This is a genomic window from Clostridium pacaense (assembly GCF_020709765.2).
Lineage (GTDB): Bacteria > Bacillota > Clostridia > Lachnospirales > Lachnospiraceae > Enterocloster > Enterocloster hominis.
This window is the reverse complement of sequence record NZ_JAJFEB020000002.1, coordinates 1-57,671: the sequence shown is the minus strand read 5'-3', so window position 1 is coordinate 57,671 and position 57,671 is coordinate 1. Positions and strand designations below refer to the sequence as shown.

At 51.1% G+C, this 57,671-nt stretch carries 47 protein-coding genes and 1 pseudogene (1 of these 48 running past the window's edge); 36 read left to right on the top strand and 12 right to left on the bottom strand.

What is annotated here, in order from left to right; genetic code table 11:
* The 7 genes from cls to LK536_RS33825 form a co-directional block, all read left to right on the top strand.
* Positions 1-1,383, top strand: partial view of a cardiolipin synthase gene (gene cls, locus LK536_RS33855; protein ID WP_008724066.1) — the 3' portion only. Its footprint begins 150 nt before the window's first position; the window shows 1,383 of its 1,533 coding nt (coding positions 151-1,533); its start codon lies off the left edge, out of view; the stop codon is at positions 1,381-1,383.
* 100 nt (positions 1,384-1,483) lie between these two features.
* On the top strand, positions 1,484-2,029 hold the full coding sequence (locus LK536_RS33850) for a putative ABC transporter permease (protein WP_025484266.1): 546 nt from the start codon (positions 1,484-1,486) through the stop codon (positions 2,027-2,029).
* A gap of 146 nt (positions 2,030-2,175) precedes the next feature.
* Positions 2,176-2,919, top strand: a complete 744-nt coding sequence (locus LK536_RS33845; RefSeq protein ID WP_008724072.1) for a lysophospholipid acyltransferase family protein — start codon at positions 2,176-2,178, stop codon at positions 2,917-2,919.
* 63 nt (positions 2,920-2,982) lie between these two features.
* The gene (locus LK536_RS33840) at positions 2,983-4,110 is read left to right on the top strand and encodes a bifunctional chorismate mutase/prephenate dehydratase (RefSeq protein ID WP_474911828.1); all 1,128 of its coding nucleotides are present in this window, start codon (positions 2,983-2,985) and stop codon (positions 4,108-4,110) included.
* A gap of 6 nt (positions 4,111-4,116) precedes the next feature.
* Entirely contained in the window at positions 4,117-5,394 is a 1,278-nt protein-coding gene (locus tag LK536_RS33835; RefSeq protein ID WP_008724075.1) for an ATP-binding protein, read from the top strand.
* A gap of 139 nt (positions 5,395-5,533) precedes the next feature.
* A complete protein-coding gene (locus tag LK536_RS33830) occupies positions 5,534-7,099 on the top strand; it encodes a Ppx/GppA phosphatase family protein (protein WP_008724077.1) in 1,566 nt (521 codons plus the stop codon).
* 452 nt (positions 7,100-7,551) lie between these two features.
* On the top strand, positions 7,552-9,726 hold the full coding sequence (locus LK536_RS33825; protein ID WP_227794766.1) for an RNA degradosome polyphosphate kinase: 2,175 nt from the start codon (positions 7,552-7,554) through the stop codon (positions 9,724-9,726).
* A gap of 731 nt (positions 9,727-10,457) precedes the next feature.
* On the opposite strand, the gene LK536_RS33820 is transcribed toward LK536_RS33825, so the two are convergent.
* Genes LK536_RS33820 through LK536_RS33810 form a run of 3 tightly spaced genes read right to left on the bottom strand, consistent with a single transcriptional unit; the run spans position 10,458 to position 14,019 of the window.
* Positions 10,458-10,748, bottom strand: coding sequence for a NifU family protein (locus LK536_RS33820; RefSeq protein ID WP_008724081.1), 291 nt, complete (start codon positions 10,746-10,748; stop codon positions 10,458-10,460).
* Positions 10,749-10,758: 10 nt separating this feature from the next.
* Entirely contained in the window at positions 10,759-12,378 is a 1,620-nt protein-coding gene (locus LK536_RS33815) for a 4-hydroxyphenylacetate 3-hydroxylase family protein (RefSeq protein ID WP_120056525.1), read from the bottom strand.
* A 27-nt stretch (positions 12,379-12,405) separates the two neighbouring features.
* Complete coding sequence (locus tag LK536_RS33810; RefSeq protein ID WP_008724084.1) at positions 12,406-14,019, bottom strand: 4-hydroxyphenylacetate 3-hydroxylase N-terminal domain-containing protein; 1,614 nt, start codon at positions 14,017-14,019, stop codon at positions 12,406-12,408.
* A gap of 293 nt (positions 14,020-14,312) precedes the next feature.
* Here LK536_RS33810 and LK536_RS33805 point away from each other — a divergent pair, with 293 nt between their 5' ends.
* From LK536_RS33805 to LK536_RS33755, 11 genes are all read left to right on the top strand, one after another.
* Positions 14,313-15,113, top strand: coding sequence for a nitroreductase family protein (locus tag LK536_RS33805; protein ID WP_227794534.1), 801 nt, complete (start codon positions 14,313-14,315; stop codon positions 15,111-15,113).
* Positions 15,114-15,373: 260 nt separating this feature from the next.
* Complete coding sequence (locus tag LK536_RS33800) at positions 15,374-16,063, top strand: YczE/YyaS/YitT family protein (protein ID WP_050927356.1); 690 nt, start codon at positions 15,374-15,376, stop codon at positions 16,061-16,063.
* 184 nt (positions 16,064-16,247) lie between these two features.
* Positions 16,248-17,039, top strand: coding sequence for an SDR family NAD(P)-dependent oxidoreductase (locus tag LK536_RS33795; protein ID WP_227794533.1), 792 nt, complete (start codon positions 16,248-16,250; stop codon positions 17,037-17,039).
* Between the two features lie 75 nt (positions 17,040-17,114).
* Positions 17,115-19,097 (top strand): oxidoreductase, encoded by a 1,983-nt coding sequence (locus tag LK536_RS33790; protein WP_227794532.1) that lies wholly within the window; start codon positions 17,115-17,117, stop codon positions 19,095-19,097.
* A gap of 251 nt (positions 19,098-19,348) precedes the next feature.
* Positions 19,349-20,680 (top strand): GntP family permease, encoded by a 1,332-nt coding sequence (locus tag LK536_RS33785; RefSeq protein WP_227794531.1) that lies wholly within the window; start codon positions 19,349-19,351, stop codon positions 20,678-20,680.
* A gap of 267 nt (positions 20,681-20,947) precedes the next feature.
* Positions 20,948-22,345, top strand: coding sequence for a sigma-54 interaction domain-containing protein (locus LK536_RS33780; RefSeq protein ID WP_025484257.1), 1,398 nt, complete (start codon positions 20,948-20,950; stop codon positions 22,343-22,345).
* 220 nt (positions 22,346-22,565) lie between these two features.
* A complete protein-coding gene (locus LK536_RS33775; protein WP_008724100.1) occupies positions 22,566-24,149 on the top strand; it encodes an acyl CoA:acetate/3-ketoacid CoA transferase in 1,584 nt (527 codons plus the stop codon).
* A 36-nt stretch (positions 24,150-24,185) separates the two neighbouring features.
* Positions 24,186-25,319 (top strand): acyl-CoA dehydrogenase family protein, encoded by a 1,134-nt coding sequence (locus tag LK536_RS33770; protein WP_008724102.1) that lies wholly within the window; start codon positions 24,186-24,188, stop codon positions 25,317-25,319.
* Positions 25,320-25,345: 26 nt separating this feature from the next.
* Positions 25,346-26,131, top strand: a complete 786-nt coding sequence (gene etfB, locus LK536_RS33765; protein ID WP_008724105.1) for an electron transfer flavoprotein subunit beta — start codon at positions 25,346-25,348, stop codon at positions 26,129-26,131.
* A 14-nt stretch (positions 26,132-26,145) separates the two neighbouring features.
* Complete coding sequence (locus LK536_RS33760; protein WP_227794530.1) at positions 26,146-27,153, top strand: electron transfer flavoprotein subunit alpha/FixB family protein; 1,008 nt, start codon at positions 26,146-26,148, stop codon at positions 27,151-27,153.
* 46 nt (positions 27,154-27,199) lie between these two features.
* Entirely contained in the window at positions 27,200-28,666 is a 1,467-nt protein-coding gene (locus tag LK536_RS33755; RefSeq protein ID WP_227794529.1) for an amino acid adenylation domain-containing protein, read from the top strand.
* Positions 28,667-28,718: 52 nt separating this feature from the next.
* Here the strand turns inward: LK536_RS33755 and LK536_RS33750 are convergent, their stop codons facing one another.
* Positions 28,719-29,549, bottom strand: coding sequence for an MBL fold metallo-hydrolase (locus LK536_RS33750; RefSeq protein ID WP_227794528.1), 831 nt, complete (start codon positions 29,547-29,549; stop codon positions 28,719-28,721).
* A gap of 267 nt (positions 29,550-29,816) precedes the next feature.
* On the opposite strand from LK536_RS33750, the gene LK536_RS33745 reads away from it, so the two are divergent.
* The 9 genes from LK536_RS33745 (at position 29,817) to LK536_RS33705 (ending at position 40,244) form a co-directional block, all read left to right on the top strand.
* Entirely contained in the window at positions 29,817-30,521 is a 705-nt protein-coding gene (locus LK536_RS33745; RefSeq protein WP_008724114.1) for a response regulator transcription factor, read from the top strand.
* Positions 30,511-31,647 (top strand): sensor histidine kinase, encoded by a 1,137-nt coding sequence (locus LK536_RS33740; RefSeq protein WP_008724116.1) that lies wholly within the window; start codon positions 30,511-30,513, stop codon positions 31,645-31,647. Before LK536_RS33745 ends, LK536_RS33740 begins: the two co-directional genes overlap by 11 nt.
* A 17-nt stretch (positions 31,648-31,664) precedes the next feature.
* Positions 31,665-34,256, top strand: coding sequence for a DUF8725 domain-containing protein (locus LK536_RS33735; RefSeq protein ID WP_227794527.1), 2,592 nt, complete (start codon positions 31,665-31,667; stop codon positions 34,254-34,256).
* Positions 34,256-35,218 (top strand): ABC transporter ATP-binding protein, encoded by a 963-nt coding sequence (locus tag LK536_RS33730; protein WP_008724120.1) that lies wholly within the window; start codon positions 34,256-34,258, stop codon positions 35,216-35,218. Before LK536_RS33735 ends, LK536_RS33730 begins: the two co-directional genes overlap by 1 nt.
* Positions 35,169-36,116: an ABC transporter permease subunit gene (locus tag LK536_RS33725; RefSeq protein ID WP_506092077.1), complete on the top strand. Its 948-nt coding sequence runs from the start codon at positions 35,169-35,171 to the stop codon at positions 36,114-36,116. The genes LK536_RS33730 and LK536_RS33725 overlap by 50 nt, the downstream gene beginning before the upstream one ends.
* A 38-nt stretch (positions 36,117-36,154) precedes the next feature.
* Positions 36,155-37,591, top strand: a complete 1,437-nt coding sequence (locus tag LK536_RS33720) for an SPFH domain-containing protein (protein WP_227794526.1) — start codon at positions 36,155-36,157, stop codon at positions 37,589-37,591.
* Positions 37,592-37,683: 92 nt separating this feature from the next.
* Positions 37,684-38,694: a TFIIB-type zinc ribbon-containing protein gene (locus tag LK536_RS33715; protein WP_008724126.1), complete on the top strand. Its 1,011-nt coding sequence runs from the start codon at positions 37,684-37,686 to the stop codon at positions 38,692-38,694.
* Positions 38,694-39,683, top strand: a complete 990-nt coding sequence (locus LK536_RS33710; protein ID WP_227794765.1) for a TPM domain-containing protein — start codon at positions 38,694-38,696, stop codon at positions 39,681-39,683. The genes LK536_RS33715 and LK536_RS33710 overlap by 1 nt, the downstream gene beginning before the upstream one ends.
* Before the next feature lie 279 nt (positions 39,684-39,962).
* Complete coding sequence (locus tag LK536_RS33705) at positions 39,963-40,244, top strand: GIY-YIG nuclease family protein (protein ID WP_025484250.1); 282 nt, start codon at positions 39,963-39,965, stop codon at positions 40,242-40,244.
* A 133-nt stretch (positions 40,245-40,377) separates the two neighbouring features.
* Here LK536_RS33705 and trhA read toward each other — a convergent pair whose 3' ends face one another.
* Entirely contained in the window at positions 40,378-41,049 is a 672-nt protein-coding gene (trhA, locus tag LK536_RS33700; protein ID WP_008724134.1) for a PAQR family membrane homeostasis protein TrhA, read from the bottom strand.
* 345 nt (positions 41,050-41,394) lie between these two features.
* Here trhA and LK536_RS33695 point away from each other — a divergent pair, with 345 nt between their 5' ends.
* The 8 genes from LK536_RS33695 to LK536_RS33660 all read left to right on the top strand — a co-directional run bounded on the left by LK536_RS33695 (position 41,395) and on the right by LK536_RS33660 (position 50,632).
* Positions 41,395-42,753 (top strand): ABC transporter substrate-binding protein, encoded by a 1,359-nt coding sequence (locus tag LK536_RS33695; RefSeq protein WP_227794525.1) that lies wholly within the window; start codon positions 41,395-41,397, stop codon positions 42,751-42,753.
* A gap of 23 nt (positions 42,754-42,776) precedes the next feature.
* Positions 42,777-43,730 (top strand): uroporphyrinogen decarboxylase family protein, encoded by a 954-nt coding sequence (locus LK536_RS33690; protein WP_227794524.1) that lies wholly within the window; start codon positions 42,777-42,779, stop codon positions 43,728-43,730.
* A 28-nt stretch (positions 43,731-43,758) separates the two neighbouring features.
* The gene (locus tag LK536_RS33685) at positions 43,759-44,763 is read left to right on the top strand and encodes an aldo/keto reductase (RefSeq protein ID WP_227794523.1); all 1,005 of its coding nucleotides are present in this window, start codon (positions 43,759-43,761) and stop codon (positions 44,761-44,763) included.
* 23 nt (positions 44,764-44,786) lie between these two features.
* Complete coding sequence (locus LK536_RS33680) at positions 44,787-45,656, top strand: carbohydrate ABC transporter permease (RefSeq protein WP_227794522.1); 870 nt, start codon at positions 44,787-44,789, stop codon at positions 45,654-45,656.
* Between the two features lie 71 nt (positions 45,657-45,727).
* Positions 45,728-46,504, top strand: coding sequence for an ABC transporter permease subunit (locus tag LK536_RS33675; protein ID WP_506092076.1), 777 nt, complete (start codon positions 45,728-45,730; stop codon positions 46,502-46,504).
* Between the two features lie 112 nt (positions 46,505-46,616).
* Positions 46,617-48,080, top strand: a complete 1,464-nt coding sequence (locus tag LK536_RS33670) for a response regulator transcription factor (protein WP_227794520.1) — start codon at positions 46,617-46,619, stop codon at positions 48,078-48,080.
* A gap of 161 nt (positions 48,081-48,241) precedes the next feature.
* Positions 48,242-49,849 carry a histidine kinase gene (locus tag LK536_RS33665; RefSeq protein WP_506092075.1) on the top strand — a complete coding sequence of 536 codons (1,608 nt, stop codon included), beginning with the start codon at positions 48,242-48,244 and terminating at the stop codon, positions 49,847-49,849.
* Between the two features lie 30 nt (positions 49,850-49,879).
* On the top strand, positions 49,880-50,632 hold the full coding sequence (locus LK536_RS33660; protein ID WP_227794518.1) for an RluA family pseudouridine synthase: 753 nt from the start codon (positions 49,880-49,882) through the stop codon (positions 50,630-50,632).
* Here the strand turns inward: LK536_RS33660 and LK536_RS33655 are convergent.
* The 7 genes and pseudogenes from LK536_RS33655 to LK536_RS33625 all read right to left on the bottom strand — a co-directional run.
* Positions 50,618-51,952: an ATP-binding protein gene (locus LK536_RS33655; protein ID WP_227794517.1), complete on the bottom strand. Its 1,335-nt coding sequence runs from the start codon at positions 51,950-51,952 to the stop codon at positions 50,618-50,620. The two genes, LK536_RS33660 and LK536_RS33655, sit on opposite strands and share 15 nt — an antisense overlap.
* Positions 51,949-52,677: a LytR/AlgR family response regulator transcription factor gene (locus LK536_RS33650; protein ID WP_008724141.1), complete on the bottom strand. Its 729-nt coding sequence runs from the start codon at positions 52,675-52,677 to the stop codon at positions 51,949-51,951. Before LK536_RS33650 ends, LK536_RS33655 begins: the two co-directional genes overlap by 4 nt.
* Positions 52,678-52,690: 13 nt before the next feature.
* The gene (locus LK536_RS33645; RefSeq protein ID WP_227794516.1) at positions 52,691-53,737 is read right to left on the bottom strand and encodes an LCP family protein; all 1,047 of its coding nucleotides are present in this window, start codon (positions 53,735-53,737) and stop codon (positions 52,691-52,693) included.
* 404 nt (positions 53,738-54,141) lie between these two features.
* Entirely contained in the window at positions 54,142-55,698 is a 1,557-nt protein-coding gene (locus LK536_RS33640; RefSeq protein WP_025484242.1) for an ABC-F family ATP-binding cassette domain-containing protein, read from the bottom strand.
* Between the two features lie 618 nt (positions 55,699-56,316).
* Complete coding sequence (locus tag LK536_RS33635) at positions 56,317-57,015, bottom strand: hypothetical protein (RefSeq protein ID WP_227794515.1); 699 nt, start codon at positions 57,013-57,015, stop codon at positions 56,317-56,319.
* Between the two features lie 150 nt (positions 57,016-57,165).
* Positions 57,166-57,423, bottom strand: coding sequence for a hypothetical protein (locus LK536_RS33630; protein WP_227794514.1), 258 nt, complete (start codon positions 57,421-57,423; stop codon positions 57,166-57,168).
* Between the two features lie 112 nt (positions 57,424-57,535).
* Positions 57,536-57,616, bottom strand: a pseudogene (locus tag LK536_RS33625) (hypothetical protein); the annotation flags it as partial.
* On the opposite strand from LK536_RS33625, the gene LK536_RS33620 reads away from it, so the two are divergent.
* A complete protein-coding gene (locus LK536_RS33620) occupies positions 57,584-57,670 on the top strand; it encodes a DUF6783 domain-containing protein (RefSeq protein ID WP_506092092.1) in 87 nt (28 codons plus the stop codon). The pseudogene LK536_RS33625 and the gene LK536_RS33620 overlap by 33 nt on opposite strands.
* Position 57,671 lies beyond the last annotated feature (1 nt).

The window sequence follows — 57,671 nt, the reverse complement described above, 5'->3', positions numbered from 1 at the left end:
ATTCCTGTGTTCGGGATCATCTTCTATCTTCTGTTCGGGCAGGATTTAAAGAAAAGCAGGATGTTCAAAGTAAAGGAAATCAGCGACAGGCTCAATGTCCCGATTAAGAGCCAGGAGGAAATCATACGCTCGGATGACATGCCCGAGGAGATGATGGATCCCATGACCAGGGATTTCAAAAGCCTGATCCTCTATAACCTGGAGACCTCCGGTTCCGTGCTGACGGTAAACAATAAGGTGCAGATATTCACGGACGGGCAGGAGAAGTTCGAGTCCCTGAGGAATGAGCTCCGCCAGGCCAGGCGGTTCATCCACATCCAGTACTATATCATTAAAAATGACGAGCTGTTTGATTCCATTGTGCCAATCCTGCTGGAAAAGGTAAAGGAGGGCGTGGAGGTCCGTATCCTCTGCGACGGAATGGGCGGCAGGTTCATGCCGAAAAAGCTTTGGGAGAAAATGGAAAAAGCAGGGATTAAGGTGGGCGTGTTCTTCCCGCCCTTCCTGGGATGGCTCAACCTGCGTGTGAATTACCGGAACCATAGGAAAATCGTTGTGATTGACGGCCATACAGGCTTTGTGGGAGGCTTTAATATTGGGCGGGAGTACATTTCCAAGGATCCCAAATTCGGTTACTGGCGGGACACCCATCTGCGTATTGACGGGGAGGCTGCCATCAGCCTGCAGATCCGGTTTGCCCTGGACTGGAACTATGCCACCGGCGAGAACCTTTTTAAGGAGGCAAGGTATTTTGGGGATGAGGCAGAGTACATCACCCGGCGTCTTAAGGGCGAGTGGACTCCTGTGTGGCCTGATCCGGAGCGGGTCAATGAACTGGTGTCCATGCAGATTATTACCAGCGGCCCTGATACCAATGAGCCGCATATAAGGAATAATTACCTGGAGCTGTTCCACAAGGCCAAGCACCATATCTATATCCACACCCCGTACTTCATCCCGGACGACGCAATCCTTTCAGCGCTGAAGATTGCAGCGCTCTCAGGCGTGGATGTCCGGCTCATGATTCCGTGTAAGCCGGACCACCCCTTTGTGTACTGGGCCACCTGTTCCTATGCCGGGGAGCTTCTGGACTATGGGGCCAGGGTGTATATATATGAAAATGGCTTCCTTCACTCCAAGGGAATCATGGTGGACGGCAGGGTCAGCTGTTATGGGACCGCCAACATGGATATACGCAGCTTTGAACTGAACTTTGAGGTCAATGCCACGATTTATGATGAGGAAGTCACGGGTGAACTGGAGGAGGCGTTCATGGGCGACCTTCCCCACTGCCGGGAGATTACAAGGGAGGATTACAAGGAGAGAAGCATGTGGATGCGCATAAAGGAACAATCCAGCCGCCTGCTCTCCCCGCTTTTGTGACAGACCCTGCCGGCAAAGGGAAACCAGGTAAGACGGGCATTGGGAAAGTTCTGGAAAAATGGTTCCAGGCGAATAAAAGCACGGACCGGCTTTCATACTAATGGCTATGAGAGTGCAGACAGAAGGAATCAATCACACAAATAGCCGTAAGGAAAAACGGTACAATAAAATGACGGGACTGCTGATGAATTTCTGCCGGTGCGGCATTGCAGGGTGGTGTCTGGAGGTAATGTTCACATCCGTGGACTCCATCATGGCAGGGGACTGGACCCTGATGGGCCAGACTTCCTTACTTATGTTTCCCATCTATGGGATGGGCGCCCTGCTGTTACCCATCAGCCATTTCATAGACAGCTGGCTTACTGGCCTGCCGGGCTTTGCAGACGGGGATGGGGACAGGATGTCCCGCGCGGGGCGGATCATACGGCACGGGCTTATCTACATGGTGCTGATATTCATTGCGGAATATGTGGCGGGGACCTGGCTTACAGGCCTTGGAATCTGCCCATGGGACTACTCGGCATGGCCGGACAATGTGGGCGGTGTCATCCGGCTTAAGTTCGCCCCCCTGTGGTTCGGGACCGGGCTGTTATTTGAATATTTGACCAGTGCAGATGGCGGGAGTGGATTTTCAGACACACCCTGAAGCGCCGGACAGACGAGCGGTTATTAAATATCAAACCTGGATGGAAGGTATTGTATTTAATCCGCTCTTTTTATATAATAAAATGAAACAGTCCGGGTTTGGCGCCCGGACGCCAAAATATATACAGGAATTAAAGGAGACAGGGAATGATACGGATAATTATGGTGGCACTGACCGTGGTGCTGTTCCTGATTTTCAGTGTGCCGCTGCTTGGCATCCTGGGAATGCGGGACAAGAAAGACCCGGAGGGCGCGCAGTTTAAGAGCCTGCATATTGTACAGGGAGTATTCCGGTTCATACTTAAACTGGCAGGGGTTACATATGAGGTGCAGGGCCTGGAGAACATACCCATGGACCGGGCGGTCCTGTATGTGGGAAACCACAGGAGCTATTTTGACATTCTTGTGGGATATGTGACCGTGCCAGGGCTGACCGGGTTTGTTGCCAAAAAGGAGATGCTTAAGATACCCCTTCTCAGGGACTGGATGCACAGGGTTAACTGCCTGTTCCTTGACAGGGTGAATATCAAAGAAGGGTTAAAGGCCATCCTGGAAGGCATTGAGAAAGTAAAATCCGGTATATCCATCTGGATATTCCCGGAGGGCACACGCAATGAGAATGAGGATATGACGGAACTTCTCCCATTCCATGAGGGCAGCCTTAAGATTGCCCAGAAAAGCGGATGCCCTGTGATACCGGTGGCCATCACAGGGACTTCCCGGATATTCGAGGACCATCTTCCGTTCATAAAGCCCAGCCATGTGGTCATCCGGTACGGGGAACCCATTGATTTAAAGGAACTGCCCCAGGAGGCAAAGAAGTTCCCGGGGGCATATACAAGGGATGTGATATCAGGCATGCTTAAGGATATGGCTGAAGGACAGGAATAAGGAACAATAAGGCGCGCCGGACGCGCGCCCTGGAACAGGAGCGTATTAGATACCATGGAGAATCTGGATTTACAGGAAATCAGGGGACAGCTGGATGGCATTGATTCACAGCTGGTTGAGTTATTTGAGAGAAGGATGAAGCTGTGCGGGGACGTGGCGGAGTATAAGATTGGAACAGGCAAGCCTGTGTATGACGGGGCAAGGGAAAAGGAAAAATTAGAAACCGTGACCGGTATGGCCCATGGGGATTTTAACAGGCAGGGAGTTTACGAACTGTTTTCGCAGATCATGACCATCAGCCGCAGGCTCCAGTATGGCCTCCTGGCAGGGCATGGGCAGCGTCTGGATACCGGGTTTACCATGGTGGAGGAGCTGAAGCGGGACAATGCCCGGATTGTGTACCAGGGCGTGGAAGGGGCTTACAGCCATGCAGCGGCCCTTCAGTACTTTGGGGATGACGCAGATGTATATCATGTGCCCAGCTTTGAGGATGCCATGGTGGAAGTGGAGGAAGGCCGGGCGGATTACGCGGTCCTTCCCATTGAGAATTCCTCCGCAGGGGCTGTCAGCGGCAACTATGACAATCTGGTCATGCACAACCTCTATATCGTGGCCGAGACCCAGGTTTCCGTAAACCATGCCCTTCTGGGGCTTAAGGGGGCGTCCATTTCAGATATCAGGAGGGTGTATTCCCATCCCCAGGCCCTGATGCAGTGTTCCCGGTACCTGAATGCCAACAGGCAGTGGACCCAGTTCAGCGTGGAGAACACGGCGGGCGCTGCCAAGAAGATACTGGAGGACCAGGACATTGCCCAGGCAGCAGTGGCCAGCGAGACAGCGGGAAAGCTATACGGGCTTCAGGTCCTTGAGCATGGCATCAACCATGACAAGGACAACACCACCCGGTTCATCATCCTGTCTAAATCGCCTGTTTACAGGCGGGGTGCAGGCAAGGTGAGCATCTGCTTTGAAGGTTTACATAAAAGCGGTTCCCTGTATAACATGCTGGGGAACCTGATTTATAACAATGTCAACATGCTGATGATTGAATCCCGTCCCATTGTGGGACGCAGCTGGGAATACAGGTTCTTTGTGGATGTGGAAGGTTCCCTGGGGGATGCGGCCATACAGAATGCGTTAAAGGGAATTTCAGAGGAAGCCGTAAGCATGCGGATCCTGGGCAATTATTAGGGAGGTATGACGGGTATGAACATTAATGAACTGATTATATACAGGAATCTGGAATACCAGGAGCTGTTTAAGGACATGGCCTGCCTTATGGGATATGCGGACTGCGACGGCCGGCCGGATGCATTCCACTGCGCAGGGCAGCTGGTTGAACTGGCTGTGAATTATGGATTCGAGGGGAATCTCTGGCACTGTTTCCTGGCCTTCTGTCTGGCCAACAACGAAAATGCCTATACAACCACCTGTGAAATCACAGGGGCGGCAGGCGGCTCCCTGGACCGGCTGGCCAGGGAGGACTTTAAGATCTTTAAGGCATTATTTGATTACGACATCCATGACCTTGCGCCTGCCGGGATGTGGAACCAGCTGGCCAGTTATGAGTCCAGCGGAAAAGGCAGCCGCGTGTTCAATAAGAGGATCAGGGACCGCATCGTGAGCTTGGCTGTCAAGCTGAAGGAATCCGCGGATGTGGAGGAATTCCAGGATCACGTGGAGGAATTTTACCGGGAATTCGGAGTTGGCAAATTCGGCCTTAATAAGGCATTCAGGATTGTGGAAAAGGATGAGGGACAGACCGTTGTCATTGACCCGATCATCAATGTGGAGCACGTATATTTTGATAATATCGTGGGGTACCAGCTGCAGAAACAGAAGCTGATTGAGAACACCGAAGCATTCGTGGAAGGCCGGGAGGCCAACAATGTGCTGCTGTTCGGCGATGCGGGAACCGGTAAGTCCTCCAGTGTCAAGGCTGTGCTCAATGAATATTACAGCAGGGGACTGCGTATCATTGAGGTATATAAGCACCAGTTCCGCGCGCTCTCCGATGTGCTGGAGCAGATTAAGGACAGGAATTACAAATTCATCATTTACATGGACGACCTTTCCTTTGAGGATTACGAACTGGAGTACAAGTATCTGAAGGCAATCCTGGAGGGCGGGCTTGGCAAGCGCCCGGACAATGTGCTGATTTACGCCACATCCAACAGACGCCATCTGATACGTGAGAAGTTCAGTGACAAGAGGGAACTGGACGACGAGCTTCATAACAATGATACGGTACAGGAGAAGCTGTCCCTGGCTTCCCGTTTTGGCGTGACCATATACTTTGGCTCCCCGGACAAGAGGGAATTTGAGACAATCGTGAAGGCATTGGCGGACCGTTACCACCTGGATATGCCGGAACAGGAGCTTTACGCGGAGGCCAATAAGTGGGAACTGAGCCACGGCGGCCTGTCAGGCCGTACGGCGGCCCAGTTCATCACCCATCTTCTTGGCCGGAAATAGCAGATGTGCTCCCTGGGAACAGGCGGGGCTTTCATGCATGCCAGGGTGGGGTTTACATGAATTTTACAGGGGTTTTACATGGTTTACATGTAAAAGTTTAATGACCCGTTTATAATAGCGGTCAAAAGGAGTGATAAAGGTGGCTATTCGGACATTTGCGGCAATTGACGTGGGCTCATTCGAGCTGGAAATGGGCATCTATGAGATGTCATATAAGACGGGAATCCGGCGTGTGGACCATGTCCGCCATGTGATTGCCCTTGGCAAGGATACGTACAGCCAGGGCAAAATCAGCTATGGCCTGGTGGAGGAGATGTGCCAGGTCCTGGGGGAGTTCGCCCAGATAATGAAGGCATACAGGGTCAAGGACTACAGGGCCTATGCGACCAGCGCCATGAGGGAAGCCCACAACAATCAGATCATACTGGACCAGATCCGGGTGAGGACAGGGCTTACCGTGCGCATCATCAGCAACTCAGAGCAGCGTTTTATCAGCTATAAGGCCATTGCTGCCAAGGCCAGTGAATTTAATAAGATCATACAAAAAGGGACGGCCATTGTGGATGTTGGATTCGGCAGCGCCCAGCTGTCCCTCTTTGACAAGGATTCCCTGGTGACCACCCAGAACCTCCCTCTCGGTACCCTGCGTGTGCGCGGCCTTCTGGCAAACATCCCGGCAACCGTGGCGGAACACCGGGAGCACATTGAGGAGATTGTGGACAATGAGCTGTTCACCTTCCGCAAGATGTACCTGAAGGACCGGGAAATCAACAACCTTATCGGAATCGGGGAGAATATCCTCTATATCATTAACCGCATGGACCTGAAGGCATACGGGGACCGGATTGACGCAGCCACCATGAACCGTTTTTATGAGCGTCTGTGCCAGCTGACCACGGACCAGATTGAGGAGAAGTTTGGAGTGAACAGTGAATACGCCTCCCTGCTCCTTCCAAGCGTGGTGGTGTATAAACGCATTCTGGAACTGACCGGGGCAGACATGTTCTGGGTTCCGGGAATCCGTCTGTGCGACGGCATTGCCGCTGAATATGCCCAGGATAACAAGCTGGTCCGGTTCAGCCATAACTTTGAGAACGATATCCTGGCAGCGTCCAGGAACATGGCCAAGCGCTATAAGTGCCACACCAGCCACAACCAGGTGCTGGAACAATATGCCCTGGGAATCTTTGACAGCATGAAAAAGTACCATGGGCTTGGGGCCAGGGAAAGACTGCTTCTGCAGATATCCGTACTGCTCCATGCCTGCGGCAAGTTCATCAGCATCAAGAACTCCAACGAATGCTCCTATAACATCATCATGTCCACGGAAATCATTGGCCTCAGCCATCTGGAGAGGGAAATCATTGCCAACGTGGTCCGCTACAACATAAGGGATTTCGACTATGACAAAGTCCAGCTGGAGACACAGATACACCAGGAGGATATGCCGGGTTACAGCCGCAACGCGATTACCATCCTTATCGCAAAATTGACCGCCATCCTGCGCCTGGCCAATTCCATGGACAGAAGCCACCGCGGAAAACTGGCGGACTGCCGCATGGCGGTCAGGGACAATGAACTGATTATCACAACAGGATATCAGGGCAACATGGCATTGGAGACAGCCTCCTTTGAACAGAAGGCGGATTTCTTTGAGGAGATATTTGGTGTAAGACCTGTGTTAAAGCAGAAGAGGAGGGTGTAATCATGGCAGATTCAGTAGGAAAGCAGCAGTCTGCAAAACAGACTGTAAAAGAGACAGCCAAAGAGGCGTCTAAGCAGGCTGAGAAGGCCAGGGCCGAAACCTCTAAGGCTGAGAAGGTTAAGGCGGAAGCTTCGAAGGCTGAGAGGGCCAAGGCGGAAGCTTCGAAGGCTGAGAAGGTTAAGACGGAAGTTTCGAAGGCTGAGAAGGCCAAGGCGGAAGTTTCGAAGGCTGAGAATGCCAAGGCGGAAGTTTCAAAGGCTGAGAGGGCCAAGGCGGAAGCTTCAAAGGCTGAGAAGGCCAGGGCGGAAGTCTCTAAGGCTGAGAAGGCCAAGGCGGAAGCTTCAAAGGCTGAGAGGGCCAAGGCGGAAGCTTCGAAGGCTGAGAAGGCCAAGGCGGAAGTCTCAAAGACCGATAAAGCCAAGGCAGAAAGCACGAAGGACGTAAAGTTAAAAATGGAAAAGCCTGCAGAAACCACTGTGGATTTTGCGGCTGACCCGAACAATTATGTTAACCGAGAACTGAGCTGGCTTGAGTTCAACTACCGGGTGCTGAGCGAGGCAAGGGACAAAAGCCTTCCGCTTTTTGAGCGCCTCAAATTCCTAAGTATCACGGCTTCTAACCTGGATGAATTCTACATGGTGCGCGTTGCCTCCTTAAAGGATATGGTGCATGCAAAATACACCAAGCCCGACATAGCAGGCCTGACACCTCAGGAGCAGCTGGATAAAATAAGTGAGAAGACACACCAGCTGGTTGAAATGCAGTATTCCACCTATAACAGGTCCCTCCTGCCTGCCCTTAAGGCCAACGGGCTTAGGGTCATTACGGAGCATGAGGACCTGACAGAAAAGGAAGCTGCATTTGCAGATGAATATTTTAAGAAAAATGTATATCCCGTACTGACGCCCATGGCGTTTGATTCCTCCAGGCCATTTCCTTTAATCCGCAACAAGACGCTGAACATAGCTGCGCTTCTGAGGAAGAAAAAAGCGGATGAGACAGACGATGAGCTGGAGTTTGCCATGGTGCAGGTGCCGTCCGTCATCCCCAGGATTGTGGAACTTCCAAGGGAAGTGGTGGAGGATGGAAAGGAACAGCGCGTGGTCATACTTCTGGAAGAGATAATTGAGCGGAACATGCCGTCCCTGTTCCTGAACTATGATATTGTGGCATCCCATCCATTCCGTATCATGAGGAACGCGGACCTCACCATTGATGAGGAAGAGGCAGTGGACCTGCTGGAAGAAATCCAGAAGCAGCTGAAGAAACGCCAGTGGGGCGAGGCCATCCGTCTGGAGATTGAGGATAACGTAGATAAGCGGCTGCTGAAAATCCTCAGAAAAGAGCTATCCATCAACAGCCAGGATATATTTGGAATCAACGGTCCCCTGGATCTGACCTTCCTTATGAAGATGTATGGACTGGAAGGTTTTGATCTGTTTAAGACATCCAGATACGTGCCCCAGCCGGTACCGGCCCTGATGAACGAGGATGATATTTTCACCAATATCCGGAAAGGGGATATCCTGCTCCATCACCCATACCAGAGTTTTGACCCGGTGGTAAACTTTGTGCGCAGCGCGGCCAGGGACCCGGAGGTGCTGGCAATCAAGCAGACCCTTTACCGTGTCAGCGGCAACTCCCCAATCATTGCAGCGCTGGCTGAAGCAGCTGATAACGGCAAGCAGGTATCCGTGCTGGTGGAACTGAAGGCAAGGTTTGACGAGGAAAACAACATCAACTGGGCCAAGATGCTTGAGAAAGCCGGCTGCCATGTCATCTACGGCCTGGTGGGCCTTAAGACCCACAGCAAGATTACCCTGGTGGTGCGCATGGAAGAGGACGGAATCAGGCGTTACGTCCATCTTGGGACCGGCAATTACAATGATTCAACCGCAAAGCTCTATACGGACTGCGGAATCCTGACCTGCGACCCTCAGATAGGAGAGGACGCGACCGCTGTATTCAACATGCTGTCCGGATATTCAGAGCCCCTTGCATGGAATAAGCTTTCCGTGGCCCCCCTATGGCTTAGGGGAAGGTTCCTGCGGATGATACGCAGGGAAGCAGAGCATGCCAGGAATGGCAAGCCCGCCCATATCATGGCTAAGATGAACTCCCTGTGTGACAAGGAAATCATAACCGCCCTGTACGAAGCATCCTGTGCAGGGGTTAAGATAGAAATGATAATCCGTGGTATCTGCTGTCTGAAGGCAGGCGTTCCCGGTTTAAGTGAGAATATATCGGTGCGTTCCATTGTAGGCAACTTCCTGGAGCACAGCCGGATTTTCTACTTCCTTAATGACGCAAGCCCTGAGGTCTACATGGGCAGTGCGGACTGGATGCCGCGTAACCTGGACCGCCGTGTGGAAATCATGTTCCCGGTAGAGAACGAAACGCTGAAGGAGCAGGTCATCCGCATCCTTGAGATTGAACTGGAAGATAATGTGAAAGCCCACATCCTCCAGCCGGACGGAACCTACGAAAAAGAAGATAAACGGGGTAAAGTCCTGGTAAACTCCCAGGAACAGTTCTGCCGGGAGGCCATTATGATGGCAAAGGAATTCAGGGTGGATGACCCGGCCAGGGTGAGGGTGTTTACGCCGATTGAGAGTAGTGGGGGTTGATGGATGGTTGGTGTAGGAGGGGGATTTTTGAAAGCTACGCCCGTGAAGGGGGACAGGACGGACGGCAGCGGACTGGACGCCCAGTTCCGGAGGGCGCAGCTTCTAAGGCCCTGACAACATAAAAGACGGGGGATCGGTGCTATTCACGTAGAAATCCTGAAGGACTTTCTACGTTCAGAGCACCTTGGACTCATGCTTTGATGCATTCGTCCACCCCCGTCTTTTATGCTGCCAGGACCTAAGAAGCTGCGCCCTCCTACACTATGCGTCCACCCCGCCGCCGTCCGTCCTGCCCCCCTCCCCGTGCTGTGTCCTCCAACCCCCACATACCTCAATCATCCATCCGGAAATAAAATAAATTCCCTGGCCTGGGTTAATATTGACGAGTGACAAAAACCCTGGCTGGGTTTTTATATTTTTTTCCTGATTTATGTGGTGTGGAGAAAACGATACGTAGTGGGTGAGTGGAATGGGGATGGGGGCGGGGGATGCATCTGCAGGTGCGTGCTGGTCTTAGGCTGTGGCAAGAGGCGCTAAGAGGCTGGCGCCTTTGTCTGAGCTCAGTAACAAGATTGACGGATAAGAACAGGCGCGAGTTAGGCGGCCAGACTCTTGTCCAGCGCCGATTGCCAGAGCCTTAGAGCAGCTAGCACCGAAGCCGTATCCCCCGCCCCCATCCCCATTCCACTCACGGACGGATGCACCTAAATTCCCCACCCACCCCACCTAAATCACCCATGCGTAAACAGCTTCATGGCTTCTGCAAGTATCTCATCGCTGATCCCGGAATCGATTTCCACCCCTTTTATCTGGGGGATGCGGGTGACCAGTTCTTTTTGGACCAGGTTTTTGACGGTTTCGTCGGCGGAGGGGCAGCCGGCGCATCCGCCCTGCATTTCAATCCAGAGGATACCGTTTTCGTCTAAGTCCACTACCTCCAGCCCGCCCCCGTGGCTGGATAACTGGGGGCGGACGAAGAGGTTCAGGACTGCTTCTATGTCTTTTCTTAATTCTTCATTCATGGATTACCTCTTATTTGGCTTCCTTTTTTGCGGCGGCCATTGCGTCGAATTTGGCGAGCATGGCCCTTGGGGTTGCTGTGTGGGCGCTGCGCTCGTATCTTGGGCACTCGTCGTAGCCTTTCAGGCCGGCCAGGTATTTTGCGATTTTCTTAAGCTCTTCCAGGTCGTAGCGGCCCATCATGGTGATGGTCTCCATGAGCGGGGAACCGCCGCCGTGTACGCCTGCCACTGCCTGGGCTGCTTCGTAGGAGTCGCAGAGTTTGTTTTCCATCATGCGCATGACACGGTGGGTGTCTTCTGCGCTGTAGGCCGGGTTGCGGAGTATATACTTATTGCACAGTTCTGCTGTTTCAGGTGCGTAGAAGCTTTCCTCGGTGGGAAGGGATGCGCATACGCCTCCGGTCAGGTCGGCCAGTGTCTCATATTCATGGTAAATGTTGTGTCCTGCCAGGCGGCGTCCCGCATTGGTCAGCACTTCATCCGGAACCTGCTGCCCGGAGGGGAACTTGGTTGAGTGATAGGCGGATGCCTCCCCGGCTGCAAAGACAAGCTCTGCGGTCTGGATGATATCACAGATTTTTTCACGTACATGGGATTCACGTGCAATGTCGTTTACATCGGCTACAAGGGCTGCCTGGGATGCGATTACCTCGGAGACCGCTGTTTTACATCCGGTATAGGAATGACGGTGATAGTGTGCGAACATCAGGGCAAGGTAGCCTGCGTAGCGCGCAACGCCTTCATGGTCGCGGCCGCACATGAATACGCGGTCATATGGCACGAAGCAGTCGTCGAATATGGTAAGGCTTTCTACATCGCCGATGTTTGCAAAGGGGGCCTCGATATGGGTGCGTTTGTGGTGCAGTCCGGGAAGGGCCATCAGCTTTACGCCGTCCCAGTCCCCGGGAAGGGCAAATGCAACCGCATAATCAGCATCATCCGGTCCCATGAATTTGGTTGGGTTTACAATGATCTCATCTACATAAGGTGCATTGGAGTTGCATATCTTGGCGCCGCGGACAATGATGCCTTTACATGGTTTTCCGTCAATGCCGATGCCGTCCACGTCTGTTTCTACTACATGGACAAAGGAGTCGGGGTCGGGCTGCATGTGGGCGCGTTTGTATTTGGGATTACGGGAGCCTTTTACGTCTGTCTGGGCACAGTTGCAGACCAGGTCGTATTTCTGGCAGTACTCAATGTACTTTAACAGGCGCTGGTGGTATTCTGTGCCGCAGGCCCCGTCACAGTCATAGGTAACGGAGAACAGGGCGTTCATGGCATCCGTACCCATGCAGCGCTGCATGCATCCGCCCACGCGGTGGCAGATTAAACGGGTCATCAGCTGCTTCTTCAGCAGGTCCTCCTGGCTGTGGTGGATATGGGTGCAGCGGTTGATGGTTTCTCCTGTAATGTGGGACGTGGTCACGCAGACGTCTGCATAGTCCGGGTCGTTGGCAACGTCGTAGCACTGCTTCATTACATAGGTGCCGCCCTTAATCCAGTCGGCCAGGTCCCTTTCCGGGCCTTCCTTGCCGTTGGAACGGTCCACGCATTTTCCGTTCATGTATACGTTGGGTTTCATTTTTAAAAGACGCTCTTTATACTGTTCGTATGTACCGATTGCCATAGTTAATACCTTCCTTTATGTTTTATTTTATTGTTTTTTAGTTGCTGAAACCGCATCGAATTTGGCAAGCATGGCCCTTGGGGTTGCCGTGTGGGCGCTGCGCTCGTAGCGCGGGCATTTCTCGTATCCGGGAAGCCCTGCCAGGTATTTTGCGATTTTTTTCAGTTCTTCCAGGTCATAACGGCTCATGAGGGTGATGGTTTCCATGAGAGGGGAACCGCCGCCGTGTACGCCTGCCACTGCCTGGGCTGCTTCGTAGGAGTCGCACAGCTTGTTTTCCATCATGCGCATGACACGGTGGGTGTCCTCTGCGCTGTAGGCCGGGTTGCGGAGTATATACTTATTGCACAGTTCTGCTGTCTCCGGCGCAAAGAAGCTTTCTTCCGTTGGAAGGGAAGCACAGACACCGCCGGTCAGGTCGGCCAGGGTTTCGTACTCATGGTACATGTTGTGTCCTGCCAGACGGCGTCCCGCGTTGGTCAGCACCTCATCTGGAACCCATTGGCCGGATGGGAATTCCATTGCATGGTGGGCGGCCGCCTCGCCTGCTGCGAATACCAGTTCCGCTGTCTGGATGATGTCACAGATTTTTTCCCGGACATGGGACTCCCTGGCAATGTCATTGACATCGGCTACCAGGGCTGCCTGGGATGCGATGACCTCGGAGACAGCGGTCTTACATCCGGTGTAGGAATGGCGGTGGTAATGTGCAAACATCAGGGCCAGATAACCGGCGTAACGCGCAACGCCTTCGTGGTCGCGGCCGCACATGAATACGCGGTCATAGGGCACGAAGCAGTCGTCGAAGATGGTAAGGCTTTCCACGTCCCCAATCTGCGCATAAGGCGCGTCCAGATGGGTACGTTTGTGATGCAGTCCCGGAAGGGCCATCAGCTTGACTCCGTCCCAGTCAGCGGGAAGCGCGAAGGCCACCGCGTAATCGCTGTCATCCTGGCTCATGAACTTGGTTGGGTTTACAATGATTTCATCCACATACGGAGCGCAGGAGTTACAGATCTTGGCGCCGCGCACGATGATGCCCTTACATGGTTTTCCGTCCACGCCGATGCCGTCCACATCTGTCTCTACCACGTGTACAAAGGAATCCGGGTCCGGCTGCATATGGGCGCGTTTGTACTTGGGGTTGCGGGATCCCTTTACGTCGGTCTGTGCGCAGTTGCAGATTAAATCGTCCTTCTGACAGTATTCAATGTATTTGACCAGACGCTTGTGGTACTCTGTGCCGCAGGCCTCGTCACAGTCATAAGTAACGGAGAACAGGGCGTTCATGGCATCCGTGCCCATGCATCGCTGCATACATCCGCCCACGTGCTGGCAGATCAGGCGCGTCATCAGCTGTTTCTTCAGCAGGTCATCCATGCTGTGGTGGATATGGGTGCAGCGGTTAATCTTTTCTCCGGTAATATGGGAAGTGGTCACACATACATCCTCATATCTGGGGTCATTGGCAACGTCATAGCACTGTTTCATTACATAGGTCCCGCCTTTAATCCAGTCAGCCAGGTCCCTTTCAGCGCCTTCTTTTCCGTTGGAGCGGTCAACACATCTGCCGTTTAAATAAACATTGGGTTTCATTTTGAGAAGCCGTTCCTTGTATTGTTCATAAGTTCCAATTCCCATTCCTATATTCCTCCTTCATATTTTATACTTGTTAAATTTTTGCCATTTATGGGGCGCCATGGTCTTGCGCCCTTACACCATGATTTAAAGAGCAAGAATTGTGCCAGATAGCAAGAGGCGGAAATCAGTGGATTTGGGGCGTTGGACTGTATAAAAAGGGCATGGTCATCTGAAAACATGTATAAAAAGTATACAAAAAATGATGGTGCAGTGTGATATAAGGTTGGCATGTGATTTGCGTGTATAAAAAATATAATGATTAATTGAACGGCAATGGGAAAGGAGACAGGTAAATGATACATATTAACAGGGATTTGTGCACCGGGTGCGGGGTATGCGTTAAGGTATGTTCCATGGCATGTATTGTCCTGGAGGAGGAAAAGGCGGTATTTAAAGGAGAAAAGAGGTGTATGACCTGCGCCCACTGCATGGCTGTGTGCCCGCAGAAAGCTGTGTACACGGACCGATATGACAACAGCGAGTCCGTGGAAATGACACCGGATATCCCTCTGGCATCGCCGGAGGAAATGAAAAACAGGATGGTGCTTCGCAGGAGTATCCGCGCTTACAGGCAGAAGGTACCCTCCAGGCAGGAGATTGAAGCCATTCTGGATGGGGCCAGATATGCGGGCACGGGAGGTAACAGGCAGGCCCTGCGCTACATCGCGGTGTGCGGACATATGGATGAGGTGACCGGGGAGGCGGCCCGCGTCCTGGGCGGCCTGGCAGAGAAACCGGGATTCTATGCGCCTGCCTATGGGAGGATTTATAAGGAGAGCCTGAAGGGAAATGACATACTGTTCTATGGGGCGCCCCTCCTTATATTAGTAATCGGGAATAAGAAAAAAGGGTTCAATGTGAAAAAGGACGGAGGGCTGGCGTCTGCATATATCCAGCTGATGGCTGAAACCATGGGGATTGGCTCCTGCATCAACGGCTTTTTTGGGGATGCTGTGGATAACAGCAGTAAGTTAAAGGAAATGTTGGGGATAACAGAGGATGAATCCATGGTAATGGCCATTGCCATGGGCTATCCGCTTATTTCCTATATGCGCAGTGCGCCCAGGAAGAAGCTGGATTTAACCTGGATGTGAGGACGGCGCTCTTAGGAAAAAGCTGGATTTAACCTGGATGTGAGGGTAGCGCTCTTAGGAAGAAGCTGGATTTAACCTGGATGTGAGGACAGCGATTTCAGGAAAAAGCTGGTTTTACCTGGATGTAGGGACAGCGCTCCATCCGGTCGGATACGCACAGGTTGGCATCAAAATTGCTATTTAAAATTGGCATGAGGCGCAGGCTCCAATAAAAGCGCCTGGCCTCTACGTGCGAATCGAATGAAACGAGGGGGTGTCAGATGGATAAATATCTGATTAGGAAATTGGCGGTATGTCTTGTAGGCTCATTTATATATGCGGCCGGGATAACCGTGGTGAAAGTATGCAATCTGGGGATATCGCCCATTACAAGCGCGCCTTATGCATTTTCCTTTGTAGTGGGCCAGACCCTGGGGACCTGCACCATGTATCTGAATGCAATCCTTTATGTCATCCAGAAGCTGGTGCTGAAAAAAGAGTACACGCTGCGCAAGTTTTTGACCCAGTTCATACTCAGCGCGGTATTTGCAGTGCTGATTGACCTTACGGGAATCATGTTTGGCGGATTCGTGCCCCAATCTTATGGGTTCAGGCTCATATATCTGGTGTTTGGCTGTTTTGTGCTGGCAGTGGGGGTCTGCGGCGTGGTCATGTCTAATTTTGGCATGCTTCCCGGAGAAGGCGTGGCTGTTTGTATACAGCGGGTTACAAAACTGGATTTTGGGATATGCAAGATTATTTTTGACTGTTCCATGGTGGCCCTGGCCCTGGTCATTTCCCTTGTCTTTTTAGGACGGATAGAGGGAGTCAGGGAAGGAACCCTGATATCAGCGGTCATGATAGGCTGGTTTGCCAGGTATGTCGGACGCTTCCTGGGGCCAAGGCTGGCCCTGGTGCTCAACCCGAAGGTGGATGAGAAAACGGTGATGGAAGCGGAAATGGAAATGTGATGGAAGTGTGAAGGAAGCGGAAATGGAAGCGTGATGGAAGTGTGGAGGAAGCGGAAATGGAAGCGTGATGGAAGTGTGAAGGAAGCGGAAATGAAAGCGCAATAAAGCGGAAATGAAAGCGGAAACAAAACCATGATAAAGCTGACGGAGTAAAAAAAGTAATACAAAAAAAGGAGAATAAGATATGATTGAAATGAAAAATACGCCATTTGAAATCCCCACATTTGATTTGACCGGGAAGGTTGCCATAATCACGGGAAGCACCACCGGGCTGGGATATGGCATGGCGGTTGCCTTCTGCGCATACGGCGCCAAGGTGGTGATTAACGGTCTGGAGGAAGAGGACTGCAAACGTGTTTCAGATGAGATTAATGAGATGGGGGGAACCACCATCCCATTTAAAGCAGACGTAAGGAACCGCGCAGAGGTCCAGGCCATGGTCAGTAAGACGGTGGAAACCTTTGGCAGGCTGGATATCATGGTCTGCAACGCCGGAATCGGAATCACGAAACGGATTGTGGAAATGAGCGATGAAGAGTGGGATGAGGTAGTGGACACGGACTTAAAGGGCGTGTTCATCTGTGGCGCTGAAGCTGCCAAGGTCATGATTGAAAAGGAAATCAAGGGAAGGGTCATCAACATTTCTTCCGCAGGCGGCCTGGTTGGAACCAAGAATATCGCGGCATACTGTGCTTCCAAGTCCGGCGTCATAAGCCTTTCCAAGACAGAGGCCATGGAGTGGGGACGCTACGGCATAACGGCCAATGCAATCTGCCCGGGATATGTCCCCACAGCCATTAACGCGGCGCCTCTGGCAATACCAAGGGTACGGGAACAGATCCTGGCCAAGACAGCGTTAAAACGTCTGGGTGAAATCTGGGAAGTGGCGGCAGTGGCCCTTTTCCTGGCGTCGGATGCCTCCAGCATTGTCACGGGCGCTTATATTGCCGCTGATATGGGAACCACATGTAATTAATGTTGGAAATAGTCTCAAGTTAAAGTTCAGGCTGCCGTCAAACAGGTTACGGCAGCCTTTTTGTCAGGAGGGATTATGGCAAAATTATTCGAACCCTTTGTATTGGGGAACCTTACATTAAAAAACAGGATCATCATGGCCGGCATGCACACGGAATTTGGCAGGGACGGATACCTGACGGAGCGGGAGCTGGCCTATTATGAGGAACGGGCCAAGGGCGGCGCAGCGGCCATCGGCGTGGTTGCCAGGGTAAGCCCGGAAGGAGGACCGGAGTCCATGGCAGGGGTATATGACAATACCTTTGAGGCGGGCGTGGGCTGTCTGGCAGAACGGCTCCACCAGCATGACTGCAGGCTTTTCATACACCTGTTCCACATTGGCAGGAACCATGGAAATGATATTCTGGGCAGGCCCCTCCTGGCGCCGTCCGCGGTCCCGTCCCCCATTTACCGCCACATGCCAAAGGAGATGACGGCAGAAGATATAAAGAGGGTAAAGGAGGATTTTGCAGATGCAGCCGCCAGGTGCAGGGCCTGGGGCGCGGATGGGGTGACCGTGAACTGCAGCGCAGGCTATCTGCTGTCCCTGTTTCTGTCCGGTGAAACGAACCAGCGCACGGATGAGTATGGGGGAAGCCAGGAAAACAGGTTCCGTTTCCCCCTGGAAGTGCTTGCCCGGGTCAGGGAAGCGGTTGGAAGGAACTTTCCCGTGCTGGTAAAGATATCCGGCAGCAGCATGCGGGCCAGGGGATACGGACTGAAGGACATGGAGGCATTTTCCTCCAAATTATCAGGACTGGCGGATGCCATTGGCGTCACGGGCGGCTGGCACGAAGCTCCGGTGCCTCAGATTACCTATCAGGTGCCCAGGGGATTCTATTCCTGCCTCAGTTCCTGTATAAAGGAGCATAGCGGTCTGCCTGTCATCTGCTACAACCGCATCAATGACAGGGAGACGGCGGAGCGGATACTTGAGGAGGACAAGGCGGACCTGGTGGCCTGCGGGCGGCCCTTCCTGGCGGATGCAGGCTTTGCAGCGAAAATCCGGGACGGACGTCCCTATCATCCCTGTGTGGGATGCAACCGCGGATGCATGGACCGCATCATCCGGAACCAGGAAGTGCGCTGTATCCAGAACCCGGAACTGGGAAGTGAGTATCAAAAGCTGTCCTCCCTCCCGGCCAGGGAAGGCCGGGTGCTGGTAATCGGCGGGGGCGTGGCAGGCATGGCAGCTGCCAGGTTCCTGGGAGAACGGGGTTATCAGGTTACGCTTAAGGAGAAAAAGGGCCGTCTGGGCGGAGTCCTGGATCAGGTGGCTGCCAGCCCGGGAAAGGAAGGTTTCCTGGGTATTGCAGCTGCCCTGGAATGGGATTTAAGGGCGCTGGGCACACATATTGTCACTGATGCAATGGTGACGGCTGAAGGACTTAAAACGGAGGCGGACCAGTACAGCTTCGTAGTGCTGGCCGCAGGAGGAAAGCCGCGGCGCATGAAGGGTGGAACGGATGCCAAAATCTATCTTGCCCAGGAAGTAATCCAGGGGGATTACAGGCTGTGGAACCGGATGAACTGCGGTCAGACGGTCATCATAGGAGGGGATGCGACCGCCATGGAGACAGCGCTGTTTCTGGCAGGCAAAAGGTGGCTTGAGGACAGCCATCAGGGATTCATGGAACGGTATGTGCCGGACGAGGTGAAGGAACGGTTCCTGCCCTCCGGGACCATCACGCTGATTGAAAAGGAAGAACGGGCCGGGCGCAACCTGGGCGGAACCCGCTTCATCATCATGAATGAACTGAAACAGAACCATATAAAGGTCATGACAGGGACCCGGGTGGTGGAGGCGGGAAATGGATATGTCATTGTGCAGAAAGGAGACAGCCGGGAACGGCTCTGTGCAGATTTTATCATAGAAGCCATGGGGGAGGAACCGGAACAGGCCCTGGCCAGCATCCTGGAGGAAATGCAGAAAGAATTTTATGTGGTTGGGGATGCTGCCGTGACCGCGGATATTGAGACAGCCATACGGGGGGCCTATGAGCTGGCATGCAGTGTATAAAAAAGGTAACAGTTATCCGGCCCGGTGTTTATAAAGTATACATGCCCTGGCCTGAGGGAAGGGAAAAACAGGGTAAAACCCAGCGGTTTTAGGGGATTTTTAAAATAATTGGAATTTGGCAGTATTCTTGCTCTTAATATTGTTGAATAATTAACGATGGTATGAAAGAATAGAATCATGCAGTGTTTCTATCGCACGGGAAACACACAGGAAGATATTTGCATACCTTCAAAAGACAAGGGGGTTATTAGATGGTAAGTATTATAGGTATTCTTCTGGCAGTGGCATTATTGATTTACACCTGCTACAAAGGCATTCCCGCTGTCATTGTGGCGCCCATGGTATCCATCCTGGTCCTGATTACAAGCGGCCTGGATATTGCTTCGGGCATGAGCGGCGCGTACATGGAAGGGATGGCGGGATTCATCCAGAAGTATTTCCTGACCATGTTTACAGGCGCCATATTCGGGGCCATGATGGGGGACAGCGGCGCAGCCAAATCCATCGGCCTTAAGTTCGGCCGGATTGCCAGGAAGTTCCCGGGGAAAGAAAAGCTTATGGCCTTATGGTCCCTGGCAGCGTTATCCTTTATCCTTGGTTATGGCGGCGTCAGCGTATTCGTGGCATTCTTTACCGTAATTGCAGTTGCCAAGGAAATGTTCGAGGAACTGGACGTGCCGTGGAGGCTTTACGGAGTCAACATCTTAGGCGCCGGAGTACTTGCCCTTACCATGGCGCCCGGCTCGCCTTCGGTTAACAATGTAATTGCAGGGGAAGCCCTTGGCACCAATGCAATGGCAGCTCCCATGCTTGGCATCATAGGCTGCCTGATTGCGATTTTCCTGGCCAGCATCTACTTTAAGTGGGAAATCAGGCAGGTTGAGAAAAACCATGAAGGATTCCTGCCCACAGGAGCGGAGATTGCCAAGGTGCAGTTAAAAGTGGCGGATGATGATTTCCAGGAGATGAACATCATCACCTGTCTGATTCCTTCCATTGTACTGATTGTTACGCTGAACGTGTTTAAACAGCCGGTTTATATTGCGGCAACCTTTGGAATCATTGTGGGATACGTTGTTTACTGGAAACGGATGTCCGCTAGGATTGAGACTTTTAAGCGTGGGGCCATGCAGTCCATCAACTCTGTCTGTACCGCATCCATGGTAATTGCTTTTGGTTCCGTTGTAGGCGTTACCAGCGGGTTCGCCCTCATATGCAGCGCCCTGGGCAGGATTCCCGGACCGGGAGAGTTCCAGGTAGTGGTTGCCGTTAACATTGCAGCCGGTGTGGCCGGGTCTTCTGCAGGCGGACTGACCATCGCGCTCAATGCACTGGCAGACCGGTTCATAGGACCGCTTTCAGAAGGCGGGCTTGCCATGAACCCACAGGTAGTGCACAGGATTGCAACCATCTGCTCCGGCGGCCTGGATTCCCTTCCAAGTAATGGAACCATTATTAACGAGCTGACCCAGGCAAGGCTGCCCCACCGTGTGGGATACCGCCCAATGGGGGTTTGTTCGGTTGTCATTCCGTTGATTGTGGCTATCTGTCTTTCGATTATTGCACAATTTGGGATTGTGTAGTTTGGGGTGTATTGGTTTTTGATACAATTATTGAGAAAGGTTTCGATGAACATCTGTAAAGGCAATAGGGGCGGAAGTCTGGTAAGACAGGTTTCCGTCCCTCCTGTTGTATGAGGGCCATCCCACAGGAGGGGGACGATATCGGCGAAAATCCACTTTTAGTTTTTAAAATGTGTTGAAAATGCATAAAAAAGTAGGTATACTATACTTTAGTTGGTAAAAAATTAACAATAAGATGGAATGAAATCACATTGGGGAGAAAAGACTATGTCACTGGAATCTAGGCTGATCACCACGGAGTATTTTAAGGAATGGGATGCGCAGATACTGCTGGAAATCCTGGAGAATGCGGATAATGCAGTGATTGTCATTGACTGCAAGGGCACCGTGGTCTATATCAACCGGTTTTATGCGGAACATATGAACATAAAGCTGGAAAAACTGATGGGAAGGAACCTCTATGACATTGAACCCCAGGCCAAGCTTTTAAGGGTCATGGAAGATGGGGGAGGCCGGGACAACGATGAGGTGGAATATATAAAGTCGTTGAACATAGATTCAGTGGGACTTGCATTTCCCCTGTATGACAGCCGCAAGGAGAAGGTGGGGGCCTGCGCCATCTTTAAGGATGTGACCCAGGTGGTGGAGCTGACCAGGAAGCTCCAGAAGTCCAAGGAGATGGTCCAGTATCTTGCCTCCCAGCTGGAAGCATCGGAGCTGCCCATATCCTTCCAGTCCTATATCAGCCAGAATAAGGACCTGCAGAAAACCCTGAGCCTGGCCGCCAAGGTGGCCAATACCAACTGTACCATTTTGATACAGGGGGAAAGCGGGGTGGGCAAGGAGGTCATGGCCAAGTGCATCCACAATGCCAGCAACCGGAAGGAGCGGCCCATGATTAAGGTCAACTGCGCCTCCATCCCGGAAAACCTGCTGGAAAGCGAACTGTTCGGCTATGAGGAAGGCGCCTTTACCGGGGCCAGGAAAGGCGGGAAGCTGGGCAAGTTCGAGCTTGCCAACAAGGGCACCATCCTTCTGGATGAAATCGGCGATATGAGCCTGACCATGCAGTCCAAGCTTCTGCGCGTGCTCCAGGAAAAGGAACTGGAACGGGTGGGCGGGACCAAGACAATCAAGCTGGATGTGCGGGTCATCGCTGCAACCAACCAAAACCTGGAGGAGATGGTTGAGAAAAATGAATTCCGCAGCGACCTTTATTACAGGCTCCATGTGGTTCCAATCCACATCCCTGCCCTGCGCTGCCGCAGGGAGGATATCATGCCCCTGGTGCGCTATTTCATAGAAAGGAACGGCGGGGACGAGGGCACGGACCTGACGCCGGGCGCTGCCAGGATGCTGGAAGAATACGGCTGGCCGGGCAATGTAAGGGAACTTCAGAATGTGATAGAATATGCGATGATTGTAAAAACAGGCGATATCCTGGAGATAAAGGATTTCCCCCAGTATCTGAGAGGGGACGGGGCAGAGGACAGCCCGGCGGAGGATGGCCCCTGCAGGCTGAAGGACGCAGTGGAACAGCTGGAAAAAAGCATGATAAAGCGCGCGCTGAAAAGGAACAATGGGAACAAAAGCATGGCCATCAATGAACTTGGCCTTTCCCGCAGGTCATTTTATGAAAAGCTGGAGAAGTACGGCTTGAAATAATTGTATAAAAAATATACATATTTAAAAGCGGAATGTATAGTTTTTGCGGAAAATCAAAGAGGCAGGAATGAGGCATGGTGATTTTGGCCTGATTTCTGTCTCTTTTTTATATATTGATCCGTGGACCGCGGTTGGCACAGAATTTGCTCATTAAAAGGGGTAAAAGAATGATAAATATTAGACTAATAATATTCACTTATTCAAGAAAGGATGCAGAGCTATGAAGGTTATTCGTGCAGAAGAAGTAAGCAGGCTGATAAAAGACGGGGACACCATCATGTATACGGGTATTACCCTGGGCGGGTTTGCAGAGGAAGCCCTGGTGGAACTGGAAAAGAGCTTTTTGGAAACAGGACATCCAAGGGACCTGACCATGTACTGGCAGTCAGCGACCGGAAACAGGGGGGACAGGGGGCTTGCCCATGCAGCCCACGAAGGGTTCTTAAAACGCGGGGTGGGCGGACACCTGAACGGATGCGGTCCGGCCATGACGGAATTCAGCCGCGATAATAAAGGCGAGATTTACAATTTCCCACAGGGCGTGATGTCGGTCATGTGCCGTCACATAGCCGCCCACACACCGGGCGTGATTACCAAGATCGGTTTAAAGAGCATGATGGACCCAAGGGTGGACGGCGGTTGCATGAATGAGAAGGCAAAGAACGCCGAACCGCTGGTAGAGCTGATTGAACTTCAGGGAGAGGAGTGGCTCTGGTACAAGCTTCCCAAACTGGACGTGACCTTGATCAGGGGCACGGTTGCGGATACAAAGGGAAATATCTCCTGCTACAAGGAAGGATATAAGCTGGGGCAGTTATCCGCGGCAGAGGCTGCCAGGGCATGCGGCGGCATCGTTATCTGCCAGGTGGAGAATATTGTTGAGGCGGGAAGCATTAAACCAAGGGATGTGATTGTCCCCGGGATCCTGATTGACTATGTGTTCGTATCCAAGCCCGAATATCACTGGCAGACCTCCAAGACCTATTATAATCCTGTATTTTCAGGTGAGATAAGGGTTCCACTGGATGCCATCCCATTTGAAAAGCTCAGCGCCAGGAAGGTAATTGCCAGAAGGGCTGCCATGGAACTGACCAAGGGCGCCATCGTGAACCTGGGTGTGGGCATACCGGAGGCAGTTTCCTCTGTTGCGGCGGAAGAGGGCTGCGGGGATTACATCACCCTTACCACCGAGGCGGGCGGCATTGGCGGGGTTCCTGCCAGCAGCCATGACTTCGGGTGCTGCTGGAATGCGGAGGCCACCATTGAGATGGCGGACGAATTCGACATGTATGACGGCGGCGCCCTGGACCTGGGCGTGCTGGGAGTGCTCCAGGTAGGGCCAAACGGCAATGTGAATGTAAGCAAGCGCAACGGGGAAGGCCTGGGTGTGGGCGGTTTCCTGAATGTGGCGGGAGGCGCCAGCAAGGTGGTGTTCGCGGCAACCTTTACCGGCGGCCTTCATAAAGGGGAAGGCCCTGCCTATGAAATCGGCAACGGCCATATCAAGGTGACGAAAGAAGGGAATTCCAGGAAGTTCGTCAACGAGATAGAGCAGATTTCCTTTAACGGGGAAGCGTCCCTTGAACAGGGCAAGAAAATCATCTATGTGACGGAGCGGTGCGTGTTCGAGCTGGTGAAGGACGGACTCCTTCTTACCGAAATCGCGCCCGGCGTGGACCTTCAGAAGGATATACTGGACCAGATGGATTTTGCACCCATGATAAGCGAGAACCTGGAACAGATGCCTGCAAAGATATTCAATGAAACCTGGGGCGGCCTTAAGGATCTGATGGACAAAGAGTAAGAAAGCATAAAATGAAAGGATACAGGAGGAAAGGGAATGTTCAGCAAAAAACATGAAATGATTCGGAAACTGGCAAGAGAGTTTGCAGAAAATGAAATCGCACCCCTGGCGGCACAGATTGACGAGACAGGGGAGTATCCGGAGGAACTGCGCAGGAAGATCATTGACTGCGGATTCCATGCAATCGTGATTCCCAGGGAATATGGAGGCTGCGGAGGGGATACCGTGGCAGCTACCATCGTGACGGAGGAATTTACAAGGGTGGACGCCAGCGCCTCCACCCAGCTCATGCCCAACTCCCTGTCAGGGGGCGCCCTGATGATGTTCGGCAATGAGGCCCAGAAGCAGAAATACCTCAGGGGAATGGCAGAGGGAAAACTGATCGGCGCATTTGCCATCACGGAGCCTGGCGCGGGTTCTGACACAGCGGCCATCACCACGACCGCGGAAAAGGATGGGGATTACTACATCTTAAACGGCCGCAAGTGCTTCATCACCAACGGCCCCTGCTGTGACTTTGTCACCGTATTTGCCAAGACGGACGTGAACGCCAGGGGCGTGAAGGGAATCAGCGCATTTATCGTGGAGTCGGCCTGGGAAGGCTTTTCAACGGGAGCGGTTGAGAACAAGATGGGCATGCACGGTTCGCCCACCTGTGACCTGATATTTGAAAATGTACGTGTGCCGAAGGAAAACCTGTTAGGCGGGGAAGGGCAGGGCTTTAAAATCTGTATGGCCACCCTGGACTCAGGCCGTATCACCGTGGCTACCCAGGGACTGGGAATTGCCCAGGGCGCACTGGACGAGGCGGTTAAATACGTAAAGGAAAGGGTACAGTTCGGAAAGCCCATTGCCAAGCTTCAGAACACCCAGTTTGAGATTGCAGACATGGCGACCAGGGTGGAATGCGGAAGGCAGCTGGTTTACAATGCGGCCCGTCTTAAGGACGCAGGGCAGCCCTATTCCAAGAATGCGGCCATGGCCAAGTACTACTGCGGCGACCTGTGCAACAACATTGCATACCGTTCCTTACAGCTTCACGGCGGCTATGGCTACATGAAAGATTATCCTATTGAGCGGATGTTCAGGGATGCCAGGCTCGTGGCAATCTACGAGGGCACATCGGAGATTCAGAGGGTGGTAATTGCCAACCATATACTGGGAAAGTAAGAGAAGCATAAGAAGGAGGACACATAATGAAGGTAGTAGTTTGCGCAAAGCAGGTTCCCAATACAAACGAAGTAAAGATTGACCCTGTAAAAGGAACATTAATCAGGGACGGCGTGGAAAGCATCCTGAATCCGGATGATGCCAATGCGCTGGAGGAAGCCCTGAAACTGAAGGATGAATATGAGGATGTGACCGTTACCGTCATTTCCATGGGCCCGCCCCAGGCGGAGGTCATGTTAAGGGAATGCCTGGCCATGGGAGCGGATGAAGCCATCCTTTTAAGCGGAAGGGAATTCGGTGGTTCTGATACATGGGCCACCTCCAATGCCATCTCCGCGGCCATAGAAAAAATAGGGGATTACGATATCATATTCGGAGGACGCCAGGCCATTGACGGGGATACGGCCCAGGTCGGCCCCCAGATTTCAGAAAAGCTTGGGATACCCCAGGTCACATATGTGCAGGACTTTAAACTGGAAGACGGGGCAGTGGTGGTCCAGAGGCAGCTGGAAGACGGATACGAGGTCATCCGGGTGCAGACCCCATGTTTCCTTACCGCTGTAAAGGAACTGAACAAGCCCAGATACATGACCATGAAGGGCATCTATGAGGCATACGACAAGGAAATCACGGTATGGGGATTCGGGGATGTGGATGTCCCACAGGAGAAAGTAGGGCTTAAGTCCTCGCCTACCAGGGTGTTCCGTTCATTTACCCCGGCACCCAAGGGCGCAGGGACCGTGCTTGGCGGGACCCCTAAGGAACAGGTCGCTGCATTGATGGGCTGCCTGAAAGAAAAACACATTATCTAAGTAGGAGGTAAGACATGGACTTAAGTCAATACAGGAATGTTTGGGTATTCGCAGAGCAGAGACAGGGAGTGATTACCCCTGTGGTAAAGGAACTTTTAGGAGAAGGCCGGAAGCTGGCCGGGGAGATAGGAACAGACGTATGCGCCGTCCTTCTGGGTAAGGACATTGGATATCTGGCAAAGGAGCTGATCCGCTTTGGGGCGGATAAGGTATATGTGGCTGATCATCCCCTGCTGGAAAATTATACAACGGACGCATACACCAAGGTAATCACGGATGCCATCCATGAATATAAACCGGAAATCGTGCTTTACGGCGCAACCCATATCGGCCGTGACCTGGCGCCAAGGATTGCGGCCAGGGTGAATACGGGACTGACCGCGGATTGTACCAAGCTGGACATTGACCCTGAGGACAAAAAAATCATGCAGACCCGTCCCGCCTTTGGCGGCAACCTGATGGCCACCATCGTCTGCCCGGAACACCGTCCCCAGATGTCAACGGTGCGCCCCGGCGTCATGCAGAAGCTGGAGCCGGACGACAGCCGCCAGGGCCAGGTGGTGGATGTGGATGTTGAGCTGTCAGAAGCCGATATCAGGACAAAGGTACTTGAAATCGTGAAGAGCGCCAAGGAAATCGTATCCCTTACGGACGCGGACGTCATTGTATCCGGGGGACGCGGCTTGGGAAGTCCCGAGGGGTTTGCGGTCATTAAGAAGCTGGCCGACGTGATGGGCGGCGTTGTAGGGGCTTCCAGGGCGGCTGTGGATGCTGGCTGGATTGATCATTCCCATCAGGTAGGACAGACCGGCACCACGGTAAAACCGAAGATTTATGTTGCGTGCGGCATATCCGGCGCAATCCAGCACTTGGCAGGAATGCAGTCATCTGATATCATTATAGCAATAAACAAGAACCCAAGGGCTCCTATTTTCGAGGTGGCTGATTACGGCCTGGTAGGGGACCTGTATGAAATTGTCCCTATGATGGCGGAAGCGTTTGCAAATGAAAAAAACATATGATGATGGAAGCAGAGCTGAATATTTAAAAAAACACTGGGATGACATCATGGAACATCAGACGTTCTGTGATGTGTTCGCAGAGACAGCAGCACAATACCCTGACAGGACCGCCGTCCATGCGGACGGCAGGTCCGTGACCTACAGGGAACTCTTAAGGTGGTCTAATGCGGCTGCCGGCCGTCTTCTGAAAGACGGCGCTGTTAAGGAAGAAATCATTGCCGTAAACACAGGAAGGACCGCGGAAACCATTGCCGGTATCCTGGGTATTTGGAAGGCAGGCTGTGCATATGTATATCTGGACAGGGCCTATCCAAAGGAAAGGAGTGAGAACATCATAAAGGAGTGCCGGTGCCGCTTCATCCTGGACAGCCGGTGGTGGGAGGAGATGGACAGGGAAATAATCCTGCCGGATATTAACTTATCTGAGAGGAACTGCCTGGCCCTGCTTATCTATACTTCAGGTTCCACCGCAAAGCCCAAGGGTGTCATGCTGGAACACCGGAACGTGATGGCCTCCGCCTATAACTTCACTGTGTTTGAAACAAGGCCCCATGAACGGTTCGGGGTATTCCCCGGATTCGGGTTCGTGGCCGCGGTAAGCGATATATTTTCAACCTTAGCGGTCGGGGCAGCTAATTATATCATTCCGGGAACCATACGGAAGAATATAGTTGAATTAGAAAAATTTTACAGAATGCATGGGATATGTATCACATTCCTTCCACCGCACATGGCCAGGAAGCTTCTGGCCATGAATCTGGAGGGAATCCCGCTCAGGCTGCTGCTGGTGGGCAGCGAGCCTGTGCGCAATCTGGATATAAGCAAGGCTCCATTTTGCATCTTTAACGTGTATGGGGCTTCTGAGATGTGTTCCATGATATCCCACTATGAGATAAGGGATGCGGGAGGGAAGTCCGTGTATCCGGTGGGGATGCTGAATCATGGACTAAGGGGATATATTACGGATGAAGAGGGGAATCCGGTCCGTCCCGGTGAACCCGGTGAACTGTGGCTGTCCGGCCATCAGGTGAGCCGGGGCTATTACGGCCTGCCTGAAATGACGCATGCCCATTATGTTCCGAATCCATTTTCACAGGAAACGGGCCATGAGCGGGTATTCAAGACCAACGATATCCTGAGGGAGCTTCCGGACGGGAACCTCCAGTATGTGTGCCGTAAGGATAATATGTTTAAGATCCGTGGGTTCCGGGTGGAGTCCGGGGCTGTGGAGACAGCCATCCTGGAATGCGGGGATGTGAAGGAAGCAGTGGTCAGGGCGTTTATGGACGACGGCGGCTGCAATATCCTCTGCGGATATTTTACGGCGGACCATAAGGTGGATGTAAAGGAACTGAAGGGAAAGCTGGCGGATAAGATACCGTATTACATGATTCCCACCTGTCTGATACAGCTTGAGGCATTTCCAAGGAACATGAATTCAAAGATTGACAGGAAGGCCATCCTGCCGCCTGCGGAACTGAACGACCATAAGCTTCTGGAAGAGTTGTATTGAAAACCGCCCGCGCAGGGCGGGGAGGCGGATTCCGGACCGTAAGCCGTCTGTCCTACAGGAACAGACAGTCCCCCACCCCCATGTAAACCGTTTCCAGCTCCCCGTCCTCTTCCATGGCCCTGCAGAACCCCTCTCCTGAGCAATGGTTGAACCCCAGCAGCCGGATACCCATCCCTTTTATCTCAGCAATGGTCTTAGCAATCCGCTCCGGGCCGGCCTTTACCAGGTGGGTACCGCCGATTACGGCCCGGATGGGCTGGCTGAACCGTTCCCTGACCGTGTCCAGTATATTAAGGATTCCGGGATGACTGCATCCCACAATCACAATCAATTTCCCATTTTCTTCCAGAATAAGGCATATCTCATCCTGAAAATAATCCTGTACCCATGTGCCCTGCTCCCGCAGGACAAACCGTTTTGGGATTGTCTCAAAGGCGCGCCGCCTGCCAATCCCGCCCATGACCCAGCAGCCCTGGGCCAGGGGAACCAGACCGTCACATTCCATGTGGCGGATTTTGTTTTCTTTTAAAAATGCCGCGTCAAAACCGGTTCCCAGGCAGGCGGCCTTGGTTTTGCCGAGGGAATATTTTTCGGAAAAGAATCCTTTTCCTGTTGCCAGCGGGCATGACAGGCCATTCTTTACAAATTCCCGGTATCCGCCTCCATGGTCATAGTGTCCGTGGCTGCACACCCCGTAGTCAATCCGCTCCGGACGGATGTTCAGACGGACTGCATTTTCATAGGTGTGTTTCCCCTGCCCAAAGTCAAAGAGTATGCTGGTGTATCCTGTTTCTATGTACAGGGAAAGCCCGTGCTCGGCTGTCAGGTCTTTCCTCTCACCATTCTGGTTATCCATCAGTGCCACAATCCGGATGTTCCCCATCTTTTTATCCTCCTAAAGCTAATGTGCTTATAATGATCCTGATATGATTATATCATGGCATCCGCGTCTGGCAAGCATATATGCCCCATCCTTCTTTTGGCATATGAGGAAGGAGACTGGCATTGTAACAGAAATTCCCACAATATTTCAAGAAAAAAGTAAGGAAAACCTTGATATATTATGTTAGAATAGGTATTAAGCCACGGTGCGGCATAAAACAGGTGCCGTCCGGCATACATATAAGTTAACGTAAGAGGAGGGGACGTCATGCCCGATATTAATATTCTGGTTGTAGATGATGAAAAAGAGATTGCGGATCTGATTGAAATATATCTTGTCAGCGATGGTTATAAAGTGTTTAAGGCGGAGAACGCTGCAAGGGGGCTGGAGATCCTTGCCAAGGAGGATATCCATCTGGTGCTCCTGGATATCATGATGCCTGGAATGAACGGACTGGAGATGTGCAAGAAGATCAGGGAGAACAATAACATCCCCATCATCATGCTCAGCGCCAAGTCCACGGACCTGGACAAGATACTGGGGCTGGGAACCGGGGCGGACGACTATGTGGTGAAGCCGTTCAACCCGCTGGAACTGACGGCCAGGGTCAAGTCCCACCTGCGCCGCTATACCCAGCTCAACCCCAACAGCGCCTCCCAGGACAAGGCCAACAATGAAATCACCATCAAGGGAATGATCATCAATAAGGATAACCACAAGGTGATTGTGGACGATGAGGAGATTAAGCTTACCCCCATTGAATTTGATATCCTGTATCTTCTGGCATCCAATCCGGGCAAGGTATTCAGCACGGATGAGATTTTTGAACGTGTATGGAATGAGAAGGTTTATGAGGCCAACAACACGGTCATGGTACATATCAGACGCCTGAGGGGCAAGATGAAGGAAGACACCAGACAGAATAAAATCATCACCACGGTGTGGGGAGTAGGATACAAAATTGAAAAGTGATATGAACAGGCGTTACCACACGCGGGTCATAACCAATATCATATACAGCGCCATTATTTCCTGTCTGGTGGAGATATTCCTGGTGACCAATGTTTCCATGATTGCCAGGTACATGGAGGAGTCGGGAAGGATGAACGGCCTAATCCAGGCGGTGCTCGGCTACCATGTGGCGGTGGTGCTGGTCTATGTCATATCCGGCCTGGTGCTGTTTGCGGTGACGTTCATGATCCTTCAGGAACCGTATATCCGCTATATCAGTAAGATTTCCGATGCGGTCCAGAGCATTTCCGAGGGGAACCTGAACACCACCATTGATGTGATTGGCGATGATGAGTTTTCCAGCATGGCAGCCAACCTGAATAAGATGGTGGAGGATATCCAGGTGCTGATGGACAAGGAGCGGGAATCCGAGCGCACCAAGAATGAGCTGATAACCAATGTGGCCCATGACCTGAGGACGCCGCTGACCTCCATCATCGGATATCTGGAGCTGCTGGCAGGCAATACCAAGATACCTGCGGACATGCAGCACAAGTACATAGAGATTGCCTACGGCAAGGCAAGGCGCCTGGAAAAACTGATAGAAGACCTGTTTGGGTTTACAAAGCTTAATTACGGCAAGATTTCCATGCATGTGGCGCAGGTGGACGTGGTGAAGCTCCTGGGACAGCTTCTGGAAGAGGCCTATCCGAATTTTGTGGAAAAGAACCTGTCCTACGACCTTCAGAGCAACATCCCGGCCAAGATCATCACGGCGGACGGCAACCTCCTGGCCCGGCTGTTCGATAACCTGATTGGCAATGCCATCAAGTACGGGGCGGACGGAAAGCGGGTGCTGGTGAAGATCCATGGGGATGATGATGTGGTGACGGTTTCCGTGACCAACTATGGATATGTGATCCCGCCGGACGAGCTTCCGCTGATTTTTAATAAGTTTTACCGTGTGGAGCAGTCGCGCTCCAGCAGCACGGGAGGCACCGGGCTGGGACTGGCGATTGCAAAAGAGATTGTGGATATGCATGGAGGCACCATCCAGGTGGCCAGTGATTTAAACGGAACCGTGTTCACCGTGAAGCTGCAGGTGCATTTTGATATCAACAAAGAGAATTTCGGAACAATCAGCTGACATTAATGGAGAATACAATGAGGACTTGTAATATGAGGATATTTCCCAGGAATATGAAAAGGGCGCTGAAAAGCTCCCTTTTTGGCTTACTGCTGGCTGCCGCCATGACGGTCCAGGCCTTTGGGGCGGACATCCAGGTAATGGATGGGATGACGGATATGACGGCAGACGGCACAGGGGCAGGGCAGTACGGGGAGCCGGGGCAGGGTACGGATGGAACCGGGGAACTGACGGACGCCCCTGTCACCCTTGATGTGGTTTACGGGTATAAGAATATTGCCAAGAGCGGACGTTTCCTTCCGCTGCACATGGAACTGGGCAATCGGACGGACCAGGTATTTAAGGGGACGCTGTGCGTGCTGGCCATGGAGAGCGACATGCAGGGCTATTCCATGGACATGGACTACGATGTCTACCGTTACGAGTATCCGGTGGAAATCCCGGCCATGGGCAGCCTCACGCAGATGCGCAGCGTGTCCTTGGGCAACCGGGTGGATCAGATGTATATCCGTCTTCTGGATGAATCCGGAAAGGAAGTGACGCGCAAGCGCCTGAAGCTGAACCTGAATAAGGACACTGCCGAGCTTTTTATCGGCGTGCTCAGTGACAACCCGGAGAAGCTTCTGTACATGGGAGGCGCAGGCATTAATTACAGCACACTGCGCACCAGGTCCATAGAGATGACCGCGGCATCCCTTCCCTCCAGTGAACTGGGGCTGGACCAGCTGGACGTGCTCCTGATAACGGACTTTGATACGGGAAGCCTGTCAGGGCAGCAGGTTACGGCTGTGTGGGAATGGGTCCAGAAGGGCGGCGTCCTGCTCATTGGGACGGGTGGACGCGGGGAGGAGACACTCCGCGCATTTGCCGGCGAGATCCTGGAACAGCCGGTGCCGCAGCCGGACCAGTATGTGATTAACATGGGAGTGGAATATGCGGTAGACGGGCCGGAGGGCGCGTCCATTCCCCTGACCTGTACCGAGGTGTGGCTCAAAGGCGGGAGCGAGGTGCTGGCCAGCGACGAACTGTCCGTGATTTCATCCGTGTCCGTGGGTAAGGGAATGGTGGCCGTGTCCATGTATGATTTTGTGGACATAGAGGGGTTCTGCCAGGACAACATTTCCTATATTGACCATCTTTTCACCAGCCTGCTGGGGGAGAACCGGATCAATTCCCTGAGCAGCGGCATGGACGGAAGCACATCCAGCCTGTATTGGTCCGTCCAGTCCCTGATTAACACGGGGAATCTGAGCAAGATCCCAAAGGTAGGGCTGTATGTGACCCTGGCCATTGCCTATGTGGTGCTGGCAGGGCCGGGCTTATATTTCTTCATGAAGCACCGGGGGATGCTCCGGTACTACCAGCCCTCCGTGGCAGTCCTTTCCCTGTGCTGTACCGGAATGGTGCTTCTCATGGGAATGACCACCAGGTTCACAGGGCCATTCTTTACCTACGCATCCATTAAAGATACGGACACGGACAATGTGTCTGAGACCACCTTCATCAACATGAGGGCGCCCTATAACAAGTCCTATTCCGTGAAGCTGAACCCGGAGTATACGCTTTACCCCCTGACAGGCAATACATACTACAGTATGTCACCCATACCGAAGTTCACGGGCGAGGAGGAGCCTTCCATTACCATCCATTACGGCGATGAGGATACCGGGATCCGGTCTGATAACGTGGGGGCGTTCAACTCCAAGTTCTTCATGCTGGAACGCCATATGGAGAATGATAAGAAGGAAGGATTCACCGGCAATATAAATTCCTTTGATGGTAAGGTGACAGGGACCCTGACCAACCACTACGGCCAGGCGGTTGAGGATGTGGCGGTGCTCCTTTACAACCAGATGATATTCGTGGGGCACATGGACCCGGGCGAGACCGTGGAACTGGATGACCTCAAGACTCTCTACGGGGCCACCAACTTCGGGTATGCCATGGCGGAACAGATTACAGGGGCTTCACGGTATAAGGAAGATAAGGATATCGAGGATACAGCCTACGTGGAGGCGCTGGAGAGGACCAACCTGCTGTCCTTTTATATGGGCAACTACCTGACCGGCTACCATTCGGAGGCCAGGATCGTGGCGTTCAGCAAGGACAAGGAAGAGACAGGGTTCCTGCGGTCCTCCGGCTATGAGACTTACGGGACAACCCTCCTGACGTCATCCGTTGATGTGAATTATGAAAAGGACGGCATGGTATACCAGTCAGCCATGCAGAAGCAGCCCAACGTGCTGTCCGGCGAATACTATGCGCAGAACAATACCATGTACGGCCTGACGCCTGTGATGCTGGAATATTACCTGGGCAACAATATAGAGGTGGATAAGCTGGATTTCTACCACTTAAGCGACGAGGTGGCGGAGAGCATGCGCTACTATTACACGGTTCCGTTCAGCGGCAAGATGTATTTCTATAACTATAATACGGGAAATTACGATTCCATGGACACGGGCGTTACGGAATTTGACAGGGACATGCTGGAGCCGTACCTGTCGCCCGGCAATACGCTGACGGTCAAGTATGTGTATGATTCCTCAGGCGACTATACCTGGAATATCATGCTGCCTGTCCTGGCTGTCACAGGGAGGAGTAAATAATGCTGGAGATTAAAGGATTACACAAGATATACGGCAAATACCACGCATTGAGCGGCCTGGACATGAACGTGGCAACAGGGGCGCTGTACGGGTTCGTGGGACCTAACGGCGCGGGAAAGACAACCACCATCAAGATAATGACAGGCCTTCTTCCGGCGGAAGAGGGAAAGATTACCATAGACGGCATAGACGCCCTCTCAAACCTGAAGGCCCTGAAGGCCAGGATTGGATATGTGCCTGACTTTTTCGGCGTATATGATAACCTGACCGTGTCGGAGTACATGGAATTTTTCGCATCCTGCCATCATATGGACGGACTGGTGGCAAGGAAACGCTACACCGCCCTGTTGGAGCAGGTGGGCCTGGAAGACAAGCTGGACTTTTATGTGGACGGCCTTTCCAGAGGAATGAAACAAAGGCTCTGCCTTGCCAGGGCATTGATTCATGACCCGTCCATACTGATACTGGATGAACCCACCTCGGGCCTGGACCCAAGGACCAGGTTTGAGTTTAAGGAAATACTGTCCGAACTGCAGGAAAGCGGCAAGACCATTGTGATCAGTTCCCACGTGCTGTCCGAACTGTCCGAGCTGTGTACGGATATCGGCATCATCGACCAGGGCAGGATGGTGCTGGAGGGGAATATCGACGATATCCTGTCCAGGGTCAATACCTCCAATCCCCTTGTCATATCCGTGTTCAGCAATGTGGAGAAGGCCCTGGCTATCTTGAAGAGCCACCCCTGCGTGCAGACCATCTCCCTGAGGGAACAGGACATCTGCGTGCGTTTTTCAGGGGATGCCCAGGATGAGGCGCTGCTGCTGCAGCAATTGATTGACAGCGACGTGCTGGTCAACGGGTTTACCAGGGAAAAGGGAAGCCTGGAATCCGTGTTCATGCAGCTGACGGAACATGAAGAAGAAAGGGTGGTGTTGTCCTATGATGCGGAATCCGGTTTTTAGCCGTGAGATGAAGGTTGGCTCAAGAAGCGTGAGGCTGCCTTTGATCATTCTCCTTTTTAACGGTATCCTGTCCCTGGTAACGCTTCTCAACATGTATTCCGCCGTGGCCCAGGTCAGGACCACGGCCGCCATACAGTACAGCAGTTTCATGAATATGTATGAGTTTGTCACCACCATTGAATTCATCCTGCTGATGTTCATCGTGCCGGCCGTGACAGCGGCCAGTATCAGCGGGGAGAGGGAGAGGCAGACCCTGGAGCTGATGCTTACCACCCAGATGACGGCTTCCCAGGTGGTGTTCGGCAAACTGATGAGCGCCCTCAGCACACTGCTTCTGCTGATTGTGTCCAGCTTTCCGTCCGTTGCCATGGTATTTGTCTATGGCGGGATTACCTGGACAGATGCAGTATCGCTGCTTCTCTGCTATATAACGGTGGCGTTTTTTGCGGGCAGCCTGGGAATCTGCTTTTCAGCCCTGTTCAAGCGCTCCACCATTTCCACGGTGGTGACTTACGGCGTGCTGGTGGCCGTGGTGGCAGGGACGTATTTCATCAATAAGTTCACCCTGTCCCTGTCAGCCATGAACATAAATAATACGGCGGCAGCCTATGGGTTCGGGGAAAATGCGGTTAAGCCCACGTCCGGCGGTTTCTTCTATCTGCTGCTTTTGAACCCGGCGTCCACGTTCCTTGCCATCCTCAACGGACAGGCAGGAGGGAATACGCCCTTAAGCAAGCTTAAGAGTTCCTTTGGCATGACGGCCACTAATTTTGTTACGGAGAACTGGGTTATTGTGAGTATCCTGATCCAGCTGGCGCTGGCAGCGCTTCTGATCTATATCGCGGTCAGATGCGTGGAGCCTGTGAAGCGCAGGCGCAGGGGCAATAAGCATAAATAATAAGATTGAATGATTGGATTTCAGGAAAGGGGTAAATCATGGGAATTATTAAGGCGGTTACATCGGCAGTGGGAGGCGCGCTGGCAGACCAGTGGCTGGAGGCCATTGAGCCGGATGACATGGGGGACAGGACTGTCTTTGCCCGGGGCGTACAGGTGCGCAGGGGAAAGGGGTCCAATACAAAAGGCTCATCGGATATCGTGTCCAACGGTTCGGTGATTCACGTGTATCCCAACCAGTTCATGATGCTGGTTGACGGGGGAAAGGTAGTGGACTATACGGCGGAGGAAGGTTATTACACCATTGACCATTCATCCATGCCGTCCATGTTTAACGGCCAGTTCGGGGACGCGTTAAAGGAATCCTTTAACCGTATCCGTTTTGGCGGGATTACGCCCACGGCGCAGAAGGTCTACTATGTGAACCTGCAGGAAATCAAGGGAATCAAATTCGGCACCAGGAACCCTGTGAATTATTTTGACAACTTCTATAATGCGGAGCTGTTCCTGCGGGCGCATGGAACCTACTCCATCAAGGTAACCGACCCCCTGAAGTTCTATGGGGAAGTCATCCCGAAGAATGCGGACAGGGTGGATATCGACTCTGTGAACGAGCAGTATCTCTCTGAATTCCTGGAAGCGTTCCAGACATCGGTGAACCAGATGTCTGCCGACGGTATGAGGATATCCTTTGTTACCTCCAAGAGCAGGGAGTTAGGCCGGTATATGGCGGACACCCTGGATGAAGAGTGGAACAAGCTGCGCGGAATGGAAATCCAGTCCGTGGGCATTGCCAGCATTACCTATGATGAGGAATCCCAGAACCTGATTAACCTGAGGAACAAGGGGGCCATGATGGGTGACCCCAATATCCGTGAAGGATATGTGCAGAGCACCATTGCCGAGGGGTTAAAGAACGCAGGCTCCAATTCCGCGGGATCCATGGCAGGCTTCATGGGCATGGGCTTTGGCATGCAGACAGGAGGAGGCTTCATGGGCGCTGCCTCCAATACGAACATGCAGCAGATGCAGAACCAGGGGAACTGGGCAGCGCCGGGAGGTGCACAGCAGGCCGGGATGAATCCTGGGGCTGGAGTGCCGGGAGGAGCGGCGCAGGCCGGGATGAATCCGGGGGCTGGAGCAGCTGGAGGAGCGGCGCAGGCCGGGATGAACCCTGGCGTGGGAGCAGCTGGCGGTGCGCAGCAGGCCGGGATGAATCTGGGGGCTGGAGCAGCTGGAGGAGCGGCGCAGGCCGGGATGAACCTGGGCGCTGGAGCAGCTGGAGGAGCGGCGCAGGCCGGAATGTATCCGGGCGCAGGAACCGCAGGATGGAACTGCCCGAACTGCGGCACGCCCAATTCCGGTAAATTCTGCGGTGAGTGCGGAACCCCAAGGCCGGCGGCCGACTGGACCTGCAGCTGCGGTACGGTCAACTCAGGAAAGTTCTGCAGCGAGTGCGGCAAACCAAGGTTCTAAAGCCTGTTTGAATATTCATTCCCGCCATCTGCCGGAACGCAATTTTCAAACACGCCCAAGCAGTACCCAGCACATGATACAGGAGATGACAAATGGCAGCAATAACATATAAATGCCCCAACTGTGACGGAGGCCTGATGTTTGACCCGTCGTCACAGAAATACCATTGTGAATTCTGCCTGTCTGATTTTACACAGGAAGAATTAGACGCACTGAAGCCGGATGACAGCCAGGCCGTGCTGTACACCTGTCCCAGCTGCGGCGCACAGATCGTCACGGATGAGACAACCGCAGCAACCTTCTGCTACTACTGCCACAACCCGGTGGTGCTGTCGGGCAGGCTGACAGGACAGTTTGCCCCGGACTATGTGATTCCCTTCCAGATTGACCGGGACAAGGCAAAGGAGATATTTGCCCAGTGGATTGCAAAGAAGAAGTATGTGCCGGATGCATTTTACTCCGGCAAACAGATAGAGACCATGACAGGCGTGTATTTCCCCTACTGGCTTTACGGATGCCGGGTGGACGGGATGCTGGACGCCCAGGGAAAAAAGCTGAGGACATGGACCACTGGTAATATGCGTTATACGGAAACACAGGTTTATGATGTCAGGCGCCAGGGGACCATGGACGTGGACCATGTGGCGAGAAACGGACTCAGGAAGGCAAACCGCCAGCTGGTGGACGGCGTCCTGCCCTTTAAGATGGATGAGAAGAAGAAATTCTCCATGGGATTCCTGTCAGGGTTCCTGGCGGAGAACCGGGACATGGAAAAGGAGCAGTTCGTGGTGGACGTGCAGACCGAGGTAAGGGAGTTTGCCCTCCAAAGCCTTCAGTCCCAGGCCGGGAGCTATGACTCCATGAATATCAGGCAGAGGGAAGCAAAGCTTTTGGACGAGGAGTGGAGCTATGCCCTTCTTCCTGTGTGGACCCTGACCTATAATGACAAAGCCAGGGGGAAGATATATTATTTTGCCCTGAACGGACAGACCGGGAAGGTGTGCGGACAGCTTCCGGTGGACAATAAGAAGCTGGCGCTGCTGTTCCTGTCCATCTTCCTGCCGCTATGCATACTGTTTCTGATAGGAGGGTATCTGCTGTGATGACAGGGTTTGATATGGGAAAATGCTTTCCCAACAGGAGACATCCGGTTACTGCCCCATGTATCCGCATGGCGGCGCTGACCGTTGCATTGGTGGTTCTCTGGGGGAATCTGGGGATGGTTACCAGCATGGGCGCCCAGACCGGGGCCAGCATCCAGGTTGATGCCCAGGCCGATACCAAAGACAATACCAAAAACAATACCCAGGCCAATCAAAGGCTCTTTGACGAGGCCGGGCTTTTATCCGGGGCGGAGCAGGAACGGCTGGAGGATGCCCTTGCAGACTGCCGGAAGAAGACCGGAATGGATGTGTCGGCGGTGACTGCCTATAATGACGGCGCCCGTTCTGCCATGGAATATGCGGATGACTATTATGATTACAATGATTTTGGCACCGGCAAGGATAAGAGCGGGGTCCTGGTCCTGATTTATATGGATGCTCCGGGACGCCGGGGCGGTGAATGCTGGATATCCACTTCCGGCAACATGATACGTATCCTTACGGACAGGCGCATTGACCTGATACTGGATGACATGTACGATTATCTGGGAATCCAGGATTACTATGGGGCCGTCCTGGCATTTACCAGGGACATCGAGTACTATGTGGACAAAGGAATCCAGGCCGGACAGTATAATTATGATACGGAGACAGGGGAAATCAGCATCTACAGAAGCATACGCTGGTATGAGGCTGCATTTGCCGTCATCGCGCCTGCCATGATAGCGGGAAGCGTGTGCCTGGGGATTAAGGGCCGGTATTCCATGAAGCAGTCTGACCGGGAGCGTGCCAACAGCCTTCTGGCCTACCGGGCAGACGCAAAGTACCGGTTTGGGGATGTAAATGACATACTGCTGAATAAATTCGTGACTTCAGCCCCAATTCCAAGGGGCGGCAGCGGTTCCGGCGGTTCCGGTTCCTCTGGCCGCAGCTCCACCCACCGTTCCAGCAGCGGGCGCAGCCATGGCGGCGGGGGCAGAAGATTCTGAATATAAATCAGGTTTTATGCACACTTTAAAGGTATGCGCGATATAATAGGGTATAGATATGATTCAATCCTATCTATCCTAGCTGATACTGACTGGCGTAAATGAGCGGATATCCGGTACCATATATCCGTTCATTCACGCCAGGAAGTACCAATGTGCCGCGCATCCAGCTGGTGCTTTATAATAGATCACAGGGCGACCTGGGCGGTGATGACGCACTGTAAGCGTTGTTGCCGTTTACATAGCCGGCGATTCTGGAATGCAGAGGAAATCACCAAGATGAACTATACCTATATCCTTACCTGTGCGGACGGTACGCTGTACTGCGGCTGGACCAACGACCTGGACAAGCGTCTGAAGGCCCATAACGCTGGCCGCGGAGCCAAGTACACCAGGCCCAGACGTCCGGTGGTGCTGTCCTATTATGAGGCGTTTGAGACAAAGAGTGAAGCCATGAAACGGGAATATGCAATCAAGCATATGACCAGGAAACAGAAAGAGATGTTGATTGGTGGATTTGATAATAATCTGAATTTAAGATGTCAGTCATCCGGATGGTGAATTAAGATTGGCCGGATTGGAAATACAGACAGAACAACAAGGGATGAATCCTGTGCAATATAGGATTCATCCCTTGTAAATTATTTCTCCAATATATTTTACGTTGCTTCCGGAAACAGATTAAAAATCCCGGTTATGCCACAAAACGGTACATCATAACATAATGGCAGATGCTTCCGCCCATGACGAACAGATGGAAAATCTCATGGGAGCCGAAGTACTTGTGGCGGGAATTGAAGAAGGGGAGTTTCAGGGCGTATATGATGCCTCCCACCGTGTATATGATGCCGCCGGTCAGCAGCCACATGAATCCGGCTTTTGGCATGGAGTCCAGTATCTTTGTGATGGCCAGGACGCATACCCAGCCCATGGCGATATAAATCAATGAAGAGAACCACTTGGGGCAGGTAATCCACAGGGCATTGATAAGGATTCCCACAATGGCGATTCCCCAGACCAGTGTCAGAAGGGACCAGCCTGTCTTGTCCCCCAGGACAACCATGCACACCGGGGTATAGGTTCCGGCTATCAGGATAAAAATCATCATGTGGTCAATCTTCCTGAGCATCTGGTTTATCTTTGGGGAAATGTCCAGCGTGTGATAGATGGTACTGGCAGCGTAAAGGCCAATCATACTCAGTATGAAGATGGTAAGGGCGCTTACATGAAATTGTCCGGAATCACGTACTGCTTTCATAAGCAGGGGCATAGCTGCTATAATAGCCAGTATCATGGCGATGAAGTGTGTAAGAGCACTGCCCGGATCTTTTACTTTTGTAAGGTTTTGTTTCAGTTTTGCTGTCATATATACCAGCCTCCTCCTATTAAAAAACTGATAATGATTTTATTGTTACTTCGTTATGTAGTTTTGATTACTATATCTGTTTGTATTATATACTATACACCTATCTTTAGGATTATGCAATACTTTTTGAAAAAACCTTAAATTCAATCCCATAGCAGGAAATATGAAAGTAAAGAAGAAAACATGCCCCTCCCTCTTTGGGAAGTTATTGGTTTGATATATACTGATAAAAGTGTAACTTTTGTTAATGATTTAGTAAGTTTAATTAATTGTGAAAAATTGATGCAAAAAATATAATATAGTTATGAAACATAAACACACTCTAATCAAATGGGAGGAAAAGTTATGTATTTGAAAAAACACATGGCATTGGGAATTGGCCTGATTATGGCAATAGCCAGCATCAGCGGATGCCGGAGCGAAAAAACAGTTCCACAGAACAAAGAGGAACAGAATAAAGAAACCCAGGCGGCGGCCGGGACTCATGCCCAGCAGCCGGAAAGTAAGGTGATTACTGTATTCCACTATATGGGGCAGTCCGTGAAGCAGGATTCACTGGTTAAGCTGGAAGAGGCATATATGGAAGCGCATCCAGAGATAACCTTTGAAAATATATTCTATAATCAGGGCACGGATTATTTCCCGCAGCTGTCAACCGCGCTGGCTTCTGGGGAACAGCCTGACATTATCATGGGAAATCCGGCCATGTATCCGGACCTTATTAAAAATGGCTATGCAATGGACCTGTCAGATAATAAGGTAATCAAGAATATGGGATTGGACCAGTACGATTTAAATGATGTGTCCGCAGAAGGAAAGGTATATGCAGTTCCCATTGATTTTAAGACATCAGGTATCTTTTATAACAAAAAGATATTTGAGGAACATGGAATAGAGATACCAAAGACAAGGACACAGCTTAAATCGGTGATACAGAAGCTTCATGATGAGGGTATTGATCCGTTTATTGATGTGTATGGGGAAGGTTCTACCGGAGATTTGGAAACGCGTTCCACCATATGGCCAAGGGCGATTGCAGCAGGCGATTTGGACATATTCGAAAAATGGATGAGTGGGGAGGCCAAGGTAGCAGACTATCCATATGTGGAGGAGGCGCTGTCCGTGTGGGATGACAGGATGATGTATCCGCGTACGGATGCCATGGCCAATAATCAGGACAAGGCGCTGGAGTTGTTCATAGCAGGTGAAGGGGCTATGATATTTACAGGTAACTGGAATATAGGTGAGATTGAAGCCAGGGGAAAGGATCGTGGATTTGAGTTTGATTTCTTTGTGCCGCCCATTGATGATACAGAAAATTCAGGAAAAATGGGAGTGCTGGTAGATCAGTGCTTTATGGTGAATCCCAATGCGGATGCCCTGGATGAATCCCTGGGATTTCTGGAGTATTGGGTTACGGATGGCGCCCTGACATGGTCAGAGGGCACATTGATGCCGTTAATCACAGGTGTAAGCTCCGACAAGCTCCTGCCGGTTGTCCGGACTATCGCAGAGGTGAAAAAATCAGGTAATTACGTTTCCCAGGGTGCATTTACCAAACCTTTGAATACAGAATTTACCAATGCCTGGAGAAAAGCGCTCATAAGCTATGCGGAAAGTGTGGTCACTGGAAAACCCATGACCCATGAGGAGTGTATTGCAAATATCCAGTCCATGTTTGACGATGTCATTGCCACAAATTAAAAAGATAAAAGGAGTGAACTTCTATGACGAAAAAAGAACGGGTCAGAGCTGCATTCCATAATCTGGAGACAGACCATGTGCCGGTCTGCTTCTGGAAACATGTTCCCCAGGAATTATGGCAGGAGGATAAATTTATTGATGCACAGGTTGATTTTTACAGAAAGACGGATGTGGATTTTGTGAAGCTTTCAGCAGACGGGTATTTTGGGTGGCCGGCTCCGGAACTGTTAGAGCTGGATAGGGCAGAGGATTTGTATAAGATGGAAGCCCTGGGGCCTGACCATCCATTTATACGGGAACAGATTGAACGTACAAAAAAAATAGTTTCATTCTTAAAGGATGAGTGCTGCTGCCTGTACTTGATATTCTGCCCCCTTTCCTATCTGAGACTACAGATTGGTTATCCTAGGATGATGGATTTGATGAAGAAAAATCCGGATGCGGTAAAACATGCGTGCCATGTAATTGCAGGGGATGTAAAGTTTCTGGTCAAGGGTATCATACAGGAAGCTGGATGTGATGGTATTTTTTATAGTGTACAGAATGCGGAAGTGAACCGTTTTACATATGAGGAGTACAGGGAATGGGTAACTCCCAGTGATAAGGAGGTCCTGGACTATGCCAATACCCTCAGCGACATGAACGCGCTGCACTGCTGTGCATGGGAGGAAATCAATAACCGGCTGGAGGTCTGGTCCGACTATGATTCAGCGGTTGTAAGCTGGTCACGCTATATTGATAATCTGGGTGTCGGCGAGGCAAAGGAAACATTTGGACGTACTGTATGGGGCGGGTTTGACAACCGCACCGGAAGCCTTTTGTACAGCGGGACAAAGGAAGAGATACAGGCGGAGACAAAAGATCTCATAGAAGAAGGTGGAAAAAAGGGATTCATAATAGGAGCGGACTGCAGTATCCATGATGAATTGCCCCTTGAGAGAATCCAGTGGGTAGTGGAAACAGTTAGGAGTGTTTAACAGGACGTATTCTATTAGGAGGAATTTAATGTACATAGCAAATGAATACCAGGCAGATAAGGGAAGATATGATAGCATGGAATATAATCGCTGCGGTAAAAGCGGGTTGAAACTTCCATGTATCTCCCTGGGCCTGTGGCATAACTTTGGAAGCAAGGATAATTATGATACCATGAAGGCCATGTGCTTTACCGCATTTGACCATGGCATTACCCATTTTGACCTGGCAAATAACTATGGCCCTGTATATGGCAGTGCGGAAGAAAACTTCGGGCGGATTATGGAAAGTTGCTTCAGACCCTACAGGGATGAGCTTCTTATCAGCACGAAAGCAGGTTATGATATGTGGCCGGGGCCTTATGGGGATGGGGGAAGCCGTAAATACCTGATTTCAAGCCTGGATGCTTCCCTTGCAAGGATGAAACTGGACTATGTAGATATATTCTATCATCACCGGATGGATCCTGAGACCCCGGTTGAGGAAACAATACTGGCTCTGGAACAGATTGTAAGAAGCGGCAAGGCATTGTATGCTGGAATTTCCAACTATGATGGAAAACATGCAGAGGAGGCAATGAGGATTGCAGGGGAGATTCATCTTCCGCTTGTAATCAATCAGAATAACTATAGTATTTTTAACAGGACCATCGAGGAAAATGGTTTAAAGGAGTATGCAGGACAGGACGGGATGGGAATCATAGCCTTCAGCCCTCTGGCACAGGGGATGCTGACGGAAAAGTACATAAACGGCATCCCTGTGGACAGCCGCATTGCAAGGGATGGAAGATTCCTCCATGCATCCGATCTTACGCCGCAAAGGGTAGAACAGATACGCAGACTGGATGCAATGGCCAAAGAGAGGGGACAGACACTGGCCCAGATGGCACTATCCTGGGTCTTAAAGGATGGTATTGTGACCAGCGTCCTGATTGGGGCATCAAGGCCGGACCAGATTCTTGAGAATCTTGGCATTGTTGGCAATACCCATTTTTCCCAGACGGAGCTGGATGAAATAGATAATATCAGTAAATAAATCGGCAGAAGGGAGCTGTTCAGATGAAACTGCCTAAGATATCCATAAAGCAGGCGAGAATACATGGTGGGAACCTGTTATTCTTACTTCCGGCATTTGTCCTCTTTGCATTTGTTGTGATATTGCCTTTCCTTCAGGGAATCCCCTATTCTTTTACCAATTGGAAAAGCGTCATCAGCACAGACTATGACTACGTGGGATTTAGTAATTATATCACCTTGATTAAAAACAGGTATTTTCAGCAGGCCTTTATACATACATTCCAGTTTGCCACTATCTATGTAACGGGTGCTAATATCCTGGGGCTTGGTCTGGCCCTTTTGCTGAACGGATCCAAATGGTATACAAACATTGCACGGACAGTGGTATTTATACCTTTTACAGTGGCCCTCACAAGCGGGGCCATTGTGTGGAGCTATGTGTATACAGATATTATTTCTCCCTTATTTAATATTATAAGTCCCCTCGGGGTTTCCAGCCAGGTCATTCCAGCCATGGCGGTGATTGCCATATGGAGGGACATGGGATACTGTATGATGATTTATATTGCCGCCCTGCAGTCAATTCCTAATGAGTACTATGACGCGGCAAAGGTGGACGGCGCCAACTGGTGGCAGAGGGTAAAGGGAATAACCTTTCCGTTGATTATCCCGGCCATCATATCCAATGTAACCCTGCTTGTGGCATGGGGGCTGAAATGCTTTGATTATCCCATGGCAGTTGCAAGAAACATGGAAGCGGCACAGACAGCGGCAATGTATGTCTACGATAATATTTTCGGATTCAATAAGGCTGGGCTGGGTCAGGCAGCGGCAATCATCATAACTGTGGTGCTGGTTATCTTGACATATGCCATAACGGCTGTCTGCAATAAGCTGGAGGTAGAAGAATGACAGGCATAATTGATAGAAGATTCCAGCAGAAACTCTTTGCCGCTATTAAAATAATCTTAATTTTTTTAATAATGACAATGGTGATAGCGCCATTTTATGTCAGCGTCATCTATGCGTTAAAGGACAGCGCGGATGTATCCGTGAACCGTCTGGCCTGGCCGGAGCATCCTACATGGAATAATTTCGTAAAAGTCATTACGGAAAATGAGCAGTTCCTTACCGGGTATAAGAACAGCATTCTTACCACAATACCGGCGGTTCTGATCCTGATGACCGCAACGTCCATGGCGGCCTATGTCCTTGCAAGATTTAACAGCAGGTTTTACCGAAGCATTTACATGATATTTGTGTCTGGAATCCTGATTCCGATTCAGTGCATCATGCTGCCTTTGTACCTTAATTTCTTTCACCTGGGACTTACCAATTCCAATCTTGGCTTTGTCATTGCCAGGACAGGGCTTCAGATACCCATCAGCATACTGGTGGTGACCGGATTTGTAAAAACAGTACCCGTTGATCTGGAGGAAGCAGCCAGGATAGACGGATGCAACCGCTTCACAATGTTCTGGAAAATTGTTTTCCCGCTTATGAAACCGGTGAATGCAACCCAGCTTGTGCTGAACACCCTGTTTATATGGAACGATTATACAACTGCAATCATTCTTCTGCGCAAGGCGGAGTCAAGGACGCTCCTGCTGGCTCAGATGGCATATTTTAACGAATACACATCAGAGCTCAACCTGGCGTTTGCCTTTTTTATCCTGGCAATGCTTCCCATCCTGCTTCTCTATTTCTGCATGCAGAAGTATGTGGTCAGTGGTATAATGATGGGAGCGGTCAAAGGATAGAGGGATATTTTGTCAGGGATGCTGAGAGGAATCTGGTAGATTGTCCGGGAGGGAAAGAGGCTGTTATCATGCTCAAAATAAAGTTTTCGGACGGTCTGTGGGGGGCGGGGGAATGGCATATAAAGTAATTATTGTGGATGATAACCATAATACGGTTAAGTCACTGCTATATGGCGTTGACTGGGGATTACTTAATCTGGAGGTAGTAGGAACCGCCTACGATGGAGGCCAGGGAAAAAGGCTGATTGAAGAGAAAAGGCCGGATATTATCATTACCGACATCAACATGCCCTGTATGGATGGACTCAGTATGGTGGAGGCCTCCCTACAGCGGGTTTTGGACAGTAAGGTAATTATTATTACAGGGTATGATAAGTTTCAATATGCAAGCCGCGCCATCAAGCTGTCCGTGTTTGATTATATACTGAAACCAATTGATGATGAAGAACTTTTAACCGCCCTGAAAAGAGCGGTTAAAAGCATTCAAAAAGACAGGAATGTAAACCACCAGGCAATAGGCGTGTTAAAGGGCAGGCTGATACTGGCCCTCATGTCCGGACAGGACCTGCCTGTGCGGTCACTGATGGGCGATACGGGGATAAGTAAAGGCAGCTGTGTCATGTTGGTTGCATATGCGGGGGACGGCTTTTCCCAGCCTCTTCTTCAGCGGGTGGAATATTCAGAACATCTGGTTACAGGCAGGACCATATCCGCGCTGCTGGAGGAAAAGCTTGTGATTCTGTGTATCTCGGAGGAAGAGGATATATCCTGGGACATGCAGCTAAAAGAAATCAGTGCGGTTTTATGTAAGGATGACAGGACAATCAGGATTGGAAGAAGCCGGGGATACGGATTAAATGATTCCGTGAAGGACCTGTATCTGGAGGCATATGAGGACATGCTGGAAGGGCATGGGGGCAAAACACCGGGGGAAATGGGAGCAGATCCCCGGCATGTGAAAACAGCCGATTTGCAGGCCGAGGCAGCCATGCTGGCCGATTGCATCAAGGGGATTGAGGATTACGAAAAGACATATGCCGCCTTTAAACGGTGTACTGAGGGAAGTATCATTTCCCTTCAGGTAATGTCGGTGATTTATTGCACAAAGGTGATACAAAAGCATAAACAGTGGGCGGTCTACCTGGATTCAGCCATATACAGTGCGATTCAGAATACATCCATTGAGATGTTTGGAAAATGGCTGAAGTCATTCCTAAAGGCCGTGGACCAGGCCAGGAATCAGGGGACGGGAAAGTCGGAACTGATTCTGAACGTACTGCGCTATATGGAAATCCATACATTGGAAAACATTAAGCTGGAGCAGGTGGCTTCGGAGTTTTATGTCAGTCCCAATTATCTGTCATCTCTGGTCAGCAAGGAAACGGGAATTACCTTTCAGCAGCATATGATGAAAAATAAAATGGCGGTGTCCAAGCAGATGCTGGATGATACAAGGATGCGGGTGGAGGAGATTGCCTATGCGGTTGGATACGAAAACTATGTCAGTTTTTATAATGCGTTTAAACGGTTAGAAGGAATCACACCCAGTGAATACAGGATGAGGACAAGGGAGTAGATATGCTGGATACTGTAAAAAAGTTCGACAATCTTAAATTTAAGCAAAAATTGATTCTGGTATACTGCATTTCCCTTATTACAAGCCTGTCGCTGTCCATCTGTTTATTGGTTGTATTTTGCATTAACATATTAAAAAAAAATTATATCAATAATCTGGATGTGGTTACAAAACAGGTGACTGATAATTTTGAACGCAGGATTTCAGATACGGAAAGGCAGCTGTTCAACACAGTAAGTATGTTCCAGATACCGGCTTATATGTCTAAAATGAATGTGGATAAGAACAGCTATGCCAGCCAGGAATTGGGATATATGGCTAACCAGCTGGTATCCACTGTATCTTCTTTTGATTTTGTATATGTTGAGACTAATAAAGGATATTCTTCAGATACATCTCAGAAGATGACAGCCGGGGGCAATGAGGCAGTTGGATTTGCCGAAAAATTTGTTAAGGATTCCAAAGACGCTGCGCTGAAACAGGGGTATGTATGGGCTTCGGACAATCAGAATCACATATATATCCTCCATGCGGTGAGGAAAATCACATCACTGGAGCATGTGGGATATGTGGTGGCTCGGGTAAAAAAACAGTCCGTTGAAATGCTCAAGGATGATAAACACGATATCGCCCTGTTGTTTTACAATAAAGGTAGAAAGTGTATCTTTACAGAAGGCATGGAAGCATCTTTGCAGGCGGCTGTCATGGAACAGCTGGAAGCAGGAAGGCGCATGGAGGGCGGCCGGAGATGGAATCATAAAGCGTATTATGCCATAGAAAAAGAGGGCGCTGGGGGATGGCATATTGTGGGAATCATTCCCATGGTCAGCATTACGGGAATGGGACGCAGTGTGGTGGCAAGCGGTATCCTGTTGGGGCTGATAGCCATTGCTCTGGGGAGTGGGCTGATGCATCATCTGACCCGCAAGGTAAGCCTTCAGCTGGAGGCTCTGACAAATTCCATGGCTTATGTGTCAGAGGGCAGTGTGGGGGTGGTGACCCCGGTTTATTGTCATGATGATATCGGACAGCTGACAGAGTGCTTTAATAATATGAATCAGCGGATTTCAAAGCTGCTGGACCAGATTGTGGCAGAAGAGCGTCTGAAGAACAAAGCGGAGCTGGAGGCGCTTGAGTACCGGTATCGTTTCCTCCAGACCCAGATTAACCCGCACTTTATATATAATGCCTTAGAGACAGTAAACGCTGTTGCTAAGATTAATAGGGCTCCACAGATTAGCAAAGCCATACAGATGATTGGAAAGTATTTTAGGAGTATAACCACGTATTCGGACCAGCAGTTTATTTCCCTGAAGGAAGCATTCAGTTCTTTGGAAATATACATCGAAATCTATCATTACATCCAAGAGAATAATCTGAAGGTAGAGATAGATTATCCACGGGAGATGGAAGATGTGAAGATTCCTACCATGATCCTCCAGCCTATCATAGAGAATTGTTTTGTACATGGGATGCGCTCCGTTGAGGAACTGTTTATAATCCGTCTGAAGGCAGGACAGCAGCAGGATAAAATCTGCATTACCATAGAGGATAACGGAAATGGGATAAAGGAGGGGATATGCGGCAATATCAGTGAAGCCAGACGGAAAAAGGGGGCCCATTCGGGAATCGGCCTGGCCAACATAACGGAACGGCTCTTCCTGCTCTATGGAAACGAGGGCAGGTTATCCATTGAAAGCAGCGGTTTTGGGACAATTGTGACAATAACAGTTCCATCCCATTGTGTATCCCATGGAGCTGATTTATAATGAGATAAAGATGATAAGTGAGGATAGAGTATGATTTCTATATTATATGAAGACCAGGATGTTATTGTAGTGCACAAACCTGCGGGGCTGGAATCCCAGTCATCCCGCGGTTTTGCGCCGGATATGGTCAGTGAGATACGGCGTTATCTACACAATCCACAGGATATCCACAAGCCTGCCGCGGGCATTTCCGGGTCCCAGCCTCCATATGTGGGAGTTATCCACAGGCTGGATAAGCCGGTGGAAGGAGTCATGGTATACGCGAAAAACCAGAAGTCGGCAGCAGCCTTAAGCGCCGCGCTCCAGGCTGGAAAAATGGAAAAATTTTATATGGCGGTGATATGTGGACAACTTGTGGATAAACAAGGTGCATATGTGGATTATCTACGGCAGGACAGGAAAAACAACACATCCGAAATTGTGGATAAGTCTGTGAAAGATGCAAAAAAAGCAGCCCTCAAATACAGGGAAATGGAAGTTATCCACAGCCCTGAGGATAAGGAAAAAATGCTTTCTTTAATAGATATTGAGCTGCTCACAGGAAGGCACCACCAGATAAGGGTGCAGTTTGCCGGACATGGCACCCCCCTCTATGGGGATGGACGGTATGGAGGGGACATATCCACAATTGTTGACATAAAAAAAGAGCCTGCAGCCGTCCGCCGTCCGCTGGCCCTGTGTGCCTACCATCTGGCATTTTTGCATCCAGTGACAGGGGAAAAGCTTGTATTTGAAATCAGGCCTTCCGGCGGGGCCTTTAACTGGTTTTCAGTCATTGGATGAATGCAGCCGGATACCTCCAAGGAAGCTGACCCGCACGGAGAATACGTGGTCCTTATATTCATATTCCAGGTGCCCGCCGTATCTGGCGGCAGACATGGAGGCGCTGTTAAGGCCGATGCCGTGAAGGGCGCTGTCACGTTTCACGGAGATTAACCTGCCGTCCTTTTTATAGGGGGCATGGGTGGCTGAATTGGATATGTCAATGAATAGCATTTCCTTCATCTTCCTGATCTTGATATGAATCCATGGCGGCTGTCCGCTTCCTGCATATGCCGCCGCCCCCACATGGGAGGCGGCCTCATATGCATTATCAAGCAGGTTGGCGAACAGGCTGCAGATGTCCTGGTCCTCCATGGGATGGAGGTCCATGGCATCTGCCTGTACGGTGAAGCGGATACCTGCCTGGGCGCAGCGGTTCCCGGCATGGTTCAGCAGTACATCCAGGGTGGGGGTTCCTGTCCAGACAGAAGGAGTAAGATGTTCCAGAGGGGCGCTCAGCTGGCCGATATAGGCCCGGGCGCCTTTTGCATTGTCCTCCGCCAGCATGCCGTCCAGGACCAGGAGATGGTTCTTCATGTTGTGGGAAAGGGTCTCCTGTTCCTTCTGCATCTGCTTTACCATCTCATACTCCTGGCGTACCAGCTGGTCTTTGAATTCCAGGATACCCCGGAGTTCCCGTTCCTTCACATAGTTGGCGTAGATGAGCATGAGCAGGCAGAGGCACAGCAGGATGACCAGGCACAGACCCCAGCTGAACAAGGTAAGCACCGAGATTTCCTGAAGGGTGAACAGGGAGAGGAAGCCGACACCCAGTATGCCGAACAGGGAAACGGTAAATATCATTTTCGGATTGTAAAACGTGGTCTTGCGAAAGGCCCTTCCCGCCAGGAAGCTGAAGCAGAACAGCATTGCCTTATCCACCGCGATATAAGCGCACCGCCACAGGGACAGCTGGTTTAATATGAAGCCTGCAAACTGCCGGTTCCCTGCTATCACGCCCATGACGGACATGCAGAAGAAGTTGATGATATAAAGACAGAGAAAGTAAAAGCTTACCAGCGAGACTGCGTAAAACAGGTCCACCTGGAACAGGACCACCGTGGTCATACAGATAAAGAAAACAAACCACAGGGTGGATATCAAGGGGTCAATCCCGTATGCATCCATGGCTTTTACGGAACAGACCAGGGTCAGGGACAGCAAAAAGAAGGGCAGCCGTCCCCTGACCCTGTCCGGTAGGAATATTCCTATAAAATGGTAACACAGCCATGCCTCTATAAAGTCAGAGAAGATTTCCAGCGCCTCATACCAGTTGTTCATAATCTGGCCCTCCAATAGGATGTGATGGATTCCCGCACTTCCCTCTGATGCCTGCGGCTGACCGGAATCGTGGTCCCGTCATCCAGGAACAGTTCATTTCCCTCCATCTTATCCACATGGAACAGGTTGACGATATAGCCCCGCTCCACCATCAGGAAACCGCCGTCGCGTTCCTCCCCGCACAGCTCTGCCAGCACCTGCTCCAGGGGCCTGCGCACGGGCAATTCTTCATTTTCCAGTACAAAGACAGCGTACTTCTGGTCCTTATAGATGTAGAGGATATCATCCACGGCAATCTTACGGACCCTGCGGGGGGACTCAATGACATAGGTGTCATTGGAATTGCGCTCCAGAAGCCGGCATGCGTCCTTAAGGGCCAGGGGCAGGCAGGCTGCCAGTTCCGGCTTGGGGATGTATCGGAACACGGAAAGTTCAAATGCCTTGACCGCGTATTTTGTATGGGATGTAATAAAGACAATCAAGGCCAGGGGCAGGAAGCGCCGGATGGCTCCGGCCAGGCTCATGCCGTCTGTCCCTGGCATCTCTATGTCCAGGAACAGCAGGTCAAAATGGGCGCCTTCCTCCACATCATAGAGCAGCTGGCCGCTGTCCGTATAGGTAGAAATGTGCAGGGCAGAGGATATTTCCTTTGCCTGCTCTGAAAGAATGGTGTGGATCTGTTCCACAAAACATTGTTCATCATCACAAACCGCAATCCGTATCATGGTATGCCGCTCCTTAATTCTTAACTGCCTGCTTGATAATCTCCCTGCTGATGGACCGGATTCTGTCAGGGCAGGTATAATCCCTGTCATCATAGAGGAACTGATGAAGCTGTTCCACGTTGGATTCAAGGGTGTTGGGGATCACACAGTTCCCGTTCTTACCAAGGGGCGCGTCCTCATGGGTAAATGGGAATCCGGCCGTGCTGCTTAAATTGTATTTCCTTATATTGCGTAACACATCAACCAGGTCCTTGGCGGTTAAGGATGAGAGGGACTGGGAAAATGCTGTGTCAGCTGCCTGAAGCAGCGTGCCGGGATCCGCGTCCTTTGCCTTCTCAAATACCTGGCTGATTACCTTCCTCTGGCGCTCCGTACGGGCAAAGTCGGTATCCATCTGCCTTAACCTCATATAAGCAACTGCCTGTACCCCGTCCAGATGCTGCATCCCGTAATCCGCCAGATGGGCGGAGGGAATTCCGGTGCTGTCCGCGGTTTCCGTGATAAAGGCATTGATATAATGAAATTCAGCCTTGGTCAGTTCGATATCCACTCCTCCCAAAAGATTGATTACATCCGCCACGGATTTCCAGTTAAAGGATATATAATCATCGATGGCGATATCCAGGTTGGCGGTCAGGGCCTGCACATTGCCGTTAGGCCCTGAAATCATATAGGATTGGCCTAATTTGCCGTAGGCGTCCGTGGACGGGCTGTTCATAAGGAATGTATCCCTGTAAACGGACACAAGGCGGATATCACCTGTATGATTGTTGATGGAGCACAGAAGCTGTACATCCGCGTTATTGCCCTTTCCCACATCCCCATTACGGCTGTCCATGCCAAATACCGCAATGGTCCAGTAGCTGCTTTCTGATTTCACGGGTCCTGCGGGAATGTAGGGATTGTCCTCCATGACCGGGATTTCCGGACTGCCGTCCAGGCGGTGCATGTTCCCGGTTATCTTTGTAATATAGATAAGTACGGAGCACATGGCAAACAGTATGGTGGAAAGACAGATGATGCCTGCTTTTTTCAATATGGATTTTATGGATGGATTCATGGTAAAACTCCCCTTTCGATTGTCCTGAGGCGTGATTGGAAATCCGCCCCTGCCTGTGATTCCCCTGCTGCAGCCGGGAGTTAATCTTTATGGGCCTATTATAGCAGGTGGGAAGCCAGGAGGAAAGAACTGTCCTTAAATGGAAGGAATTGGTCCGTGAATGAGATGATCCGGAATCACCCGGACCATGTCCGCGCCCTGGCCGATGATGTCCGGTACGGTTTCCGGCGGGATGATAAGACATGGAGAAACGGGAATAAAAACAGTGCCCGCACGGCATCATGCTGTGCGGGCGCAGGAATATGGTATCAGGAATATGGTATCAGGAATATGGTGTCAGGAGAATGGTATCGGGAGAATAGTATTAGGAATATGCCTTCTTTGACATGGGATTACCTCCGTTCCTATGACAGTCTCAAAGCCCATTCCTTACAATCCCACACATCCGTAGCCAGCCCCTCATAGAACTCCGGTTCATGGCAGATGAGGAGGATGCTTCCTTTATACGCCTTCAGGGCGCGTTTCAGTTCGTCCTTTGCATCCACGTCCAGGTGGTTGGTAGGCTCATCCAGAAGGAGTACATTGGATTCACGGTTAATCAGCTTACATAACCGTACCTTTGCCTGTTCACCGCCGCTTAAGACACGGACCTGGCTTTCGATGTGCTTGGTGGTAAGGCCGCATTTGGCAAGGGCAGACCGCACCTGATACTGGGTATAGGAAGGAAATTCCTTCCATATCTCCTCCAGACACGTGGTAGTGTTGCCGGGAGCCATTTCCTGCTCAAAGTATCCGATGGACAGGTAATCGCCCAGTTCCACGGTGCCGCTCATGGCCGGGGTCAGGCCCAGTATGCTTTTTAACAGAGTGGTCTTGCCGATACCGTTGGCGCCCACCAGCACGATTTTCTGACCGCGCTCCATCAGAAGGTTCAGGGGACGGGACAGGGGCTCGTCATAGCCGATGACCATGTCCTTTGTCTCAAAGATACATTTGCCGGCAGTGCGGGCTTCCAGAAAATGGAACTCAGGCTTTGGTTTTTCCCTGGCAAGTTCAATCACATCCATCTTATCCAGTTTTTTCTGCCGTGACATGGCCATGTTCCTGGTGGCAACCCTGGCCTTGTTGCGGGCTACGAAGTCTTCCAGCTCGGCGATTTCCTGCTGCTGGCGCTTATAGGCTGCCTCCAGCTGTGACTTCTTGGCAGCATATACTTCCTGGAATTTGTCGTAATCCCCCACATAGCGGTCCAGGCGCTGGTTTTCCATATGGTAAATCAGGTTGATGACGCTGTTCAGGAAGGGTATGTCATGGGAAATCAGGATAAATGCGTTCTCATATTCCTGGAGATACCGTTTCAGCCATTCAATGTGCTGTGTATCCAGGTAGTTGGTAGGCTCATCCAGAAGAAGGATATCAGGCTTCTGCAAAAGCAGCTTGCCAAGAAGCACCTTGGTCCTCTGGCCGCCGGAAAGCTCGGTCACGTCCTTATCCATCCCAATCTCGTTCAGTCCAAGGGCGCGTCCCACCTCATCCACCTTGGCATCAATGATATAGAAATCATGGGCCATGAGCAGGTCCTGGATGGTACCAAGTTCCTCCATCATGGCATTCATCCCGTCCTCGTCTGCCTCGCCCATCTTCTCACATATCTGATTCATCTGTTCTTCCATCTCAAAAAGGAAGCTGAAGGCGCTCTTCAACACGTCCCGGATGGTCATGCCCTTTTCAAGCACCGTGTGCTGGTCCAGATACCCCACCCGGACATTCCTGGCCCACTCCACCTTGCCTTCGTCGGGCATCAGTTTGTCGGTAATGATATTCATGAAGGTGGACTTACCCTCGCCGTTCGCCCCAATGAGGCCGATGTGTTCGCCTTTCAGCAGACGGAAGGACACGTCCTGGAAAATTGCACGGTCGCCGAAACCGTGGCTTAAATGTTCTACGTTTAAGATACTCATTTGAAAACTCCTTTATTTTATAGGGGTTGAGAGGTGTTTTTCCTGTTGAAAAATAGGATGTACACCACTTTCACACCATTTCTTTTAACTCAGGCAGTACTATTCTACATGACATTGAAGGTTCTGACAAGTGGAAACCACGTTTACCTATGACATACGCATGAATGTCTTCCTTCCCCCAAGCCATAAATACTTTCTTTTAAAAAGCCGGCGCCTGCTCCAAATGCTCTTTTGGAATCATACCAAGACAATTAATCGCAATAATATGAAAATCATATGGGGTAAAATACTGGAAGAGGCGGGTTGTAGTATTATAGACTCTTGAATTTATACCTAATCCATGCTATATCCCGAGTCTGCCACTTGTCATTGAACGGGTCTTCGCAAGTGCAAAGGAGAATAAATGGGGACTTCTGGAAGAAGGGAATCCACTCAAAATTTCTATTTTATACACAATTCGGTCAATCAGAAAAAAAGGCTCTGGGATGCAGATCCCAAAGCCGCTTTGTCTACAGTCTGACCGGACAGAGCCGGTCATGGCTCTGTCCGGTAGCATTTTCGAAAAGAAATCGAAGGAAACCTACGATTGCCTAAATATAAACCGCAAGCGGTTTGCATTTAATCAGAAACTGCGCGCATGCTCTCATATGCCTCCTTGGACTCATAGAGGAAAACTCTAAGGAGGATTCGCCAGTCTTGGATGATGGGGGATGGAAAAGTATGCTCCACAGTGCCAGCGCTGATAGACCACTGGACTCTTACATACCCAGCTGGCAACTCCGCTTCCCATCTGAGGTATTCCTGACCTGCGGGCGTATTGGGTCCTGCCGCCGGGATTTCAGGTTCTGGTATGCCCTGTTCGGATAGGGCTTCATAGAGCTCCCCCTTGGAAAAGCCGCCGTACAGTGTCTCCGCCAGAGTGACGGCCTCCTTCCAGTCCTCCCAAGCAAATTGCGGCTTATCCGGAAGGAAGATGACAAAACAGTCTTCCGTTAAAAAGCGTTTTCCCTCTGCCAAAACACAGGAGACAAAAACCCTCATCTGGTCCTCGCTCTCAAGGGCATAGAGAATATGATCCTCTGCCCAGGACTCAGTTTCCTCCGGCTTCAAGGTCCAGTGCAGTTCCTCCGCCATAGTCTGCACAGTCTCTGCTGTGGGGGGAAACTCCGGTGCAGAGGCGTTTCTTCCGCATCCGGGCAGTGCCCATAGCAGGAAAATTATTAACAATAGGCAGCTAAAACGGCGATGATTGATGTTTGTTCCTTGCTTACGCATGTGGATCATTATAGTATAAAGACCATGTGTCTTTCCATTCATGGATGTCACCTAGCCGATTCTGTGTTTTATAGTTAGTTGCAATAAAGCTTGTTTCTTTATATCCACAATCAATATAGTATTTACTTTCAGAGAATGTTTCAGGCCCCTTATATCCGCATGTATTGCAATATTGATACACATAGACTAGCATCACCCAAAAAGTATCCGATGCAAGGGGGTGTTCGGGACACTGAACAGACTTGCCCTGGACATTACTGTAGAATCAGGATAAACAAACCTATATGCTGCATGAGGATTAAACTCATTGGAAAAAATAAACTCCAAGATATCCTGCTCATCGTTGACTTGAATCTCCAAGCCTTCTGATTCCGATGCAAAAACTGGAACACAGAGCGTAAAACTCATGCAGAGAACGAGAAGTAAACTCAAGAATTTTTTTGTCTTCATTATAAACTCCTTTCTGTTACATCATCACAGCAAGAAAATCAGCAGCCCAACGGCTGAAAACTGCTTGGGACTCTCCTCCTTTCAAATATAAATCTTATAGGATATTCAAAGATTATCTATAATAGTAACAATAAAATTTATAAGTGTCACTAGAGCGTGTTTGAAAATTGTTTTCCGTCGGCTGTGCGTCCCACTTTGTGGGAGATTTGGTCCCGATGATGGAGGCGTAGCGGGCTACGCTGACTGAA

What these genes read in the sequence shown, in the direction of transcription:
- LK536_RS33850 (WP_025484266.1), top strand. Translation starts at nt 1,484, where the DNA reads ATGGCTATGAGAGTGCAGACAGAAGGAATCAATCACACAAATAGCCGT.
- LK536_RS33845 (WP_008724072.1), top strand. Translation starts at nt 2,176, where the DNA reads ATGATACGGATAATTATGGTGGCACTGACCGTGGTGCTGTTCCTGATT.
- LK536_RS33835 (WP_008724075.1), top strand. Translation starts at nt 4,117, where the DNA reads ATGACGGGTATGAACATTAATGAACTGATTATATACAGGAATCTGGAA.
- LK536_RS33825 (WP_227794766.1), top strand. Translation starts at nt 7,552, where the DNA reads ATGGAAAAGCCTGCAGAAACCACTGTGGATTTTGCGGCTGACCCGAAC.
- LK536_RS33820 (WP_008724081.1), bottom strand. Translation starts at nt 10,748, where the DNA reads ATGAATGAAGAATTAAGAAAAGACATAGAAGCAGTCCTGAACCTCTTC.
- LK536_RS33815 (WP_120056525.1), bottom strand. Translation starts at nt 12,378, where the DNA reads ATGGCAATCGGTACATACGAACAGTATAAAGAGCGTCTTTTAAAAATG.
- LK536_RS33810 (WP_008724084.1), bottom strand. Translation starts at nt 14,019, where the DNA reads ATGGGAATTGGAACTTATGAACAATACAAGGAACGGCTTCTCAAAATG.
- LK536_RS33805 (WP_227794534.1), top strand. Translation starts at nt 14,313, where the DNA reads ATGATACATATTAACAGGGATTTGTGCACCGGGTGCGGGGTATGCGTT.
- LK536_RS33800 (WP_050927356.1), top strand. Translation starts at nt 15,374, where the DNA reads ATGGATAAATATCTGATTAGGAAATTGGCGGTATGTCTTGTAGGCTCA.
- LK536_RS33795 (WP_227794533.1), top strand. Translation starts at nt 16,248, where the DNA reads ATGATTGAAATGAAAAATACGCCATTTGAAATCCCCACATTTGATTTG.
- LK536_RS33790 (WP_227794532.1), top strand. Translation starts at nt 17,115, where the DNA reads ATGGCAAAATTATTCGAACCCTTTGTATTGGGGAACCTTACATTAAAA.
- LK536_RS33785 (WP_227794531.1), top strand. Translation starts at nt 19,349, where the DNA reads ATGGTAAGTATTATAGGTATTCTTCTGGCAGTGGCATTATTGATTTAC.
- LK536_RS33780 (WP_025484257.1), top strand. Translation starts at nt 20,948, where the DNA reads ATGTCACTGGAATCTAGGCTGATCACCACGGAGTATTTTAAGGAATGG.
- LK536_RS33775 (WP_008724100.1), top strand. Translation starts at nt 22,566, where the DNA reads ATGAAGGTTATTCGTGCAGAAGAAGTAAGCAGGCTGATAAAAGACGGG.
- LK536_RS33770 (WP_008724102.1), top strand. Translation starts at nt 24,186, where the DNA reads ATGTTCAGCAAAAAACATGAAATGATTCGGAAACTGGCAAGAGAGTTT.
- etfB (WP_008724105.1), top strand. Translation starts at nt 25,346, where the DNA reads ATGAAGGTAGTAGTTTGCGCAAAGCAGGTTCCCAATACAAACGAAGTA.
- LK536_RS33760 (WP_227794530.1), top strand. Translation starts at nt 26,146, where the DNA reads ATGGACTTAAGTCAATACAGGAATGTTTGGGTATTCGCAGAGCAGAGA.
- LK536_RS33755 (WP_227794529.1), top strand. Translation starts at nt 27,200, where the DNA reads ATGGAACATCAGACGTTCTGTGATGTGTTCGCAGAGACAGCAGCACAA.
- LK536_RS33750 (WP_227794528.1), bottom strand. Translation starts at nt 29,549, where the DNA reads ATGGGGAACATCCGGATTGTGGCACTGATGGATAACCAGAATGGTGAG.
- LK536_RS33745 (WP_008724114.1), top strand. Translation starts at nt 29,817, where the DNA reads ATGCCCGATATTAATATTCTGGTTGTAGATGATGAAAAAGAGATTGCG.
- LK536_RS33735 (WP_227794527.1), top strand. Translation starts at nt 31,665, where the DNA reads ATGAGGACTTGTAATATGAGGATATTTCCCAGGAATATGAAAAGGGCG.
- LK536_RS33730 (WP_008724120.1), top strand. Translation starts at nt 34,256, where the DNA reads ATGCTGGAGATTAAAGGATTACACAAGATATACGGCAAATACCACGCA.
- LK536_RS33725 (WP_506092077.1), top strand. Translation starts at nt 35,169, where the DNA reads ATGAAGAAGAAAGGGTGGTGTTGTCCTATGATGCGGAATCCGGTTTTT.
- LK536_RS33720 (WP_227794526.1), top strand. Translation starts at nt 36,155, where the DNA reads ATGGGAATTATTAAGGCGGTTACATCGGCAGTGGGAGGCGCGCTGGCA.
- LK536_RS33715 (WP_008724126.1), top strand. Translation starts at nt 37,684, where the DNA reads ATGGCAGCAATAACATATAAATGCCCCAACTGTGACGGAGGCCTGATG.
- LK536_RS33710 (WP_227794765.1), top strand. Translation starts at nt 38,694, where the DNA reads ATGACAGGGTTTGATATGGGAAAATGCTTTCCCAACAGGAGACATCCG.
- LK536_RS33705 (WP_025484250.1), top strand. Translation starts at nt 39,963, where the DNA reads ATGAACTATACCTATATCCTTACCTGTGCGGACGGTACGCTGTACTGC.
- trhA (WP_008724134.1), bottom strand. Translation starts at nt 41,049, where the DNA reads ATGACAGCAAAACTGAAACAAAACCTTACAAAAGTAAAAGATCCGGGC.
- LK536_RS33695 (WP_227794525.1), top strand. Translation starts at nt 41,395, where the DNA reads ATGTATTTGAAAAAACACATGGCATTGGGAATTGGCCTGATTATGGCA.
- LK536_RS33690 (WP_227794524.1), top strand. Translation starts at nt 42,777, where the DNA reads ATGACGAAAAAAGAACGGGTCAGAGCTGCATTCCATAATCTGGAGACA.
- LK536_RS33685 (WP_227794523.1), top strand. Translation starts at nt 43,759, where the DNA reads ATGTACATAGCAAATGAATACCAGGCAGATAAGGGAAGATATGATAGC.
- LK536_RS33680 (WP_227794522.1), top strand. Translation starts at nt 44,787, where the DNA reads ATGAAACTGCCTAAGATATCCATAAAGCAGGCGAGAATACATGGTGGG.
- LK536_RS33675 (WP_506092076.1), top strand. Translation starts at nt 45,728, where the DNA reads ATGACAATGGTGATAGCGCCATTTTATGTCAGCGTCATCTATGCGTTA.
- LK536_RS33670 (WP_227794520.1), top strand. Translation starts at nt 46,617, where the DNA reads ATGGCATATAAAGTAATTATTGTGGATGATAACCATAATACGGTTAAG.
- LK536_RS33660 (WP_227794518.1), top strand. Translation starts at nt 49,880, where the DNA reads ATGATTTCTATATTATATGAAGACCAGGATGTTATTGTAGTGCACAAA.
- LK536_RS33655 (WP_227794517.1), bottom strand. Translation starts at nt 51,952, where the DNA reads ATGAACAACTGGTATGAGGCGCTGGAAATCTTCTCTGACTTTATAGAG.
- LK536_RS33650 (WP_008724141.1), bottom strand. Translation starts at nt 52,677, where the DNA reads ATGATACGGATTGCGGTTTGTGATGATGAACAATGTTTTGTGGAACAG.
- LK536_RS33645 (WP_227794516.1), bottom strand. Translation starts at nt 53,737, where the DNA reads ATGAATCCATCCATAAAATCCATATTGAAAAAAGCAGGCATCATCTGT.
- LK536_RS33640 (WP_025484242.1), bottom strand. Translation starts at nt 55,698, where the DNA reads ATGAGTATCTTAAACGTAGAACATTTAAGCCACGGTTTCGGCGACCGT.
- LK536_RS33635 (WP_227794515.1), bottom strand. Translation starts at nt 57,015, where the DNA reads ATGAATGGAAAGACACATGGTCTTTATACTATAATGATCCACATGCGT.
- LK536_RS33630 (WP_227794514.1), bottom strand. Translation starts at nt 57,423, where the DNA reads ATGAAGACAAAAAAATTCTTGAGTTTACTTCTCGTTCTCTGCATGAGT.